The organism is Ramlibacter sp. (assembly GCF_035627355.1).
In the GTDB taxonomy this organism is placed as follows: domain Bacteria; phylum Pseudomonadota; class Gammaproteobacteria; order Burkholderiales; family Burkholderiaceae_C; genus Ramlibacter.
This window is the reverse complement of sequence record NZ_DASPLW010000015.1, coordinates 1-57,671: the sequence shown is the minus strand read 5'-3', so window position 1 is coordinate 57,671 and position 57,671 is coordinate 1. Positions and strand designations below refer to the sequence as shown.

General features: G+C 70.1%; 44 protein-coding genes (1 of these 44 running past the window's edge). 8 read left to right on the top strand and 36 right to left on the bottom strand.

Translation table 11 applies throughout. The features are described from left to right. From VEC03_RS05605 to VEC03_RS05580, 6 genes are all read right to left on the bottom strand, one after another. On the bottom strand, positions 1-2,256 hold the 5' portion of the coding sequence (locus VEC03_RS05605) for an acetoacetate--CoA ligase (protein ID WP_324913385.1). The gene continues 912 nt to the left of window position 1, outside the view; the window shows 2,256 of its 3,168 coding nt (coding positions 1-2,256); it begins with the start codon at positions 2,254-2,256; its stop codon lies beyond the left edge, outside the window. A gap of 134 nt (positions 2,257-2,390) precedes the next feature. Further along, positions 2,391-3,185 (bottom strand): tRNA threonylcarbamoyladenosine dehydratase, encoded by a 795-nt coding sequence (locus VEC03_RS05600; protein WP_324913383.1) that lies wholly within the window; start codon positions 3,183-3,185, stop codon positions 2,391-2,393. Then, complete coding sequence (ybgF, locus tag VEC03_RS05595) at positions 3,185-4,039, bottom strand: tol-pal system protein YbgF (protein ID WP_324913381.1); 855 nt, start codon at positions 4,037-4,039, stop codon at positions 3,185-3,187. The genes VEC03_RS05600 and ybgF overlap by 1 nt, the downstream gene beginning before the upstream one ends. After that, the gene (gene pal, locus VEC03_RS05590) at positions 4,036-4,575 is read right to left on the bottom strand and encodes a peptidoglycan-associated lipoprotein Pal (RefSeq protein ID WP_324913379.1); all 540 of its coding nucleotides are present in this window, start codon (positions 4,573-4,575) and stop codon (positions 4,036-4,038) included. The genes ybgF and pal overlap by 4 nt, the downstream gene beginning before the upstream one ends. 38 nt (positions 4,576-4,613) lie before the next feature. After that, complete coding sequence (gene tolB / locus VEC03_RS05585) at positions 4,614-5,897, bottom strand: Tol-Pal system beta propeller repeat protein TolB (protein ID WP_324913377.1); 1,284 nt, start codon at positions 5,895-5,897, stop codon at positions 4,614-4,616. Continuing rightward, positions 5,887-6,711 carry a glycosyltransferase family 2 protein gene (locus VEC03_RS05580; RefSeq protein WP_324913374.1) on the bottom strand — a complete coding sequence of 275 codons (825 nt, stop codon included), beginning with the start codon at positions 6,709-6,711 and terminating at the stop codon, positions 5,887-5,889. Before VEC03_RS05580 ends, tolB begins: the two co-directional genes overlap by 11 nt. 81 nt (positions 6,712-6,792) lie before the next feature. On the opposite strand from VEC03_RS05580, the gene galE reads away from it, so the two are divergent. From galE to VEC03_RS05555, 5 genes are read left to right on the top strand one after another with little or no spacing between them, the layout of a single operon-like run. Continuing rightward, the gene (gene galE, locus VEC03_RS05575) at positions 6,793-7,794 is read left to right on the top strand and encodes a UDP-glucose 4-epimerase GalE (RefSeq protein ID WP_324913373.1); all 1,002 of its coding nucleotides are present in this window, start codon (positions 6,793-6,795) and stop codon (positions 7,792-7,794) included. Next, on the top strand, positions 7,791-9,542 hold the full coding sequence (msbA, locus tag VEC03_RS05570) for a lipid A export permease/ATP-binding protein MsbA (RefSeq protein WP_324913371.1): 1,752 nt from the start codon (positions 7,791-7,793) through the stop codon (positions 9,540-9,542). Before galE ends, msbA begins: the two co-directional genes overlap by 4 nt. Next, complete coding sequence (gene rfaQ / locus VEC03_RS05565) at positions 9,539-10,636, top strand: putative lipopolysaccharide heptosyltransferase III (RefSeq protein WP_324913369.1); 1,098 nt, start codon at positions 9,539-9,541, stop codon at positions 10,634-10,636. The genes msbA and rfaQ overlap by 4 nt, the downstream gene beginning before the upstream one ends. Next, positions 10,623-11,822, top strand: a complete 1,200-nt coding sequence (locus tag VEC03_RS05560) for a glycosyltransferase family 4 protein (protein ID WP_324913367.1) — start codon at positions 10,623-10,625, stop codon at positions 11,820-11,822. The genes rfaQ and VEC03_RS05560 overlap by 14 nt, the downstream gene beginning before the upstream one ends. Continuing rightward, positions 11,819-12,919, top strand: a complete 1,101-nt coding sequence (locus VEC03_RS05555; protein ID WP_324913365.1) for a glycosyltransferase family 4 protein — start codon at positions 11,819-11,821, stop codon at positions 12,917-12,919. The genes VEC03_RS05560 and VEC03_RS05555 overlap by 4 nt, the downstream gene beginning before the upstream one ends. Here the strand turns inward: VEC03_RS05555 and VEC03_RS05550 are convergent. From VEC03_RS05550 to VEC03_RS05505, 10 genes are read right to left on the bottom strand one after another with little or no spacing between them, the layout of a single operon-like run. Further along, entirely contained in the window at positions 12,900-14,123 is a 1,224-nt protein-coding gene (locus VEC03_RS05550) for an O-antigen ligase family protein (protein WP_324913363.1), read from the bottom strand. The genes VEC03_RS05555 and VEC03_RS05550 overlap by 20 nt on opposite strands. A gap of 43 nt (positions 14,124-14,166) precedes the next feature. Continuing rightward, on the bottom strand, positions 14,167-15,498 hold the full coding sequence (locus VEC03_RS05545) for a UDP-glucose/GDP-mannose dehydrogenase family protein (protein ID WP_324913361.1): 1,332 nt from the start codon (positions 15,496-15,498) through the stop codon (positions 14,167-14,169). Positions 15,499-15,556: 58 nt separating this feature from the next. Next, complete coding sequence (rng, locus tag VEC03_RS05540; RefSeq protein ID WP_324913359.1) at positions 15,557-17,041, bottom strand: ribonuclease G; 1,485 nt, start codon at positions 17,039-17,041, stop codon at positions 15,557-15,559. A 25-nt stretch (positions 17,042-17,066) separates the two neighbouring features. Next, positions 17,067-17,672, bottom strand: a complete 606-nt coding sequence (locus VEC03_RS05535) for a Maf family protein (RefSeq protein WP_414708461.1) — start codon at positions 17,670-17,672, stop codon at positions 17,067-17,069. After that, positions 17,665-18,132, bottom strand: a complete 468-nt coding sequence (gene rlmH, locus VEC03_RS05530) for a 23S rRNA (pseudouridine(1915)-N(3))-methyltransferase RlmH (RefSeq protein WP_324913354.1) — start codon at positions 18,130-18,132, stop codon at positions 17,665-17,667. Before rlmH ends, VEC03_RS05535 begins: the two co-directional genes overlap by 8 nt. After that, on the bottom strand, positions 18,129-18,836 hold the full coding sequence (gene rsfS, locus VEC03_RS05525) for a ribosome silencing factor (protein ID WP_324913352.1): 708 nt from the start codon (positions 18,834-18,836) through the stop codon (positions 18,129-18,131). The genes rlmH and rsfS overlap by 4 nt, the downstream gene beginning before the upstream one ends. Then, positions 18,836-19,450 carry a nicotinate-nucleotide adenylyltransferase gene (gene nadD / locus VEC03_RS05520; RefSeq protein WP_414708460.1) on the bottom strand — a complete coding sequence of 205 codons (615 nt, stop codon included), beginning with the start codon at positions 19,448-19,450 and terminating at the stop codon, positions 18,836-18,838. Before nadD ends, rsfS begins: the two co-directional genes overlap by 1 nt. Further along, a complete protein-coding gene (gene hemF, locus VEC03_RS05515; protein WP_324913349.1) occupies positions 19,441-20,352 on the bottom strand; it encodes an oxygen-dependent coproporphyrinogen oxidase in 912 nt (303 codons plus the stop codon). Before hemF ends, nadD begins: the two co-directional genes overlap by 10 nt. Further along, a complete protein-coding gene (gene purD / locus VEC03_RS05510; RefSeq protein WP_324913348.1) occupies positions 20,352-21,632 on the bottom strand; it encodes a phosphoribosylamine--glycine ligase in 1,281 nt (426 codons plus the stop codon). The genes hemF and purD overlap by 1 nt, the downstream gene beginning before the upstream one ends. Then, positions 21,629-22,360 carry a YebC/PmpR family DNA-binding transcriptional regulator gene (locus VEC03_RS05505; RefSeq protein ID WP_324913346.1) on the bottom strand — a complete coding sequence of 244 codons (732 nt, stop codon included), beginning with the start codon at positions 22,358-22,360 and terminating at the stop codon, positions 21,629-21,631. The genes purD and VEC03_RS05505 overlap by 4 nt, the downstream gene beginning before the upstream one ends. 74 nt (positions 22,361-22,434) lie before the next feature. Here VEC03_RS05505 and VEC03_RS05500 point away from each other — a divergent pair, with 74 nt between their 5' ends. Continuing rightward, a complete protein-coding gene (locus VEC03_RS05500) occupies positions 22,435-23,943 on the top strand; it encodes a helicase HerA-like domain-containing protein (RefSeq protein WP_324913344.1) in 1,509 nt (502 codons plus the stop codon). Positions 23,944-24,055: 112 nt separating this feature from the next. Here the strand turns inward: VEC03_RS05500 and tolA are convergent, their stop codons facing one another. From tolA to VEC03_RS05485, 3 genes are all read right to left on the bottom strand, one after another. Further along, positions 24,056-27,163, bottom strand: coding sequence for a cell envelope integrity protein TolA (tolA, locus tag VEC03_RS05495; protein WP_324913342.1), 3,108 nt, complete (start codon positions 27,161-27,163; stop codon positions 24,056-24,058). Positions 27,164-27,399: 236 nt separating this feature from the next. After that, a complete protein-coding gene (locus VEC03_RS05490) occupies positions 27,400-33,264 on the bottom strand; it encodes a filamentous hemagglutinin N-terminal domain-containing protein (RefSeq protein ID WP_324913340.1) in 5,865 nt (1,954 codons plus the stop codon). A gap of 55 nt (positions 33,265-33,319) precedes the next feature. Then, complete coding sequence (locus tag VEC03_RS05485) at positions 33,320-34,825, bottom strand: ShlB/FhaC/HecB family hemolysin secretion/activation protein (protein ID WP_324913338.1); 1,506 nt, start codon at positions 34,823-34,825, stop codon at positions 33,320-33,322. Between the two features lie 487 nt (positions 34,826-35,312). On the opposite strand from VEC03_RS05485, the gene VEC03_RS05480 reads away from it, so the two are divergent. After that, the gene (locus VEC03_RS05480) at positions 35,313-35,678 is read left to right on the top strand and encodes a hypothetical protein (RefSeq protein ID WP_324913336.1); all 366 of its coding nucleotides are present in this window, start codon (positions 35,313-35,315) and stop codon (positions 35,676-35,678) included. Between the two features lie 36 nt (positions 35,679-35,714). Here VEC03_RS05480 and VEC03_RS05475 read toward each other — a convergent pair whose 3' ends face one another. From VEC03_RS05475 to tssH, 17 genes are all read right to left on the bottom strand, one after another. Further along, positions 35,715-36,104 (bottom strand): DUF4280 domain-containing protein, encoded by a 390-nt coding sequence (locus VEC03_RS05475; RefSeq protein ID WP_324913334.1) that lies wholly within the window; start codon positions 36,102-36,104, stop codon positions 35,715-35,717. Positions 36,105-36,113: 9 nt separating this feature from the next. Continuing rightward, positions 36,114-36,377 (bottom strand): hypothetical protein, encoded by a 264-nt coding sequence (locus tag VEC03_RS05470; protein WP_324913332.1) that lies wholly within the window; start codon positions 36,375-36,377, stop codon positions 36,114-36,116. A 46-nt stretch (positions 36,378-36,423) separates the two neighbouring features. Next, complete coding sequence (locus VEC03_RS05465; protein WP_324913330.1) at positions 36,424-36,951, bottom strand: DUF4123 domain-containing protein; 528 nt, start codon at positions 36,949-36,951, stop codon at positions 36,424-36,426. A gap of 10 nt (positions 36,952-36,961) precedes the next feature. Continuing rightward, positions 36,962-39,004: a type VI secretion system Vgr family protein gene (locus tag VEC03_RS05460; RefSeq protein WP_324913329.1), complete on the bottom strand. Its 2,043-nt coding sequence runs from the start codon at positions 39,002-39,004 to the stop codon at positions 36,962-36,964. A 68-nt stretch (positions 39,005-39,072) separates the two neighbouring features. Next, positions 39,073-40,272, bottom strand: a complete 1,200-nt coding sequence (gene tssG, locus VEC03_RS05455; RefSeq protein ID WP_324913327.1) for a type VI secretion system baseplate subunit TssG — start codon at positions 40,270-40,272, stop codon at positions 39,073-39,075. Further along, a complete protein-coding gene (gene tssF, locus VEC03_RS05450; RefSeq protein ID WP_324913325.1) occupies positions 40,236-42,095 on the bottom strand; it encodes a type VI secretion system baseplate subunit TssF in 1,860 nt (619 codons plus the stop codon). The genes tssG and tssF overlap by 37 nt, the downstream gene beginning before the upstream one ends. 12 nt (positions 42,096-42,107) lie before the next feature. Next, positions 42,108-42,581 carry a type VI secretion system baseplate subunit TssE gene (locus VEC03_RS05445; protein ID WP_324913323.1) on the bottom strand — a complete coding sequence of 158 codons (474 nt, stop codon included), beginning with the start codon at positions 42,579-42,581 and terminating at the stop codon, positions 42,108-42,110. A 7-nt stretch (positions 42,582-42,588) separates the two neighbouring features. Next, the gene (locus tag VEC03_RS05440; protein WP_324913321.1) at positions 42,589-43,362 is read right to left on the bottom strand and encodes a type VI secretion system accessory protein TagJ; all 774 of its coding nucleotides are present in this window, start codon (positions 43,360-43,362) and stop codon (positions 42,589-42,591) included. A gap of 64 nt (positions 43,363-43,426) precedes the next feature. Then, positions 43,427-43,918 carry a type VI secretion system tube protein Hcp gene (locus VEC03_RS05435; RefSeq protein ID WP_324913319.1) on the bottom strand — a complete coding sequence of 164 codons (492 nt, stop codon included), beginning with the start codon at positions 43,916-43,918 and terminating at the stop codon, positions 43,427-43,429. A 44-nt stretch (positions 43,919-43,962) separates the two neighbouring features. Then, complete coding sequence (gene tssC / locus VEC03_RS05430; RefSeq protein WP_324913317.1) at positions 43,963-45,465, bottom strand: type VI secretion system contractile sheath large subunit; 1,503 nt, start codon at positions 45,463-45,465, stop codon at positions 43,963-43,965. A gap of 49 nt (positions 45,466-45,514) precedes the next feature. After that, positions 45,515-46,027: a type VI secretion system contractile sheath small subunit gene (gene tssB / locus VEC03_RS05425; RefSeq protein ID WP_324913315.1), complete on the bottom strand. Its 513-nt coding sequence runs from the start codon at positions 46,025-46,027 to the stop codon at positions 45,515-45,517. 17 nt (positions 46,028-46,044) lie between these two features. After that, positions 46,045-47,223, bottom strand: coding sequence for an ImpA family type VI secretion system protein (locus VEC03_RS05420; protein WP_324913313.1), 1,179 nt, complete (start codon positions 47,221-47,223; stop codon positions 46,045-46,047). 97 nt (positions 47,224-47,320) lie between these two features. Further along, positions 47,321-48,070 carry a type VI secretion system-associated protein TagF gene (tagF, locus tag VEC03_RS05415; RefSeq protein ID WP_324913311.1) on the bottom strand — a complete coding sequence of 250 codons (750 nt, stop codon included), beginning with the start codon at positions 48,068-48,070 and terminating at the stop codon, positions 47,321-47,323. 15 nt (positions 48,071-48,085) lie between these two features. After that, positions 48,086-51,637, bottom strand: coding sequence for a type VI secretion system membrane subunit TssM (tssM, locus tag VEC03_RS05410; protein ID WP_324913309.1), 3,552 nt, complete (start codon positions 51,635-51,637; stop codon positions 48,086-48,088). 14 nt (positions 51,638-51,651) lie between these two features. Further along, a complete protein-coding gene (gene tssL / locus VEC03_RS05405) occupies positions 51,652-52,923 on the bottom strand; it encodes a type VI secretion system protein TssL, long form (RefSeq protein WP_324913307.1) in 1,272 nt (423 codons plus the stop codon). A gap of 25 nt (positions 52,924-52,948) precedes the next feature. Further along, positions 52,949-54,277 (bottom strand): type VI secretion system baseplate subunit TssK, encoded by a 1,329-nt coding sequence (tssK, locus tag VEC03_RS05400; RefSeq protein WP_324913303.1) that lies wholly within the window; start codon positions 54,275-54,277, stop codon positions 52,949-52,951. 28 nt (positions 54,278-54,305) lie between these two features. Further along, positions 54,306-56,933 carry a type VI secretion system ATPase TssH gene (tssH, locus tag VEC03_RS05395; RefSeq protein ID WP_324913301.1) on the bottom strand — a complete coding sequence of 876 codons (2,628 nt, stop codon included), beginning with the start codon at positions 56,931-56,933 and terminating at the stop codon, positions 54,306-54,308. A gap of 163 nt (positions 56,934-57,096) precedes the next feature. Here tssH and VEC03_RS05390 point away from each other — a divergent pair. Continuing rightward, positions 57,097-57,671: FHA domain-containing protein (locus tag VEC03_RS05390; RefSeq protein ID WP_324913299.1), on the top strand; the 575-nt coding region annotated here is incomplete at its 3' end.

The window sequence follows — 57,671 nt, the reverse complement described above, 5'->3', positions numbered from 1 at the left end:
GGCCAGCGCGTCGATGGTCGGTGCCCGCAGGAGGGTCGACAGCGGCAGGTCGCGCCCGGTCAGCGCCTTCACCTGCGCCATCAGCCGCGCGGCCAGCAGCGAATTGCCGCCCAGTTCGAAGAAATTCGCATCGGGCGCGATCGAAGCGATGCCGAACAGCCGCGCCCAGATCGCCTGCAACTGGCTCGCCAGGCCCGGCCGCTGGTCCCCGGGCGCCGATGCGGCCGCCGCCTGCAGCACCGGGTGGCGTCGGATCGATTCCAGGCACTCAGGGTTGCGCAAGGCGCCGGCGTTGGTGCAGGGCTGGCCGTCGAGTGCCTGGCGCGCGGCCGCTGCCGACAGCTTGCCGTTGGCGGTAGCCGGCAGCGCGGGCACGTCCAGCAGCAGGTCGGGCACGTGGGCCGTGGACAGGCGCGCGGCGACCTCGCGTCGCAGGGTGGCCGCCAGCGCGGCGTCCAGCAAGCAGCCCTCCGCCAGCACCAGCAGCGCCACCACCTGCGCTTCGCCGGCGCCGGCATGCCGCTCCACCACCATGGCTTCGCGCACGCCGGGCAGGCCCATGAGCACGCGCTCGATCTCGCCCGGGGCGAACTTGATGCCGCGCACGTTCAGCACGCCGTCGCAGCGCCCGTGCAGGCGTACGCCGCCGCCCGGCCCGAACGAGACCAGGTCGCCGTGGCTCCAGACACCGGGGGCCTGCTCGAAGTACGCGCGATGGAAGGCCGTGCCGTCCGGATCGCCCCAGAACGCGAGCGGCCGCGAGGGGAACGGATTGGCGCACACCAGCTGGCCCAGGCCCGGCTGCGCGCCGGCGGTTCCGTCGGGGCGCACCTGCACGTCCAGTCCCAGGCTGGCGCACTGGGCCTCGCCGGCCCACACCGGCAGGTTCGGGTGACCCAGCACGAAGCAGCCGAGGATGTCGGTGCCGCCCGAGATCGATTGCAGCGGGAGGTCCTTCACCGCGCGCGCCACCCACTCGAACTGGCGGTCGTGCAGCACCGAGCCGGTGGACAGGATGCCGCGCAGCGCTCGCAGGTCGAACTGCCGGCCCGGCTCGAGGCCGGCCTCCTCGCACATGCGCAGGTAGGGCGGGCTGGTGCCGAACACCGTCACGCGCTCCTGCGCCACCAGCCGCCAGAGGGTGTCGACGGCGGCGATGGGGCCGTCGTAGCACACGACCTCGACGCCCGACGCGAGCGCCGAGAGCTGCCAGTTCCACATCATCCAGTTGCAGCTGGTGTGGAAGTACAGGCGGTCGCCGGGCCGCAGGTCGCAGTGCAGGCGGTGTTCCTTCAGGTGCTCGAGCAGGCTGCCGCCGGCGCCGTGCACGATGCACTTGGGGCGGCCCGTCGTGCCCGAGGAGAACATGATGAACAGCGGGTGGTTGAAGCCGAAGGCCGGCCAGTCGTAGGGCTGCGCCGGTGCGCCGTCCCGTAGCTCGCGCAGCGGAACGACCGCCGCCGCAACCACCTGTCCCAGCATGTCGCCGTCCAGCGGCACCACCGTCGTGACCGACGGCAGGCCGGCGCAGACCGCGGTGGCCTTCTGCGCCAGCGGCAGTCCCGTGTCCCAGGGCCGCGCCGCGACGTGGGTGAACAGCAGGCGCGGCTCGATCGGCCCGAAGCGCTCCAGGATGGCCTCCGCGCCGATGTCGGGTGAGGCCGTGGACAGCGTTGCGCCCACGGCGGCCGTGGCGAGCGCAACCAGGACCGCGAGGTCGTCGTTGCGCAGCAAGGCCGCGACGCGGTCGCCAGGTCCTACGCCCAACGCGCGCAGCGACTGCGCCAGCCCGCCCACCGCCTCGCGCAGCTCGCCGCGCGTCCAGCGCCGGCGGCGTCCGTCCGCCCGGCACGCCGTCAAGGCCGGCGCATCAGCGCCCGCCACCTCCAGGTTCAGCAGGCTGTCAGAGTAGTTGAGGGTCAGCGCGGGAAAGAACTGCGCGTCTTCGCACGACTCGCCGATGCGCACCGGATCGAGCGACCCTCGGAAGCCGGCTCCGGGCCCACACCACTGGGCGAAGAAGCGCCAGAACGCGCGCGAGTGCTGCACGCAGTACGACTGCAGCTGCGCCCAGTCGCGCAGATCGGCACCGGTGTGCGCCGCGAAGGCCCGCATGAAGGCGGTCATCTGCGAGGCCCCGACCACCTCGCCGGGCGGCGTGTGGACCGGACCGTCCGTGATCGCGGACGCGAGGGCCGCTGTTTCCCTGGTCTCGAGGACCGACCTCCCGCCTTGCGGGGTCACACCTTGGTTCATGCGCGATGTCCTGCTCTTCTCGCACGTCATGCCACGAACCAATTGTTCGCCGGCGACATCCGGGGGACTGTCGGCGCAGAGCCATCGTCATGGCCCGAAAGAGCCATGCCCGTGGCACGCGGGTATCGAAGGGGTCAGGTCGGCGCGGATGCGCTGCGGCGGCTGGCGATGCGATCCAGCACCCAGCCCGCCGCGCACTGGCCGAAGGTGGCCGTGACCGCCACCACCGAACCGTAGCCATGGCAGTTGAGCGACCCATCGCCGGCGATGTCGCAGGACGGATCGGGCGGTGCCACGGCCTCGCGGCTGAATACGCAGGGGATGCCGATGCGCTTGCCCTCGCGGGGCGCGCCGTGGAACTTGCGCAACCGATAGCGCAGTTGCGCGAGCAGGGGGTCGTGCGTGGCCTGCGACAGGTCGTCGATGTCCACCTTGTGCGCCAGCCGCTTGCCGCCGGCGGCGCCGCAACTCACGAAGGGCGTGCGGGTCTTCAGTGCCCAGGTGGCGAGCGCCACCTTGGCCTTGACCTCGTCGCAGGCGTCGACCAGCGCATCCACCGCACGCGGAAGCAGGCCGGGCCAGTTGCCCGGTTCGGCAAAGTCCTCGACGCAGTGCACCGTGCAGCCGGGATGGATCTGCGCGATGCGGTCGCGCATGGCCAGCACCTTGGCCTGCCCTATCGTGCCGTCCAGCGCGTGGACCTGGCGGTTGATGTTGGATTCGGCGACGTGGTCGAGGTCGACCAGCACCAGCGAGCCGATGCCGCTGCGGGCTAGCGCTTCGGCGGCCCAGGAGCCCACGCCGCCGATGCCGACCACGGCGACGCAGGCCGTGCGCAGGGCCGCGGCGCCCTGCACGCCATAGAGGCGCTCCAGCCCCGAGAACCGGCGGTCGAGGTCGGCCGTCCCGGGGTCGAGCGCGTGCTGCATCAGCGCAGGCGGGCGAGCCGCTCGCGCGCGGCCACCGCCGCCTCCGATTGCGGATAGGCCTTGACCAGGTCGTCCAGCGTGCGGCGCGCCCCGGCGTTGTCCTTCAGCTCGATCTGGCAGTTCGCGATCGACAGCACCGCTTCCGGCGCACGCGCATGGTCGGGGGCCTGCTGGAGCAGGGCCCGGAAGTTGCCCAGCGCGCCGCGGTAGTCGCGGTTGGCGTACTGCGCATTGCCCAGCCAGAACAGCGCCGAGGGACGGTAGTTGCTCTGCGGATAGCGCTTGATGAACTCGGCGAAGGCGGCCTGCGCTGCGGGAAAGTCGGAGCGGCGGAAGATCGCCAGCGCCGCGTCGAAGTCGCGCTGCTCGTTCGGGTCGGCCATGAACTCGCGGCCATCGACGTTGACCTTGGCGGGCTCGATGCGGCGCAGCCTCTCCTCGACGGCGGCGACCACGTCCTTCTGGCCCCGCTGCGTCTCGGCGAGGTCGCGGGTGAGCTGCTCGTCCTGGCCGCGCAGCCGCGCCACCTCGCCCTTGAGCGCATCAATCTGGCTTTGCAGGTCGAGCAGGCTGCGGCGCAGCTGCGCGTTCTCCTCGGTGGCACGCTGCAGGTCCTGGGCCTGGCGCTCGCTGGCCACGCGTTGTGCATCGAAGCGCTGGCGCAGCTCGAGGATGGCGCGGCGCGCCTCGTCGTCCTCGAACAGCGCGGCGTGGCCGGCCAGCGGCGCCAGCAGCGCGCCGGCAGCCAGCACCCAGGCGAAGAGTCGGGCGGCAGGGGACGCGGGGCGCGCGAGCGCCGCCCCTTGCGCGTTGGTGGAGGCCTGCGCGCGCAGGAACGACAGGGTGCGGCTCATCGGTATGCGATCTCGACGCGCCGGTTCTGCGACCAGGCGGATTCATCGCTGCCCGGGACCGCCGGCTTTTCCTTGCCGAAGCTCACCGCTTCCATCTGGTTGTCGGCGACGCCCAGCAGCCCCAGGGCCCGCTTGACCGCCTCGGCCCGCCGCTGGCCGAGGGCGAGGTTGTATTCGCGGCCGCCGCGCTCGTCGGTGTGGCCCTCCAGCGCGACGCGGCGCTGCGGGTTGGCGCGCAGGAAACGGGCATGCGCCTCGATCATCGGCTGCGCGTCGGCCTTGATGGCGTAGCTGTCGTAGTCGAAGTAGATGATCCGCTTCACGTTGGCCGGGCCGGCCTTGTTGGCAGCGGCCAGGTCGGCATCGACCGGAGCGACCTGGCTCTGCGTGGCGGGGCCGGTGCTGCCGCCGGTCCCCGGCGGGGCGACCACGGCGGGCTGGCGGTCTTCCACCGGCACGTCGTTGAGCTTGACACCGGAGCTGCAGCCGGCGATCAGGGCCGACAGCAGCAGGCCCAGGAAGATGCGGGGAGTCATCGAGAAAACCTCCATTCGAAGTTGTTCGGGGTATTCGTTCAGCGCTGGAAGGGGCCCCAGTCGGGCTCGCGGATGTCGCCGCCCTGTCCAGCCAGCCGGGCCTTGATCTTGCCATCCAGCGTGGTGGTCATGAGGGCTTCGCGGCCATTCTGGCGCGTGGCGTAGACGATGAGCCGCCCGTTGGGAGCGAAGCTGGGACTCTCGTCGGCCGCGGTGTCGGTGATCGGCACGCCCGCGCCCGAGGGCAGTTCCATCGCGTGCAGCTTGAACTGGCCCTGCACGCGGGAGATGTAGGCGAGCCAGCGGCCGTCGGGACTGATGGTCGGGGAAATGTTGTAACTGCCGGTAAAGGTGACCCGTTCGGGCGAGCCGCCCGTCACCGGCATCCGGTAGACCTGCGGCGAGCCGCCGCGGTCGCTGACGAAATAGATGCTGCGGCCGTCGGGCGAATAGATCGGCTCGGTGTCGATGCCGGGCGACTGCGTCAGGCGGCGCGGTTCGCCGCCGTTGGCGTCGATGGTGTACAGCTGCGAGCCGCCTTCGCGGCTGAGGGTGACGGCCAGCGTGCGGCCGTCGGGCGCCCAGGCCGGCGCGCTGTTGGACCCGCGGAAATTGGCCAGCAGCCGGCGCCGCCCGCTGGCGACCTCGTGCACGTAGACCACCGGCTTGCGCGACTCGAAGGACACATAGGCCAGCTGCGCGCCGTTGGCCGACCAGGCGGGCGAGATGATCGGCTCCGGGCTGGACAGCGCCGACTGCGCGTTCTCGCCGTCGGCATCGGCCACCCACAGGTTGTAGCGCGAGCTGCCCTTGGTGACGTAGGCGATGCGGGTGGAGAAGATGCCGCGCTCGCCGGTGAGCTTTTCGTAGATGAAGTCCGCGATGCGGTGCGCCGCCAGCCGCAGGTCGCCCTGGGTAACGGCGTAGCTCTGCCCGCCCAGGTCCTGGCCGCGCACCACGTCCCACAGCCGGAAGCGCACGTCCCAGCGGCCGTCCGCCAGCCGCGAGACGCTGCCGGCCACCAGCGAGTCGGCGCCGGCCTGGCGCCAGGGCGTGACATCGGGGCGGCTGGTCTCGTCCAGCACCAGGTTGGCCGGCGGCTCGATGCCGCGGAACTGCCCGCTGCGCTCCAGGTCGGCGCGGATGATGGCCGAGATCTTCTCGGGGCTGGCGGCCTCGCCCCGGAACGGGACGATGGCAAAGGGCAATTGCGTCAGGCCCACCCCCGTCACTTCGACCCGGAACTGCGCCCAGGATGGCAGGGCGGCGGTGGCGCCGAGCGCAGCCACCAGTTGCCGGCGGCGCCAACTGTCACGAACCATCTTCCACTCTCCTTGTGTTTGTCGTGGAACCCATGAGGTTCGGGCGTTGCGCGGGAGTTCCCTGCCCGATCCCCTTTTGCAGGAGCCACAGCTTCAGGTAACGGTAATAGGTGCCCTCGGCATTGGACACCGCGAGTGCGAAACCGAGCCGGCCGTCCAGGAAGCCGCGCCGCACCACGTACGTCCGCAGGAAGGTCCACAGCGCATGGCCCAGCGCCTTGCCCAGCGAGCCCTTCACGCCCCGCGCGTGCAGCGCCAGCGCGCCCGCGCTGGAGTAGCGGTCCATCTTGTCGAGCACCGATTCGAGGGTCGGCATGCTCTCGTGCAGCAGGTCGCCTTCGAGCCGGCCCACCGGGCCTTCGATCACCACCCGCTCGTGCACCAGGTCGTCGGAAAAGCGCGCGCGGCCGCGGCGGAACAGGCGCACCACCCGGTCGGGGTACCAGCCGGAGTGGTTCATGTACTGGCCGCAATAGCTCGAGTGGCGCCCGATGCTGTAGGCGTCGTGCCGGCCGTCCTGCATGGCAGCGAGGATGGACCGCTGCAGTGTCGGCGTGACCTCCTCGTCGGCGTCCAGCGACAGCACCCAGTCGCCGGTGGCCATGTCCAGGGCCCGGTTCTTCTGCGGACCGAAGCCGGGCCAGTCCTGCGCCACGGCCACGCGCGCTCCCAGCCCGCGTGCCATTTCCACCGTGCCGTCGGTGCTGCCCGAATCGACCACGACGAGCTCATCCGCGAAGCGGGCCGAGCGCAGGCAACGCCCGATGTTGCCGGCTTCATTGCGGGTGATGACGATGACGGAGAGGGACGGCATTGCGCGAGGGCGCGAAGGAGGCGGCCGGGCCAGGGGCCACGGGCATAATCGCCGGCTGGTTTCCAATCGATTATTGCACCCATGGACACACTCCCGACCGTGGTGGTGGTCGGCGGCGCCGGCTACATCGGGTCGCACATGGTCCGCATGCTGGCCGACGAGGGCTGGCGCCCGGTCGTCGTCGACAACCTCGCCACCGGCCATGCCGATGCCGTCGGCGGTGCCGAGCTGCGCGTGGGTGACCTGGGCGACCGCGACTTCATGGCCGCCGTGCTGCGCGATGCGCAGCCGCGCTGCGTGATGCACTTCGCCGCCTCCAGCCTGGTCGGCGAGTCGATGCAGGCCCCCGGCAAGTACTGGCGCAACAACCTGGTGCAGACGCTGGAGCTGCTGGACACCATGCTCGCGCACGGCGTGCGGCAGTTCATCTTTTCCTCCACCGCCGCCGTGTACGGCAACCCGGTGGAAGTGCCCATCCCCGAGCAGCACCCCACCAACCCGATCAACCCGTACGGGCACAGCAAGCTGGCGGTGGAGCATGCCCTGCAGGACTACGGCCAGGCGCACGGCCTGCGCTCGATCTCGCTGCGCTACTTCAACGCGGCCGGCGCGCACCCGGACGGCACGCTGGGCGAGCGCCACGACCCCGAGACGCACCTGATCCCGCTGGTGCTGCAGGTGGCCTCCGGCCGCCGCCCGTTCATCTCGCGCTTCGGTTCCGCCCATGCGACGCCCGATGGCTCCTGCCTGCGCGACTACATCCACGTGCAGGACCTGTGCGCGGCCCACCTGCTGGCCTTGCGCCGGCTGGAGGCGGGTGCGGATTCCACCATCTACAACCTGGGCAACGGCCGCGGCCACTCCGTCAACGAAGTGATAGCGGCGGCTCGCCGCGTCACCGGCCACGCGATCCCGGTACGCGACGACCCGCCGCGCGCGGGCGACCCGCCGGCGCTGGTCGCCGACGCGGCACGGGCGCGGGCGGAGCTGGGCTGGGCGCCGCAGTACGAGGACCTCGAGACCATCATCGCGCATGCCTGGCGGTGGGAGCAGCAGCTCCAGTCGCCGGGCCGCCCCTCGTGACGCCCCGCGTCGACCTGGTTCCGGTCCGCTGGCTGCTGCCCTACTTCCGCGGCTCGCGGAAGTTCTGGATCGTCGCCGCGGTGGCGACCCTTGTGTCGTCGGCGCTGGAGCCGCTGGTGCCGGCCCTGCTCAAACCGCTGCTGGACGAGGGCTTCACCGGCGGCGGCTTCTCGCTCTGGCTGGTGCCCGCCGCGCTGCTGCTGCTGTTCGCGGTGCGCGGCATCGCCGGCTTCCTGGCCGACCTGGCGCTGGCCCGCATCACGCAAGACGGGCTGGTCCGGCTGCGCGAGGCCATGTTCGCCCGCCTGCTGGACGCCCGGCTGGGGCTGTTCTCGCGCGAGAACGCCACCTCGCTGTCCAACACCGTGGTGTTCGAGGTCCAGAACGGCACCCAACTGCTGGTCAACTCGGTGATCGCGCTGCTCAAGGACACGCTGGCCCTGCTGGCGTTGATGGGCTACCTGCTGTACCTGAACTGGCAGCTCACGCTGGTGGTGCTGGCGGTGGTGCCCGCCGTGGGCTGGATCGTGCGCACCCTCTCGCGGCGCCTGTACCGCATCGCGCGCAGTGCGCAAACCGCCGTGAACGACCTGGCCTACGTGGTGGAGGAGAACGTGCTGGCCGCCCGCGTCGTGCGGCTGCACGGCGCCCAGGCCTCGCAGGCCGGCCGCTTCGAGCGGCTCAGCATGGCCCTGCGGCGGCTGGCGCTCAAGTCGGCGGCCGCGTCGGCGGCCATCACGCCCATGACCCACATGCTGGCGGCGGCGGCGCTGTCCGTGGTCATCTGCATGGCCCTCTGGCAGAGCCGCGAGGGCATCACGGTCGGCACCTTCGCCTCCTTCATCACGGCCATGCTGATGCTGATCGCGCCGATCAAGCGGCTGTCCGAGGCCGCCAGCCCGATCTCGCGCGGCCTGGCGGCGGTACAGCGGGCCGTGGACCTGGTGGAGAAGGCGCCGGCCGAGAGCGGGGGCAGCCACGCCCCGGGGAGAGCACAGGGCCGCATCAACCTGCGCGGCGTGACGGTGCGCTACCGCGACGACGCGCCGCCCGCGCTGGACCACGTGTCGCTGGACATCGCGCCTGGGCAGAGCGTCGCGCTGGTGGGGCCCTCGGGTTCCGGCAAGACCACGCTGGCCAACCTGCTGCCGCGCTTCGTCACGCCGACCGAGGGCGAAGTCCTGCTGGACGGGGTCGATGTCGCGCAGTGGCGGCTGGATGCGCTGCGCGCCCAGTTCGCGCTGGTCAGCCAGGACGTGGTGATGTTCAACGACACCCTGGCCGCCAACATCGCGCTGGAGAGCCCGCCCGACGCCGCGCGGCTGGAGCGCTGCATAGACGCGGCCAACCTGCGCAGCCTGGTGGAATCGCTGCCGCAGGGGCTGGACACCGTCACCGGCCACAACGCGACCGAGTTGTCCGGCGGCCAGCGCCAGCGCCTGGCCATCGCCCGCGCGCTGTACAAGGACGCCCCCATCCTGATCCTGGACGAGGCGACCTCGGCGCTGGACGCCGCCTCCGAGCGGCTGGTGCAGGAAGCGCTGCAGCGGCTGATGGCCGGTCGCACCACGCTGGTCATCGCGCACCGGCTGTCCACCATCGAGCACGCCGACCGGGTGGTGGTGCTGGACCAGGGGCGGCCGGTGGAGAGCGGCACGCACGCCGAACTGCTCGCGCTGGGCGGCCTGTACGCGCGCCTGCACGCCAGCCACGGCGGGGCGGACGGCGCGGAGGAGACGGCCCCGTGAGGCCGGCCGACGCCATCGACCCGGCCGCGCTCCGGCGTGCGCTGGTGATCAAGCTGCGCCACCACGGCGACGTGCTGCTGGCCAGCCCGGTGCTGCAGGCGCTGAAGACCGCGGCGCCGGCCGCCGAGGTCGACGCCCTCGTCTATGGGGACACCGCACCCATGCTGCGCGGCCATCCGGCGCTGGCCGAACTGCACCCGCTGCCGCGTGGCGGGCGGCACGCATCGCCGCTGGCCCACCTGCGCGCCGAGTGGCGGCTGCTGGCGGCCTTGCGCGCGCGGCGCTACGACCTGGTCGTGCACCTGACCGACCATCCGCGCGGCGCCTGGCTGGCCCGCCTGCTGCGTCCGCGCTGGTCGGTGGGCTTCGAGCGCGACGGCGCGCCACGCTGGTGGCGGGGGTCCTTCACCCACCTGGCGCGGCAGCCGCGCGGCACGCCGCGGCACACGGTGGAGCGGCACCTCGACCTGCTGCGCCGCGTCGGCATCCACCCGACGGCCGCCGACAAGAAGCCGACCCTGTTCACGGCTGCCGCGACGCACGCCAGCGCCGACGACAAGCTGCGCCGGGCCGGCTGGCAGGGCCAGCCCTACGCGGTGCTGCACCCCGGCTCGCGCTGGCTGTTCAAGGCCTGGACGGCCCAGGGCAATGCCGCGGTGGCGGACCACCTGGCCGCGCGCGGGCTGGCGGTGGTGCTGACCGCCGCGCCGGATCCGGCCGAGACCGCCCTGCTCGACGCCATGCGCGCCCACACCGGCATCGACTGCATCGACCTGCGCGGCCAGCTGACGCTGGAGGAGCTGGGCGCGGTGATCCGGCAGGCCCGGTTCTTCTTCGGCGTCGATTCGGTGCCCATGCACATCGCGGCCGCCGTGGACACGCCCGGCGTGGCGCTGTTCGGCCCCAGCTGCGACATCGAGTGGCGGCCCTGGAGCGAGCGCGTGCTGCCCCTGGCGTCGCTGGACTTTCCCTGCCGCCCCTGCCGCATCGACGGCTGCGGCGGCAGCAAGCGATCCGATTGCCTCACCACCCTGCCCCTGGCGCGCGTGCTGGCGGCGGTCGACCAGGTGCTGGAGCGCCATGGCCGGCCCTGAGATCGCCGGACGCCCCGCCCGCATCGCCATCGTGCGCGGCGCCTGGAACGCGGCCGGCGGGGCCGAACGTTTCGTCCAGCGCATCGCCGGTGCGCTCGCGGCGCGCGGGATCGAGGTGACGCTGATCGCGCGCCGCTGGGCGGGCCAGTCCGAGGCCGGGCTGCCGCCGGCCACCCGGCTGATCGAAACCGGCCTGGGGCATCACTTCGGCCGTGTCGGCCGCGACGCCGCCTTCGCCCGCGAGGTGCTGCGGGTGGTCGCGCAGGAACGGTTCGACCTGGTGCAGTCGCACGAACGCATCCCGGGGCTGGCGATCTACCGGGCCGGCGACGGCGTGCACCGCGAATGGCTGGCGCAGCGCCGCCGCAAGCACGGCGGCTTGCGGCAGGCGCTGGGCGACCGCTTCTTCGGCGGCCATGCGGTTGTGCTGCGGACCGAGCAGGCGATGTACCGGCACCCGGACCTGCGCTGCGTGATCTGCAACTCGGAGATGGTCCGCAACGAGATCGTGCGCCACTACGGCGTGGACCCGCGGCAGTTGGCGGTCATCCGCAACGGCGTCGACCTGCAGCGCTTCCGCCCGCCGTCGCCGGCGGAGCGCGAGCAGGCCCGCACCGCGCTGGGCTGGCCACAAGGGCAGCCGGTGCTGCTGTTCGTCGGCTCGGGGTTCGACCGCAAGGGCGTGGACGTCGCCCTGCAGGCCTTCGCCGCGGCCGGGCTGGGTCGCAGCGCCCTGTTCGCGGTCGTCGGCCGCGACCGGCACCAGCCCCGCTACGAGCGGCTGGCCCAACGCCTGGGCATCGCCCCCGCGGTGCAGTTCCATGGGCCGCAGCCGGACGTGCTGCGCTGGTACCACGGCGCCGACGCCCTGGTGCTGCCCACGCTGTACGACCCGCAATCCAATGCCGTGCTCGAGGCGATGGCCTGCGGCCTGCCGGTGGTCACCAGCACCGGCTGTGGCGCCGCCGAGGTGCTGCCGCCGGATGCCGGCGCAGTGGTGGACGCGCTGGACACGGCTGCGCTCGCCGCGGCCCTGCAGCAGGTGCTGGCCGATCCTGCGCAGGCCCGGGCCATGGGCCAGCGCGCCCGGCAAGCCATCGAACCCTACGGCCTGTCCCGCATGACCGACGACTACCTCGCGCTCTACAACCGGCTGCTCGCCGCCCCGCACGAGCCCGCCGCATGAAGATCCTGCACACCGAAGCGTCCGCCGGCTGGGGCGGCCAGGAACTGCGCATCCTGGCCGAGATGCAGGGCTTGCGCGAACGCGGCCATGTGCTCGAACTGGCGGCCCCCGCCTCGGCGCGCATCCATCGCGAGGCGGCCGAGCTCGGCTTTCGAGTGCACGACGTGCCGATCGGCCGCAAGGCGGTGCGCGGCATCGCCGCCATGCGGGCGCTGCTCGCGCGGGAAGGCTACGACCTGGTCAACACCCACAGTTCCACCGACACCTGGCTCACCGCGCTGGCGAACAGGTTGCTGCGCCGGCCGCCGCCGCTGGTGCGCACGCGCCACATCTCGGCGCCGGTGTCGCGCAACCGCGCCACGCGCTGGCTGTATGACCGGGCCTGCACGGCCATCGTCACCACCGGCGAGACGCTGCGCCGGGAACTGATCGAGGCCAACGGCTTCACGCACGTACCGATCCGATCGGTGCCCACGGGGATCGATCCGGCCCGGTTCCAGCCGGGCGATCCGGTCCGCGCGCGGGCCGAGCTGGGCCTGCCCGCCCGGACCACCGTGGGCATCCTGGCCACGCTGCGCAGCTGGAAGGGGCATCGCTTCCTGGTCGAAGCGATCGGCCTGTTGCGCGGCCGCGGGCTGGACCTGCAATTGCTCGTGGTGGGCGACGGGCCGCAGCGCGAGGCGCTGGAAGCCCAGGTGGCCGCAGCCGGCCTCGGCGACGTGGTCCGCTTCATCGGCCACGATCCGCGCCCGGAGCGCTGGCTGCGCGCCCTGGACCTGTTCGTCCTCCCGTCCTATGCCAACGAGGGCGTGCCGCAGGCGCTGATGCAGGCCATGATGAGCGGCCTGCCCTGCATCACGACGGACGTGGGCGCCATCGGCGAAATCGCGAAGCCGGGATCGACGGCCGTGCTCGTGCCCACCCAGGACAGCGCGGCGCTGGCGGATGCGATCGAGCGGCTGCTGGCGGACCCGGAGCAGCGGCGCCGGTTGGGCGCCAGCGCCCGCGAGTTCGCCCTCGCCCGTTGCACGCGAGCGGCGATGTGCGACGCCATGGAAGAAGTGTTCGCGGACGCGATCAGGCGCCGGGGCGCCTGAGGCCGGCGCCCGGCGGAGCCTGCGCCAGCCAAAGGGCCAGCAGCAGCAGAGCCAGCGAGCCGTGCTCCACCCGCAAGGTGGTGTTGAACAGGCCGCCGACGGCCGTCACCGCGAACGCGGCCGCACTGGCCATCCACATCGGCGAGCGCAGGGCCTCTCGGCTCCGTCGCACGAGTTCCCACAGCCAGGCCCCGAGCAGCGTGGCCAGGGCCAGCACGCCGACGATGCCGCGCTCGACCAGCGTGGAGACGTAAAGGCTGTGGGCGTGGGGGGCCGTGAAATAGCGGTCCATGTCGCACGGCTCCGAGCGCTGCAAGCGCCATTTGCACACCTGCTCCGGGTCGATGCGCTGGAACGCCTCGGGACCCCAGCCGAACCAGGGCTTCTCCTGCCACGCGTCGAAGGCCAGTTGCCAGTGCTGCACGCGGCGGTCCACGCTCTCGGAGTTGGTCCACGCGCTCGGCTGCAGCTTGCTGCCGGACAACTTGGGCGCGACCACGCCGATGGTCACCACCAGTGCGGCACCCATGGCCAGCGACAGCGCACTCGCGATCGCCAGCCGCCTCGCCTGGCTGGCGCCGGCCTCGATGCCGACGGCCAGCAAGGCGCCGCCCACGAACACCCCATAGGCCAGGATCGCCGCGCGGCTGCCGGTGATGAACAGGGCGATGCCGAAGCCCAGGGCCGCGACGAGCGCCGCGCGCCGCCGCCACGGCGACGCCGCGCGCTGCATGGACCAGCCGAGCGCCGCCGAAGCCAGGACGGCGATGTACAGGGCGGACTGGTTGACGTGGCCCACGGAGGGCAGTTCGAGGTAAGTCGCCCGTCCGGTAAAGAAAGGCACCGCACCGGCCACGATGGCCACTGCCAGCCCGGCACAGGCTGCCAGCAGCAGCCCGTGCTGGACGGGCTCGGTCCAGCGGCACCGCTTGGCCACCCAGGCCACGGCCAGCACGCGGAACGCGCCGGAGAGGTCGCCGGCATAGCCGCCGATGAAGGCCGACAGCACGGCAGAGGCCGTCACCGCGGCGAAGGCCGTATCGAAGCGGTCCCAGGCACCGCCCGCGTCCCGCCGGAGCACGGCTTGCGTGGCCCAGATGGCGATGAATGCGGCCGCCAGCAGGTTCTTGGGGAATTCCTCCAGCGGAAGCACGAACAGGAACAGGCCCGGCAGGATCCAGGCCCACGGACCCGTGCCCGTCATCCCTGGAAATGCCCTCGGCAACAGCGCACCATCCATCCGGGAATCACCCGACGCGGCCGATGCCGTGGTAGGCGAGTCCTGCCTCCCGCACGGCGGCCGGGTCGTACAGGTTGCGTCCGTCGAACAGCGCGCGGGCCTTGAGCGTGCGGGCGAGCGCAGCGAAATCGGGGCTGCGGAACTCCAGCCACTCGGTGGCCACGGCCAGCACGTCCGCCCCTTCGAGGGCTTCCGGCGCACTGCGCACGAAGGTGACGCCTTCGCGGCCCGCCAGCGCGCGCGCCGCCGTATCCAGCGCCGCCGGGTCGTAGGCGCGCACCCGCGCACCCGCCTGCAGCAGGTCGTCGACGATGGCGATGCTGGAGGCCTCGCGCACGTCGTCGGTATTGGCCTTGAACGCCAGCCCCCACAGCGCCACCGTGCGGCCCCGGGCATCGCCGCCGAAGAAGTCGATGATCTTGCGCGCCAGCACGCGGCGCTGGCGCGCGTTGACGTCCTGGGCGGCCCGCATCAGCTCGGCCGGCTCGCCGGCCTCCTGCGCGGTGTGGATCAGCGCGCGCAGGTCCTTGGGGAAGCAGGAGCCGCCGAAGCCGGCGCCGGCATAGAGGAAGTGCGGCCCGATGCGCGGGTCGGCACCGATGCCGTGGCGCACCTGCTCGATGTCCACGCCCAGCCGCTCGGCCAGGTTGGCCAGCTCGTTCATGAAGGAGATGCGCACGGCCAGCATGCAGTTGGCCGCGTACTTGGTGAACTCGGCCGAACGCACGTCCATGAACTGCAGCCGGTCCTGGTTGCGGTTGAACGGCGCGTACAGGCGGCGGAAGGCCTCCTGCGTCGCGCTGTCGCCCCGCTCCACCCCGACGATGATGCGATCGGGGCGCATGAAGTCCTCGATCGCGAAGCCTTCCTTGAGGAACTCGGGGTTGGACGCCACGGGAGCCCGCACGGTCGTGCCGCGCGCGGCGAGTTCGTCGCGCAGGACCTCGCGCACGCGGTCGTTCGTGCCTACGGGCACGGTGGACTTGACCACCACCACGGTGTCTCGGGTCATGCGCCGGCCGAGCTCGCTGGCGGCCGCCAGCACGTGGCGCAGGTCGGCCGAACCGTCCTCGTCCGAGGGCGTGCCCACGGCGATGAACACCATCTCGGCATGCTCGACCGCGTCGTCGTAGCGGGTCGAGAACTGCAGCCGTCCGGCCGCCTGGCAACGGGCCACCACGGCGTCCAGGCCGGGCTCGTGGATGGGGATCTCGCCGCGCTGCAGGCGCGCGATCTTGTTCTCGTCCACGTCGACGCACAGGACATGGTTGCCCACGTCGGCCAGGCACGCACCCGTGACGAGGCCCACGTAGCCCGAGCCGATCACCGAAATCTTCATGCTGGCAGGGTGTTGGGGAAAGGGGACGATTCTAGTGGCTGGGTCGCCACCCCTTTCGTTACATCAGCACGATGTCGTACTGCTCCTGCCCCATGCTGCTTTCGCTCTGCAGCGAGATCGGCTTGCCGATGAAGTCGGACAGGCCCGCCAGGTGCTGGCTTTCCTCGTCCAGGAACAGCTCCACCACCTTGGGCGAGGCGACGATGCGGTACTCGCGCGGGTTGAACTGGCGCGCCTCGCGCAGGATCTCGCGCAGGATGTCGTAGGCCACGGTGCGCGGGGTGCGCACCTGCCCTGCCCCGCGGCAGCACGGGCAGGGCTCGCACAGCATGTGGGCCAGCGACTCCCGGGTGCGCTTGCGCGTCATCTCCACCAGCCCCAGCTGCGAGAAGCCACCGGCCATGGTCTTGACCCGGTCGCGCGCGAGCTGCTTGCGGAACTCGGCCAGCACCGCCTCGCGGTGGTCCTCGCGCTGCATGTCGATGAAGTCGACGATGATGATGCCGCCCAGGTTGCGCAACCGAAGTTGCCGCGCGATCGCGTGTGCGGCCTCGAGGTTTGTCTTGAAGATGGTGTCGTCGAAGTTGCGCGCGCCGACGAAGCCGCCGGTGTTGACGTCCACCGTGGTCAGCGCCTCGGTCTGGTCCACGATCAGGTAGCCGCCCGATTTCAGGTCCACCCGGCGGCCCAGCGCGCGCGTGACTTCCTCGTCGATGTTGAACAGGTCGAAGATCGGCCGCTCGCCCTTGTACAGCGCCAGCCGCTCGGCGGCCTGCGGCATGAACTCGCGCCCGAAGGCCTGCAGCAGCGCGAACTGCTCGCGCGAATCGATGCGGATGGTCTGCGTCTCCTCGGTCACCAGGTCGCGCAGCACCCGCTGCAGCAGGCTCAGGTCCTGGTGCAGCAGCGAGCCCGCGGGCTGGCGCGTGGCGGCCTCGCGGATGCGCGACCAGGTCTTGCGCAGGTAGGCGATGTCGTCGGCCAGTTCGGCGTCGCTGGCGTCCTCGCCGTTGGTGCGCAGGATGAAGCCGCCGCCCCCACCGGTGGCCGGCGTGCCCACCAGCGCCTGCAGCCGGCTCCGCAGGGCATCGCGCTGCTCGTGCGGGATCTTCTGCGACACACCCACGTGGTCGTCCTGCGGCAGGAACACCAGCAGCCGGCCGGCGATGCTGATCTGGGTAGACAGGCGCGCCCCCTTGGTGCCGATCGGGTCCTTGATCACCTGCACCATCAGCGGCTGGCCCTCGAAGACGCGCTTCTCGATCGGGACCGGGGGCTGGCCCGGACGGCCGTTGCCGTGCTCCTCGTGCGGGCGCGAGCCGTGCAGGTCGGCCACGTGCAGGAAGGCCGCCCGCTCCAGGCCGATGTCCACGAAGGCCGACTGCATGCCGGGCAACACCCGCGCGACCTTGCCCAAGTAGACGTTGCCGACCAGCCCGCGCTCGAGCGTGCGCTCGACGTGCAACTCCTGCACGGCGCCGCTCTCCACGATAGCGACGCGGGTCTCCTGCGGGGACCAGTTGATCAGGATGTCCTGCTGCATGGGGCGGGGGCTGGGTTTGCTGGGGCTAGACCTCGAATCCGAAGGACTGCAGCAGAAGCGCAGTTTCGTGCATCGGCAAACCCATGATGCCCGAGTAGCTGCCGCTGATGCGGGAAATATACGCGGAGGCCCGGCCCTGGATCGCGTACGCGCCGGCCTTGCCCAGGGGCTCGCCGGTGGCCACGTAGCGGCGGATCTGCGACGGCGTCAGGCGCGTGATGCTCACGTGCGAGTCGCTGAGCGCCTCTCGGCGCGTGCGGCCCCGCTGGATGGCCACCGCCGTCAGCACCCGGTGGCTGCGGCCCGACAGCTCGCGGAGCATGGCGGCCGCCTCGGCCTCGTCGGCGGGCTTGCCGAAGAGGACGCGGCCCAGCGACACCGTGGTGTCCGAGCACAGGACCGGCGCCGGCGGCAGGCCCCGGCGCTGCAGGCGCTCCATCGCCGCATCGAGCTTGAGCCCGGTGACGCGGCGCACGTAGTGGGCCGGTGCCTCGCCGGGCAACGCCGCCTCCAGCGCTTCGGTGTCCTCGTCCGGGTCCGGCAGCAACAGTTCGTGGTGCACGCCCAGCTGCTCCAGCAACTGGCGGCGGCGGGGACTCTGGGAAGCGAGGTAGATGAAGGGGCTATTCACGGTGGTAGGGGTGCCCGGCATTGATGGACCAGGCGCGATACAACTGCTCGACCAGCAGCACCCGCACCATCGCGTGCGGCAAGGTCAGGTCCGACAGGCGGATGCGCTCGTGGGCGGCGGTGCGGAAAGCGGGGGCCAGGCCATCGGGGCCGCCGATGGCCAGCACCACGTCGGCGGCCTCGAGTTGCCAGTCCTTCAGCCGTGCAGCCAGCGCCGCGGTGGTGAGCGCGGTGCCGCGCTCGTCCAGCGCCACCACGCGCGCGCCGCGCGGGATCGCCGCTTCGATGCGCGCACGCTCGGCGGCCTGCAGCTGTTCCACGGTGCGCGAGCCACGCGGCTCGGTCTTGACCGCCTTCAGCTCGACGCGCAGCTCGGGCGGAAAGCGCTTGGCGTAGTCGTCCCAGGCCGTGGCCGCCCAGTCGGGCACGCGCTGGCCCACGGCGACCACCAGCAGCCTCATGCCTTGCGGGCAGGCGACCGAGGAGCGGACTTGCGAGCGGGGGTCTTGGCGGCCGCGGTGCGCGCGGAGCCGGTGGACTTGGCGGGTGCCTTGGCCGGCGCTGAACGAGTGGCCGTCTTCTTCGCGGCAGCGGGCCTAGTGCCAGCGGTGGTCTTGCGGACCACGGCCGGCTTGCCGTTCGCCGACTTCGCCGTGGCCTTCTTCGCGGGCGCCGCCTTCCCATCGAGCTTGTCGGCCTGCGCCGCGGCCGCCTTGGCGGCACTGCTGCGCTTGAGGCTGCCGGTGCCGGCCGCCTTCTTCGCCGCGGGCGCTGGAGTCGCGGCCTGCGGCTTGGTGGCGCCGAACTTCATGCGCACCGGCTTCTCGCCCCAGATCTCCTCGAGGTGGTAGTAGTTGCGGATGGCCGGCTGCATGATGTGGGCGACGGCCGGGCCGCAGTCCACGATGATCCACTCGCCGTTCTCCTCGCCCTCGACCCGCGGCTTGGGAAAGCCGGCATCGCGCACCGCATCGCGCACGCTGGCGGCCAGCGCCTTGGTCTGCCGGTTGGAGGTGCCCGAGGCCACGATCACCCGCTCGAACAGGGGCGAGAGGTGCTCGGTGTCGAAAACCTGGATGTCCTGCGCCTTCACGTCCTCCAGGCCATCGACGATGGCTCGCTGGAGTCGCTGGGTGTCCTTCTTTGCGCTGCTGGCTTGGGTCATCAGGTCCTGGAATAGAGGTGGTGCCGGGCAATATAACGTGCGACGCCGGCCGGAACCAGCTCGGCGATGTCCTGCCCCGCCTGCACCCGCGACCGGATCTGGGTGGCGCTGACCGGCATGGTGGGCAGCTCGACGGCCACGTAGCGCCCCCCGGGCAGCGTCGAGGCGTCGAAGGGCGGCGCGTCGGGATCGGGCCGCGCGCGGGCGGCCACGGCCAGCGTGGCCAGCTGCATGATCGCTTCGCTCTCGCGCCAGCCGTGCAGCGCCTCGGCCTGGTCGGCGCCGATCACCAGGAGCAGCTCGGCGTCCGGCCGCTCGGCGCGCAGCTGCCGCAGCGTATCGATGGTGTAGGTCGGGCCTTCACGGCGCAGCTCGCGATCGTCCACGACGGCCTTCGGCAGCCCGGCGAAGGCTTCGCGCGCCATGGCCAGCCGGTGCTCGCCGGGGCTCAGCGCCCGCGCCTTGTGCCAGGCTTGCCCGGTCGGGAACACACGCAGCTCGTCCAGCCGCAGTTGATCGATGGCCGCTCGGGCCAGCGCAACGTGCGCGAGGTGCGGCGGGTCGAAGGCGCCGCCGAAGACGCCCAGGCGGTACGCTGCGGTGGTCAAACCCACTCCCGCGGCGGCAGGAACCGGGTGTAGAGCTCGGCCTCGGGGCTGCCGGGCTCGGGCTCCTGGCGGTAGGCCCAGCTGCACTGCGGCGGCATGGACAGCAGGATGGATTCGGTGCGCCCGCCCGACTGCAGCCCGAAGTGCGTGCCGCGGTCCCACACCAGGTTGAACTCCACGTAGCGGCCCCGGCGGTACAGCTGGAAGGCGCGCTGGCGGTCGCCGTACGGCATGTCCTTGCGCCGCTCCAGGATAGGCAGGTAGGCGGCGAGGAAGGCGTCGCCGACCGAGCGGATCAGCGCGAAACCGCCGTCGAAGCCGAGGTCGGACACGTCGTCGAAGAAGATGCCGCCGATGCCGCGCGCCTCGTTGCGGTGCTTCAGGAAGAAGTACTCGTCGCACCACTTCTTGTAGCGGGGGTAGCGGTCGAGGCCGAACGGCTCCAGCGACTGCTGGCAGACCCAGTGGAAATGCTGCGCATCCTCCTCGAAGCCGTAGCACGGCGTGAGGTCCATGCCGCCGCCGAACCAGAAGGCCGGCTGGCCGCCTGCGGGCGCCGCCGAGATCATGCGCACGTTCATGTGCACCGTCGGCGCGTACGGATTGCGGGGGTGGAACACCAGCGAGACGCCGAGTGCCTCGAACGGCGCGCCGGCCAGTTCCGGTCGGTGCTGGGTGGCCGAAGGCGGCAGCCGCGGGCCGCGCACGTGCGAGAAGCCGCAGCCGGCGCGCTCCAGCACCGGGCCCTGCTCCAGGATCTTCGTCAGGCCGTTGCCCTGCAGCGGCTCGCCCGGCGCCTTCTCCCACGCGTCGGCCAGGAAGGGCGTGCCGTCGATGGCCGTGCAGGCCGAGGTGATGCGCTCCTGCAGGCCCAGCAGCCAGGCGCGGACGTCGTCGACGGCCTGCATCACGCGTGGGCGGCGCGGTGGCCGATGTCGCGGCGGTACTGCGCGCCGTCGAAGTGGATGGCCTGCACCGCCTGGTAGGCTCGCTGCTGCGCCGACTTGACGCTGTCGGCCAGGGCGGTGACGCACAGCACACGGCCGCCGCTGGTGACCAGTTGCCCGTCCTTCATCGCCGTCCCGGCGTGGAACACCAGGGTGTCGGCGCTTTCCTTCGGAATGCCGCCGATCGCATCGCCCTTGCGCGGGTCGAGCGGATAGCCGGCCGCCGCCATCACCACGCCCAGCGCGGTGCGGCGATCCCAGTCCAGCTCGACACGGTCGAGCGTGCCGGCGGTCGCCGCTATCAGCACGTCGTACAGGTCGGACTTCAGGCGCATCAGGATCGGCTGCGTTTCAGGATCGCCCATGCGGCAGTTGAATTCCAGCGTCTTGACGTGGCCCTCGCGGTCCACCATGAGGCCCGCATACAGGAAGCCGGTGTAAGGCAGGCCGTCGGCGGCCATGCCGCGCACCGTAGGCAGGATGATCTCGCGCATCGCCCGCGCATGCACGGCCGGCGTGACCACCGGCGCCGGCGAGTAGGCACCCATGCCGCCGGTGTTGGGGCCGGCGTCGCCGTCGAGCAGGCGCTTGTGGTCCTGGCTGCTGGCCAGCGGCACCACGTTGCGGCCGTCGCACAGCACGATGAAGCTGGCTTCCTCGCCCTGCAGGAACTCCTCGATCACCACCCGCGCGCCGCCGGCGTTGTGGGCGACGCCCAGCCGGTTGTCCAGCAGCATGAAGTCGATGGCCTCGTGCGCCTCGGCAGCGGTCATCGCCACCACCACACCCTTGCCGGCCGCCAGCCCGTCGGCCTTGACCACGATGGGCGCGCCCTTGCGGTCCACGTACGCGTGGGCCTCGCCCGCATCGGTGAAGGCCTGGTACTCCGCGGTGGGAATGCCGTGGCGCTGCATGAAGGCCTTGGAGAAGGCCTTGGAGCTTTCCAGCTGGGCGGCCGCCTTGGTGGGCCCGAACACCCGCAGCCCGTGGGCGCGGAAGTCGTCGACCACGCCGGCCGCCAGTGGCGCCTCCGGCCCCACCACGGTCAGCGCGATCTTCTGCGCCAGCGCCCAGTCCCGCAGCGCAGCCAGGTCGGTGATCGGCACGTTCTCCAAACGCGGGTCGAGCGCAGTGCCGCCGTTGCCGGGCGCCACGTAGACCGTCTGCAGCTTGGGCGACTGCACCAGCTTCCAGGCCAGCGCGTGCTCGCGGCCGCCGCCGCCGATGACGAGGACCTTCATGCTTCGGAGGGCAGCGAGGCGTTGTGGAAGACGTCCTGCACGTCGTCCAGGTCTTCCAGCATGTCCAGCAGCTTCTGCATGCGGACGGCATCCTCGCCGGCGAGCTCGATGGTGTTCTCGGGCCGCATGGTGACCTCGGCCACCTCGGGCTTGAGGCCGGCGGCCTCCAGCGCGTTGCGGACCGCCTCGAAATCGCCCGGTGCCGTGAGCACCTCGATCGCGCCGTCCTCATCGGTGATCACGTCCTCGGCGCCCGCCTCCAGCGCGACCTCCATGACCTTGTCCTCGCTGGTGCCGGGCGCCAGGATGATCTGGCCCACGTTGCGGAACTGGAAGGCCACCGAACCCTCCGAGCCGAGGTTGCCGCCGAACTTGCTGAACGCGTGGCGCACCTCGGCCACGGTGCGGACCTTGTTGTCGGTCATGGTGTCGACGATCACCGCGGCGCCGCCGATGCCGTAGCCCTCGTAGCGGATCTCCTCGTAGCTCACGCCCTCGAGGTTGCCGGTGGCCTTGTCGATGTTGCGCTTGATGGTGTCGGCCGGCATGTTGGCCGCCTTGGCCTTGTCCACCGCCAGCCGCAGCCGTGGATTGGTGTTGAGGTCACCTCCGCCCTGCCGGGCCGCCACCATGATCTCGCGGATCACCCGCGTCCAGATCCGGCCGCGCTTTTCATCCTGCCGGCCCTTGCGGTGCTGGATGTTTGCCCATTTGCTGTGTCCGGCCACTTCGCTCTTCCTTTCGCCCCTGAAATGCGCTGTGCATTGCTATATTGCTGCGGTCCCCATTCTACTTTTCACCTATGGCCGAACCCTTGACGATCGCCAGGCACGGCGGCATCGAATGCGTGCTGCTGCCGGGCCTGGCCAACCGCCACGGCCTGATCACCGGCGCCACCGGCACGGGCAAGACGGTGACGCTGCAGACCTTGGCCGAGAACTTCTCGCGCATCGGCGTGCCGGTGTTCATGGCCGACGTGAAGGGCGACCTCACAGGCATCAGCCAGGCCGGCCAGATGCCGGAGAAGATGGCCAAGGTGGTGCAGGAGCGCGGCCTGCCCCTGCCGGAGCCCGCCGCCTGCCCGGTCACGCTCTGGGACGTGTTCGGCGAGCAGGGCCACCCGGTGCGCGCCACCGTGTCGGACATGGGCCCCCTGCTGCTGTCGCGCATGCTGGACCTCAACGACACCCAGGCCGGCGTGCTCAACATCGTGTTCAGGATCGCCGATGACAACGGGCTGCTGCTGCTGGACCTGAAGGACCTGCGCGCGATGCTGCAGCACGTGGGCGACAACGCGGCGCAGTTCCGCACCGAGTACGGCAACATCAGCGCCGCCAGCGTGGGCGCCATCCAGCGCGGGCTGCTGCAGATCGAGTCGCAGGGCGGCGACCGCTTCTTCGGCGAGCCGATGCTGGACATCGGCGACTTCATGCAGGCCGTCGACGGCCAGGGCGTGGTCAACATCCTGGCGGCCGACAAGCTGCTGAGCTCGCCCCGGCTGTACGCCACCTTCCTGCTGTGGATGCTGTCCGAGCTGTTCGAGCAGCTGCCCGAGATCGGCGACCCCGACAAGCCCAAGCTGGTGTTCTTCTTCGACGAGGCCCACCTGCTGTTCAAGGACGCGCCGGCGGTGCTGGTCGAACGCATCGAGCTGGTGGTGCGGCTGGTGCGCTCCAAGGGCGTGGGCGTGTATTTCGTGACCCAGAACCCGCTGGACATCCCCGACTCGGTGCTGGCGCAGCTGGGCAACCGCGTGCAGCACGCCCTGCGCGCCTACACGCCGCGCGACCAGAAGGCGGTGAAGGCGACCGCGCAGACCATGCGCCAGAAGCCCGGCCTGGACATCGAGACGGCGATCACGGAGCTGGCGGTTGGCGAGGCGCTGGTCAGCCTGCTGGACGCCAAGGGCCGCCCCAGCGTCACCGAGCGGGTCTACGTGCTGCCGCCCGGCAGCCAGATCGGCCCGATCACCCCGCAGCAGCGGCAATCGCTGATCGCGGGTTCGCTGGTGGCGGGGACCTACGACAAGGTGCAGGACCGCGAGTCGGCCTACGAGAAGCTCAAGCAGCGCGCCGAGCAGGCGCCCTCCCCAGGGTCCTCGGGCGGCGGTGGCGCGACGGACAAGGCCGCCGGCAGCTCGATGGGCGGCCTGGGCGACATCCTGTTCGGCTCCACCGGCCCGCGCGGCGGCAAGCGCGAGGGCATGGTCGAAGCCATGGCCAAGTCGGCCGTGCGCACCATGGGCAGCACGGTGGGCCGGGAGATCATCCGCGGGGTGCTGGGGAGCCTGCTGGGCGGCCGGAAGCGCTGATCGGACCGCGGCGCTGGTCGCACAGAACATTCGTCTCCGACGGAAGCGCGAATCCGGGGTTCCGGCGCCTGCCCCGCCCCGTTCACGCGGCGGGGGGCTGACCCGCCGAGACTTACTTGCAGTCGTTGGCCGTGGCGCCGGCCTTGAGCGCCACCGGCCCGCTGATGCACTCGCCCAGCTTGACGGCCGTGTTGTTCCACTTGTTGGCTTCGACCTGGTCGCGGCCGACGCCGAGCTGGCCCTTGCCGTAGATCTCGCCCAGCCGCTTGGCGGCCGCCCCGCTGCCGGCGGCCGCCGCCTTCTTGTAGGCACCGACGGCTTCGCTGCCGCGGCCGGCCTGCTCGGCCTGCTGGGCCTGGGCCAGCAGCTGGGCCGGGTTGGCACTCGCCTTGGCCTTGGCTTCGGCTTCTGCCTTCGCCTTGGCTTCCGCTTCCGCCTTGGCCTTGGCTTCCGCATCGGCCTTCGCCTTGGCTTCGGCCTGCCGCTTCGCCTCCGCATCCGCCCGGGCCTTGGCTTCGGCGTCGGCCCTGGCCTTTGCTTCCGCGTCCGCCCTGGCCTTGGCTTCGGCATCCGCCTTGGCCTTGGCTTCGGCCTGGCGCCTGGCCTCCTCGGCCTTGCGCGCTTCTTCCTGCTTCTTCGCCTCGTCCTGCTTCTTCGCGTCCTGCAGCTTGCGCGCTTCCTCTTCCTTCTTCCGGGCTTCCTCGGCCTTCTTCCGGGCCTCTTCTTCCTTCTTGCGCGCCTCTTCTTCCTTCCTGCGGGCCTCCTCGGCCTTCTTCGGATCTTCCTGGCGGGCCGCCGGCTCCACCGGAGGCGGCGCGATCGGCGCCGGCGCCACGACCGGCGGCGCGGGCCTGGCCGGTTCGTCCATCCGGGGCACCTCCGGCGGCTTCACCGTCGCCTTCGCAACCGTCTCGTCCTTCGGCTTGTCGCCGCCGGACATCATCATCACGCCACCGCCGATCAGGCCCAGGACGACCACGCCGGCGATCGCCATGGGCACGGCCTTGGACTTGGGCTGGGGCGCCGGCGAAGCCGCGGCTGGCGCGGGTGAACGGGCCGCCGCTGCCGCAGGCGCAAGCTCCTGGGCCCGGTCCTGCTCGGCCGCCTTGCGAGCGGCCTGCTCGGCGGCCTGTCGCGCCGATTCCGCCGCCTTCGCTTCCGCTGCCTTGCGGCGCGCTTCTTCATCCGCCTTGGCGCGGGCTTCGGCCTCCGCCTTGCGGCGGGCTTGCTCCCGGGCCTTCGCCTCCGCGTCGGCCTTCGCCTTGGCCTCCGCCTCCGCCTGTCGCCTGGCTTCCTCTGCCCTCGCCTTCGATTCCGCTTCGGCCCTGGCCTTGGCTTCAGCCTCGGCCCTGGCCTTCGCTTCGGTCTCTGCCTTCGCCCTGGCTTCGGCGTCGGCCCTGGCCTTGGCCTCCGCGTCGGCTTTCGCCTTCGCCTCGGCTTCGGCCTTGCGCCGGGAGTCCTCCTCCGCCTTCCGGCGCACCTCGGCATCGGCGACGCGGCGGGCTTCTTCCTCGGCCTTGAGTCGGGCTTCCTCCTGCGCCTTCACGCGGGCCTCTTCGGCGGCCCGCGCCCTGGCTTCCTCTTCCGCCTTCCGGCGCGCCTCTTCCTGGGCCTTGCGCTGGGCTTCGGCTTCCGCCTGCCGGCGGGCCTGCTCCTCGGCTGCCGCCCGGCGGGCCTGCTCCTGCGCCTCGCGCTGCGCCTCGGCGGCCTTGCGCTCGGCTTCCAGCCGCTCGACTTCCCTGGCGGCCGCGGCTGCACGGGCTTCGGCCGCACGGGCCTCCTCGGCCGCACGTGCCTGCTGTTTCGCGCGCTCGACCGCATCGGCGGCCTGGGCGGCGCGTGCCGCGACGGCATCGGCCTGGGACGGCACCGACGCCGGAGCTTGTGTTGCGCGGGCGATGGCCTCCCGAGCCGCCGGCATGACCGTGGCGTCGTTGGGCGAGACCACCACCTGCTTGTCGGACAGCTTCAGGCTGCCCGACAGGCCGGCCGTGCCCGAGGTCCCCGAAGTTCCGGAACTGCCCGAGGTGTCCGAGACGCCGGAGGTCCGCGACAGGTGTCCCGGCAACCGGGTGGCTTCGGCGTCCTCCTCGTCCGGACCGGGTGCGGTGCGCGCCGCAGGCTCCGCCGGACCGGGCTCGTGCCCCAGCTTCTTCAGTCGGCGCTGCGCGAGGGCCGCGAACTTGCCGTTGGGGAATTGGTCGAGGAAATCGACGAAGTCGCTGGCGTCCTCGGAGTCCTTGATGTCCTTCCAGTACTCGAGCTCCAGCTCGAGGTTGATGGTGGACGGTGCAGTGCCCGCACTGGTGTCGGCGGGGCGCGCCGCCGCCGGTGCCGGCGCGGGCGTCGCGGTGGCCCCCGCCCCGCCTCCGGTGGCGCTGCCGCCGCCGCGGTGACCGGCCGACTTGAGCGCGACGGCGAACTCCCGCGCCGACGAGAAGCGCTCCTCGCGGTTCTTGGCCAGCGCCTTGGCCACCACCGCATCGAGTGCCTTGGGCAGCCGCGGGTTGTGGTAGGTCGGCGGCGGCGGAACCGTGCTGACGATCTGGTGGATGATGGCGAACGGGTTGTCACCGTCGAATGGCCGCACCCCGGTCAGCAGCTCGTACAGCACGATGCCGGTGCTGAACAGGTCGGAGCGCGAGTCCACGCGCTGGCCCTGAGCCTGCTCCGGCGACATGTAGCGCGGCGTGCCGATGCCGCCGGCACCCAGCTGGGTCTTGTTGGCGGCGTCCGGGTCCTGGATGCGGGCCACGCCGAAGTCGGTGAGCTTGACCCGCCCCTTCTCGATCAGCATGTTCGCCGGCTTGATGTCCCGGTGCACGATGTTGTTCTCGTGCGCATGGTCCAGCGCGGACAGCAGGTCCAGGATCATCGCCATCGCCGCCTGCGGGCTGTAGCGCTCGCCGCGGTCGAGGTGGTCCTTGAGGTCGTCGCCCTCGATGTACTGCATCACCAGGAAGGCGATGCCTTCGTGCCGGCCGAAGTCGAACACCGGCACGATGTTGGGGTGCAGCAGCCGCGCGGCGGCCAGGGCTTCCGTGCGGAAGCGCGACTCGTACTCCTCGGCCGCCTTGGAGTCGAGGTTCTCGACGATGATGGTCTTGATCGCCACCCGGCGCTGCAGCACCGAGTCCTTGCCCTCATAGACCAGGCCCATCGCGCCCTTCCCGAGGGTGCGAATGATGTCGTAGCGGCCGAGTTTCTTGACGACGGTCACAAAGGGCGGACGGGCGGGGTTCAGCCGAGTTTAAGCTCTGCCGTCTCCTGCGGCCAGCACGATGGAACGCCCTCCACGGAAGAAGTCACGGCTTGCGGCACGAGTGAAGCGAATGCGCATCGGATGGGTGCGCCGCCATTGCCGGATGCCCACCAGGATTGCGCCGAAGGCATTGCTCTTCCCAGGAAAAAAAGAGGGCGCCGAAGCGCCCTCTTGCGTAGCGGCTGGTCGCCGTATCAGTTGCACTGCTGCGAGTTGGCTTGCTCGCCGGCGCACTTGGGCAGTTTCACGGCCAGGTTGCTGAAGCTCAGGGGGGCGATGATGCCCTCCATGTCGATGCCGCCGAACAGGACCAGGTCCTCCACGGCGCCGATGCCGACGTTGCGCTTCAGCTCGTGCAGGAAGTCGCGCACCATCTCGGCGCGGCTGGCACCGACGCCGTCGGCCGCGTCGTTCAGGAACTTGCGGGTCACGGCATCGGAGCTGACGTTGCCGGCCAGCCAAGCCTTGAACGCGCCGTTGATGGTGACGCTCAGGTTCGGCGTACCGGCGTTGATCCACATCGGATCGGTCTCGGTGTTCACGTCGCCCTCGTCCACCTGCATCGTGATGCCGCCAGTGGCCAGGATGCCCTTCTGGCCATTGCGCTCGGTCGACGAGTTCAGGAAGCGAACGCCGCCCTCGGCCACCCTCACCGTGAGCTTCGCGAGCTGCGACAGGTTGGCCGCGTCCACGGTCAGTGCCCCGGCGGAGTTCAGCGTCACGTTGGCGCCCGAGTCGACCATCATCTGGTTGACCACGAACGGGGTCTCGGCACTGAAGTCCGTCAGGGTGACGCTGCTCGCGCTGCCGTCGACCTTCACGGATCCCTGGTAGTTGCCCGACACATCCACGGTGCCGGTGTCGGTCATCCGGAACGTGGTGCCGTCACCGATCGTCGTCGCGTCCGCGTTGGTGGACGTCAGGCTGCCCGCCGCCTCCAGCGTGGAGTTGGCGGCGGTGCTCAGCGCACCGGTGTACGACTGCGCGCCCGTGGTCGTGACGTTGCCGCCGTAGCTGGCCGTGCCGCTGCTGGTGATGCTGCCGGCGGAGATGTCGCCGGTGGCCGTCAGTGTGCCGCTGTTGGTCACGGCGCCGCCGGCCAGCGCCTGGGCCGCAGCACCGGTGTCCAGCGTGGCGCCGGCGGCGATGCCGACCGAGTTGGCGGCGGTCAGGCGGTTGGCGGTGTTGCCCAGGGTAAGCGTGCCGCCCTCGATGTTGACCGTCGATGCCGCCGAGGTGCCAGCCAGGCTGGACGCGCCGCCGACTTGCGTCAGGGTGCCCGCACCCAGGGCGCCGTTCACGGTGGCGCTCGTGAGGTTGTAGCCACCAGTGGACGTCAGCACGCCGGTGCCGTTGACCGTGCCTCCGTTGACGTTGAGCTTGCCCACCGTCTCGGCGTTCGCGCCGGTATCCAGCGTGCCGGTCACGTTGACGGTGGCGCCATCGGCGATCTGGTTGGCATTGCCCAGCTTCAGGTTGCCTTGGGCATTGACGACCGGGGTCGTCAGCGCGCCGGCGCCGGTGAGCGTCGTCGATCCCTGCGTCGTCAGGCTGGCCACCGTGGTGGCTGCGCCCAGGCTGAGGTTGCCATTGGTCTTGACCGTCAGATCCTTGTTGCCGCCGAGGCCGGCAGCCAGGATGACGTTGCTGCCGCTCTCCAGGGTGGTCGCCGCTGCCGTCTGGGTGACGGCGTCGTCGTAGGTCTGGGCACCGCTGGTCTTGATGCTGGCGGCACCGATGCTGGTGCTGCCGGCGGCATCGGTCGTCAGCGAGGCAACGTCCACGTTGCCGTTCAGCGTGGTCGTGCCGGCACTGTTGATGGTCAGCGCCTGGGCGCCTCCGACCGTGTTGCCGAAGCTCACATTGGCACCGGCCGTGGTGGTAGCCGCAGCCAGGGTGACCGCGCCCGTGTACGTCTGGTTGCCCGTGCTGTTGATCACGCCGCTGAGCGTGGTCGCCGCCCCGCCGTCGGTGATGGTGCCTGCCACGATTCCGCCCACAAGGCCGGTGATCTTGGAGGTGGCCGTGCCCTGAAGGTTGTACACGCCCTGGAAGCCTACCCCATCAGCCGAGCCGCTGTTGACACCCGTGATGTTGATGTCGCTGCCGGTCAGGGTTGTGGCTGCGTGGTCATTCGCGGAGATCAGCTCGATGTTGGTGAACGAGCCCATGCCAGTGGCCGTGCCTGCGGCGGTGTTGATCGCAAGCGGCCCGGTCTTGGCGGTCAGGTCAATCGTGTCGCCAGGCGCAGTCGTCGGGTCACCACCGTCGACGGTACCGGTGAGCGAGCCGGCGTCGGCAAAGACGAACGTGTCCTTGCCTGCCCCGCCGGTCAGGTTGGCCACGCCCGTGAAGTTGATATTGGCCACGTCTACCGCACCGACGCCGACAATGCTGAACTTGGTATCGGCATCCGAACCCACCACCGTGCCGGCCGCCGTCACGCTTTCGATACCCGAGGCGGCGATCTTGTTGGCCGTCACCGCGTTAGCGCCGTCGATCACGTAGCTGCTCGTGGCACCCGTCAGCGTATCGCCCACAGCGGCCGTCGCGTCCAGCTTGTTGACTCCGGTGAACGCGATACTGTTGGCGGTGAGCGCGTTGTCGCCATTGATCGTGTAGGTCGTGCCCGTTGCCGAACCCACCACCGTGCCGGCGTTGGTCACGTTCTCGATGCCCGTGGCAGCGATGCCATTGGCCGTCACCGCGTTGGCGCCATCGATCTGGTAGCTGGCCGCACCGGTGAACGTGTCACCCGCCGCCGCCGTCGCATCCAGCTTCGTCACGCCCGTGAACGCGATCTTGTTGGCCGACAGCTTGTTCGCACCGGCCGTCGTGTCGTACACCGTCGCCGTCGCCGAGCCCACCACCGTGCCGGCCGCCGCCACGCTGTCGATGCCGGTGAAGTCGATGTTGTTGGCCTTCACGGCGTTGTCGCCCGTGAGCACGTAGTCGGTCGTCGCGCCCGTCAGCTCGTCGGTCGCAGCCTTGGCGTCCAGGTTCGTCACCCCGCCGAACTTGATGTTGTTGGCCGTCAGCGCGTTGTCGCCGGTGATCGTGTACGTCGTGTCCGCCGCCGAGCCTTCCACCGTGCCGGCCGCAGTCACGCTGTCGATGCCGGTGAAGGCGATCTTGTTGGCCCCCACAGCGGTGTCACCGGCAATCACGTAGCTGGTCGTCGCGCCCGTCAGCTGGTCAATCGCGCCCTTCGCATCCAGGTTCGTCACTCCGCCGAATGCGATGTTGTTGGCCGTAACCGCGCTGTCGCCTGTGATCGTGTACGTCGTATCCGCCGCCGAACCCACCACCGTGCCGGCGTTGGCGACGTTCTCGATGCCCGTGGCCGCCACCGTCTTGGCCGTCACTTCCTTGTCGGTGCCCGTCAGCTCGTACGTGGTCGCCCCGCTGAGCGTGTCGCTGCCCGCACCGGCGTTCAGGTTCGTCACCCCGCTGAAGGCAATGCCTGCCGCCGTCACGTCACCGTCCGCAGCACCCAGCACGTAGCTGGTGCCCGTCGCCGAACCCGTGATCGTGCCCGTGCCGGTCACCACATCGACGCCCTTGGCCGTGATGCTGTTGGCCTGCACCTCGTTGGCAATGCCCGTCAGCGTGTACGTGGTCGCACCCTTGAGCGTGTCGACACCGCCCTTCGCATCCAGCGTGTTCACCCCCTCGAAGGTGATGGACGCCACCGTCACGGCGTTGTTAGCGCCCGTGACATACGTCGTGTCCGTGGCCGAACCCACCAGGGTGTCCGTGCCGGTCACCTTCTCGATGTTCCTGGCCTTGATGCCGTTGGCCAGCACCTCGTTGGCATTGCCCGTCAGCGTGTACGTCGTGGCGCCGCTCACCGTGTCGCTGCCGGTGCCTGCATTGATCGTTCCGATGCCGCTGAAGGAGATGCCGCCGGCGCTCACCGAATTGTCGCCACTCGTGGTGTACGTCGTGTCGCTGGACGTTCCCTGCAGCACGTTGGAGGTGCCTGTGCCCGTCACTTTCTCGATGCCGGTTGCCGAGAACAGGCTGCCGACGCCGACTTCCTTGTCCGTGCCCGTCAGCACGTAGGTGGCGCCTGCCGGCGCCTTGAGCTCGTCCACGCCCGAGCCGCCGACGATGGTGACCGTGTTGCCGGGGTCCGCACTGAAGTCGAAGATGTTGCCGGAGGTGCCGCCGGTGACGCTCACCTTGCCGCCCGCGCCGGCCATCATGACAGCCTTCGAGGTGAAAGTCCCCGCGGCGAAGTCGCCGACGCTGATGTTGACGTTCTTCCCGGCCTCGGAAGCCATCACGGTGGCGTTGATCGCGACGTCCTTGCCGCCGATATTCACGTTGCCGGTGCTGCTCACGGCGTTGTTCACGGTGACGGTGCCCGTCCAGCCGTTCGCGAAGAGATTGAGCGCACCGGTTCCGTTGGTGAAGGACGTGGTTGTGTTGACCGTGATGTTCCGGTGCGCGGAGAAGGTCAGGATGCTGCCTGTCCCGCCCGCATCGAACACGATCGCCCCGCCCGCACCGTCGAAGGTGATGTCACCGCTGCCAGCGCCGATCGGACTGGTCTGGACGACGACGTTGCTCGCTGCCAACTGGGCATTGATCGTCGCGTCGGAAATCACGGACGGACCCGGATCCGAGCTGATCACTTGGAATTCGGCCGGATTGGAGGCGTCGAAATCGATGAAGGAATCTGCGACACCGGTCGCGTCGTGGACAACCCTCAAGTCAGTCGGGTCGAGCAACAGCGTGCCCGTCTGGCCCTGCGGGGCGCGCAGGTCCGCACCGCCCTGGAAGGCGAGATGGTTCTTGCCCGAGACTTCGCTGAAACCGCCATCGCCACCGGCGGCACCGCCCCGCGCGGAAATCTGCCCCGCAAAGCGGGTGGTGTCGTCTGCCCACACGATGACGCGGCCGCCATCACCCTGGCCGGTCGCATCGGCATTGACGGTCGCACTCCGATCCACCAGGGTGACCAGGGCGTTCTGCTCGGGCCCATTCCCCTGGTAGTTCCCGCCCACCAGCACCGTCCCACCGCCGGCATCGCCGCTGGCGTCCACCTTCGCGCCGGCCATCAGCCCCACGCGATCACCCAGTACCTTCACCGTGCCGCCGGTTTCGCCGGCGTTGTCGCCCCTGGCTTCGATCGTGCCGCTCACCTTGACGATGCCGGTGGCGCCGCCGCTCAGGGTCACGACGCCGTTGTTCTCGGCCACCGAGTTGGCGCGGATCACGCCCGACTGGTTGATCACGGTCGGCAGCGTGTCCGACACCGCGCTGGCCAGCATGGCCACCTGGCCGCCTTCGGCCACGAGCGTGCCACTGTTGGAAGCGGCGGCGTCGACGGCCGCGCCATCCACGGAGAACTTCACCAGCCCGGCACCGGCCGGATCCACCGTCACGCGCGAGCCGGCCAGCAGGCCGATCGAGCCGCCCTGCGCCGCTTCGATGGTGCCGGCGTTGGCAACCTTGGCGCCCGCCAGTGCCACGTAGCCGGCGCGGATCATGCCGTTGTTGACGACGCTGGCACCGCTGTTGCCGCTGAAGGTGTACTTGCCGGCCAGGAAGTCGGCGTTGCTCAGGTTCAGCGTCGAGGCCACCAGCCCGCCGACGTTGACCTGCGCACCCGGCGCGAACAGCACGCCGTTCGGGTTGACCAGGAACACCTGGCCGTTGGCCGAGAGCGAGCCGAAGATCGAGGACACATCACCGCCCACCACCCGGTTGAGCGCCACCGAGGAGGCGCCCGGCTGCAGGAACTGCACCGACTGCCCCGACCCGATGGAGAAGCTCTGCCAGTCGATCACCGCCTTGCTGGTGCCCTGGTTCAGCACCATCGAATTGGCGTTCGGCGTGTTGATTGTGACGGCACCGGACTGCACCACGCCGCCCTGAGGCAATGCGAACACCTGCGCCGCATAGACGCCCAGCAGCGCCGCGAGCAATCGGGAGAAGAGTCGACCGCCGATGCGCACGCGGTAGGTCGCGCGCAGCTTGCGGGAGATCTGGACGATGACGGTGCGGATGCGGGAACCGCGGGTGGCCTTGGCGTGGGAACGGTTGTTCATGTGCCTTCCTTCGTACTGCTCGGGTGATTTGTTCGGATCAGGGGGTTGGCGTCGCTTACAGCCACTTCTGGAGGGAAACCCAGACGCGCGGGTTCTTGTCGGGGTCGGTGGCAGGCGAACGGTCCAGGCGCCAGGCCAGTTGCGTGGTCAGCAGCCAGTTGCCGAAGGTGCCGGCGGTCAGGCCGATGCCGGCGGACTTGAGCGTCTCCGACTCCTGCGCCGCGAACGGCGTGCCGCCCTCGTTGAAGCGCACGTAGCCCCAGTCGTAGAACACGCTGGCGCGCAGCGGGACGTCGAAGGTCCAGTCCCACTTGGGCAGCTGGTGGCTGTACTCGAGCTGCACGATGGCGCCGGTGTCGCCCACGCCCTCGCCGGTGGGATAGCCGCGCACCCCGGACGGGCCGCCCAGGCCGATCTTCTCGGCCGAGGTCAGGTTCTTGGACGCCAGCTGCCCCTGGAACGAGCCGCTCAGGCGACCCTCGGCCGACACGAACGTGGTGCGCAGGTACTCGATGTTCAGCTTGTTGAACGAGCCGGCGGTGCGCAGGCCCGCGGCACCCTGGTCGATGGCCAGCGTCGCCGGGTCGAGCTTGAGTTCGCCGACGGTCAGGTGCGCTGCGTAGCTGTTGAACGAGGCGCCCAGGGCCTCGTCCACCCAGTTGCCCAGCAGGCTGAAGCGCAGCGAATCGACCTGGCGGTCGGCCGCGCTGGGCGGCACGGTGGTGAGGTCGGTCAGTTCCTTGCGCTCGTAGGTGACCGCGCCCAGCAGGTTCTTCATCCGCGAACGGATGATGGGCTGCGTCAGCGAGATGCCGTAGATCGTCGCCTCGCCGGTGGCCCCCAGCGCCGCGAACTGCTTGCCCAGGCTGTATTCGGTCCGGGTGACGTTCAGCCCCAGCTTGGTGGCGTAGCCGTTCAGCGCGGTGCTGTAGCCGATGCGGTACAGCTCGGAGCCGGTGCGCTCGCTCACCTGCACCCGCGCGCTGAGCACGTCGCCGCGGCCCAGAGGGTTGTTCAGGTTGGCGTTGGCGAACACGCGGCTCTGGCCGGCGCTGCGCACGCCGAAGTTGTCGGCGCCGATGGAGCCGTCCATCTTCGGGCCGGCGGACTTGACCAGCACGGTGATGTCGGCCTCGCCGGTGTTGGCGCCCGGCTCCACCGATGCCGTGGCGTCGAAGCCGATCAGGTCGCGCAGCAAGAGCACCGGCTTGTCCAGCGAGGTCTCGCTGATGGGGTCGCCGGTCTTCAGGTGGTTGTGGACGATGGCGCTGGCCAGCGACTCGGAGATGCCCTGGTCCTCGACCCGGACGTTGACCTTGCCGACGCGCGCTTCGAGCACCTGGATGGTGACCGTGCCGCCCTCGGCCTGGAACTGCTGCTCAGGCAGGTAGGCCTCGGTCAGCAGGTAGCCGCGTTCACGGTAGTAGCCGCGCACCGCCTGGGCGGCCTTCAGCAGGCCTTCCATGTCGGTGGACTTGCCGACGAACGGGGCCACCAGTGGCTGCAGTTCGCTCTCGGGATACAGGGTGTTGCCCTGGATGCGGAACGCGGCCGGCGTCATGCGCACCGTCGTCGCGAACGGAGCGGCAGCGGGCGCCTGCGGGACCACTGCGGTCGGAGCGCCGCCGGGTGCCGGCAGCGCGGGCAGCTGGCTGGGCTGCTCCAAAAGAGTGCCTGCGTCCGGCCGGACCTGCTGGGCAAGGACGGGAAACGAGCAAAGCGTGGCCGCGGCGACTGCCACCCAATTCTTTTTTCTCAAAGCTGACTCCTCTGGAGAGATCTCTACTGTTCAGCCGCGGACTCTTACATCCGTTTACGTTAGTGTCAATCGCCCGTTTTGGGAATGTCGGCTGGAATAGACACGGGAGCGAAATACCCCGCCGCAACCGCCTCGACCACTCCTCATTTGGGTAATGCAACCAAGCCCGTGCGTACGCCCAGTGGCGCTGCTGCACTCACTTACACCTGTATCATCCGTGGCGTCGAAACCGGCGGCTTGCCGTCCGGTTTCGGCCTCGATTCCCGCCGGAACGAACAGGAGTCCTTCCATGAGCACTTTTGCAGTCGTTGGCCTTGCCGCCGTCCTGCTCGTCGGCACCCAGAACAACCCGCCGCCCGGTCCGGCAAGCCATGCCCGGCTGACCGCGCCGACGGTGGTGGACAGCCAGTCGGCCCAGTGGCAGCAGGCGCTGGCGCGGGCGCGCGCCGCCGAGATCGAGGGCAAGCTCGTGGAGGCCGTCCGCAGCTACCGCGAGGCGGCGGCCTCGGGCAGCGGCGGCGCCGCCAAGCGCCTGGGAGAGATCTACGCCCGCGGCGCGCCGGGCATAGACCGCGACATGGCGCAGGCCCTGCGCTGGAACCAGCAGGCCATCGAGCGGGGCGAAACGGTCGCCCAGGCGATCCGGCTGCGCTGATCGCCTGCCCTGCCCCGCCCCGCCGGGGCGCTTCGATCAGGGAATGACGTGGGTCGCCTGCCCGGGTGACACCACGCTGATCGTGCCGGCCCAGACGCAGGCCAGCTTGCACGTGTTGTCGAGCGACGGCGCGTTCGCCAGCAGCACCGTGGTGGCGCCGGGCGTCCAAGGCGCCGGGGTGTTCGGCACGCAGGGCATCGGCGTCAGCACGCCCTGCGCAGCCGAGGTGGCCGCGGCCACGGTCGGATTGGCCAGGCTGCGGCACATGCCGAACGGCAGGATGTTCACCATCGGCTTGTGGTCCATGATGTTCGCCGCGGGCTGGTTGCCCGAGAACACCCGGTTGACCGGCAGCACCACCAAGGCGCTAGGCGCCGTGCCCTGGGAGCACGCGAGTTGGGCTGTGTTGACGACCTGCAGGGGCATGGCGCGGCCTTAATCCTTCACGTCGACCATGCGTTCCGACCCGACCGCATGGGTGATGGCCAGGTCGGCAGCAACCGATTCGCGCCGGGTCAACCCGACGTAGAGCCGGGCCTTGCCGAGCCGGGCCTGTGCCAGGGCGGATGCCGGGATCAGCACCCGGTTGCCCTCGACGGTGCAACGCAGCACGACGCCCCAGCGGGACGCTCCATCGCCGCCGGTGAGTTCCACGCACAGGCGTTCGTTCGCGCCCGGCGCCGGCCCGTCGAACCGCACTTGTCGTCCTCGATGGCAATCGTCATCGTGCCTGGCTTCCGCGTCCTCACCCGGCCGTCACCAGCTTGCCGGCCTGCCGGCTGCAGGTGACCGTCCGCCCGGCCGAATCGACCAGGATCAGCTGCTCCACCGGCCCGAAGAAGGCCTCCAGCTGTCCGGCATCGAAAACCTCGAGCACATCCGGCAGCACGCGCGGGTCGTAGTAGCGGAAGAACAGGGGATTGCCCTCAGGTCCGTACACCACGTTGTGCTTGCGGAAGTGGCGGTGCAGCTCCGCAAAGGTCAGCGCCTGCATGGACAGCGCCGGCAACACCAGCATGCCCAGATGGGCGCGCAGCAGCTGGTCCGCCGTGTTCCGCACCATGTCGTCCCAGCCGGCCAGGCGCGCCAGGTAGGGGGCGACGTCCCCCAGCTCGGTGGCCAGGTCGCCGGTGAACAGGCATTCCAGTTCGGAGAAGGCCTCGCGCGGAATCCCGGCGGCGCCCTGCTCCAATCCCGCTGCATCGAGCAACATGTACGGGGCGGGGCGTTGCGCGTCGCGCCAGCTGGTCCAGAGATCCGACAGTTGTGCCATGCAGCGCCCGTCAGTCGTTGCAGATCTCGCAGAACGGCGTGGACGACGCCCGGGCCGCCTTCAGCGCCGCCGCCTTCTTCGACCACGGCTTGTCCGTCCCGCCCACCGAGTCGTGCGCCTTCTCGGTGTTCTTCGGCGCCTTGGGCGACGCCCCGCTGCCGCTGCCGGCCGAGCCGCCGGAGTTGACCATCACCATCGGTCCCTTGATGTAGACGCCACTGGCGTTGATGTCGATGAAGCTGCCGCCGACCTTGAGCGAGAGCCGGGCGCCGGCCTCCAGCACCAGCGTCGTGCCGGCTTTCATGTGGATCTCCTGGCCGGCGTCCACCGCGAACCGGGTGCCCGCCTTGCCCTGCCAGTCCTGGTCCACCTTCAGGTGGACGCCGCCGCCGACCTTGGCGATGTCGTCGCCCTTCACGTCCCGGTGGGTGTCGGCTTCCAGCTTCTCGAGCACGTCCTTCTTCACGTTCAGGTGGCTCTCGCCGCCCACGTACTCGGTGCGCTTGTCCTTGGTGTAGAGGGTGTGGTCCTTCTCGGCGTGGATGTAGACCTCTTCGCTGCCCTTCTTGTCCTCGAACCGCAGCTCGTTGAAGTTGGAGGCCCCGCCGCCCTTGCTGCTGCGCGTCTTGAAGCCCCAGCGCGTCTTCTCCTCGGGCAGCTTCCAGGGCGGCAGGTTCTCGCCGTTGTAGACGCTGCCGGTGACGATAGGCCAGTCCGGGTCGCCCTCGAGGAATTCGACCACCACCTCCTGCCCCAGGCGCGGCAGGGCCCAGGCGCCATACCCGTTGCCCGCCAGCGACTGCGACACGCGGATCCAGCAGCTGCTGTTCTGGTCGGCCTTGCCGTAGCGATCCCAGCGGAACTGGACCTTGATGCGGCCGTACTTGTCGGTGTAGATCTCCTCGCCCGAGGGACCGACCACGACGGCAGTCTGTGGGCCCTGCACCACCGGCTTGGGCGTGATGCGCGGCGGCCGGTACTGCTGCCGGGCGGGGATCGCCGTGATGCTGCTGCTGAACTCGAAGCCTTCGCTGGAGCCGCTGGTCTCGGCGTTGCCCGTGGCGGAATAGATCGCGCCCACGACCAGGTGCTTGGTGTTGTGCGCCTCGACCGGGTGGCGCGAGAGCTGGAACACGCAGCCGGGCTGGAAACCGCGGACGTTGCCCGAGCCCGAGAAGACCAGGTGCTGCGCGTGCAGTTCGTCGATGCGGATGCGCGCGTAGTGGTCGCCGTCGGCCGGGTCGTCGTACTCGGCCGGGTAGTCGAAGAACTCCAGGTCGTTGAACGGGTGGTCGCCGGACTTGTCGGCGAAGGTCAGCAGGTTGGTCCTGGGCGTCAGCGGGTTGTAGTCGTCGACCGTGTAGCGCCCCGGCTGGATCTCCTGCTGCCCGAACCAGGTGTTGAGCATCTCCGCTTGCGACCGGTCCTCCTGGTCGAACCGGATCTCCTCGAAGCCGGGGTACGGCTGGTGGCTGCTGCTGTTGTTGACGAGCGTGATGGCGTGCTTGCCGTTCTCGTGCTCGACGAACCAGTAGATGCCCTCCTGCTCCATCAGGCGGCAGACGAAGTTGAAGTCCGTTTCCCGGTACTGGCAGCAGAACTCCCATTCGGGAAAGCTGCCGGTGGTCTTGTTCCGGAAGCTGGCCAGGCCGCCGTAGGCCTTGAACACCTCCTCCACGATCTGGGGCACGGTCTTGTTCTGGAAGATCCGGCTGTTCGACTGGCGGGAGAGGAACCACAGCCACGGTTGGACCGTGGCTTCATAGACGTAGGTGCGGGTCTGCTTGACGCCGTCGATCGAGTCGCGCTGCTCGGTCACGCCGCTCCAGCGCGTGACGTAGCCGTTGAAGTAGCGCGCCTTGCCCTGGTGCAGTTCGACCCGCACGGTGACGTTCTGGCCGAGCATCTTGCGCGCCGAGATGTCGGGCTCCTTGCACTTCAGGCGCAGCGTGAACTGGCTCAGCCTGGACAGGTGCTCCTGGCCGCTGAATTCGATCAGCAGGAAGGCGCCAGGCCCCAGCGGTGTCTCGATGTCGAGGGAACGTGCTGCCATGGTTCAGCTTTCAAGTCGGGGTCGCAGTGTGCCCACCGGGGCAGCGGCCATCAAGGCGGATCGCGATCTCATGCCGGCAGCCCCTGGGGCGCGCGGGCGCTGAAATCCGGCGCCATCGGCAGGTTCAGGTCGGCGGCATCGGTGGCGTCATAGCGCACCCCTAGCCAGGACGACCACCCGAGCAGCAGCCCCTTGTTGCCCAGCCAGCTGTACGGCACCTCGCCTCGCTGCAAGATGGGCACCAGGTCCCATTCGAACTCGGGCCCGGCGTACAGCGCCACCAGGTCGCCCAGTTCGGCATAGGCGCTGCCATGCGGCAGGAAGTCGCGGTAGCGGGCCAGGTCCATCGGACCGATGCAGATGCGGAACTTGGTGGCGCAATCCCACACGCGGTCCCCTGCCACGGCGTCCTCCCCCAGCCGCGTGAACTGCACGCCCAGCCCGGTGCGCTGGCCATCCGGGATGTCCAGCCAGCGGGGCACGAACTCCTCGACCCGCACCGGCAGTTCGAAGTAGTCGCTGAGCATGGCCTCCAGGGGCTGGGGACTGCGCACGCGCCGCGACAGCACCGCCGCGAAGGCACTCTTGAAGGCGGGGTTCACGCTGTCGCGCGCATGGGTGTCCGCCAGCGCCACGCCGGCCAGGGCCCGCAAACGGTCGGACAGCGGATGCGGCTGCTGCGGGCGATCGGCGCCCACCACCGCCACGCTGTCGCTCCAGGCCCGGTACAGGAAGGCGACCTGGCGCCGCTGGATCACGTTGAGCCAGGCGACGAAGCTGCCGTCACGCTCGGCGCGGTAGGCGGAATGCGCCAGGTCGTGCGCGAACTCCGTCCAGGTGTACGGCAGCGGGCCGTTGGGGCCGGTGAGGCCCATCGCGGTCTGGGTGACCGTGGGGCGCTTGGACGTCGCTGCGCCGCGCGGCTCCTCGACCTGGGTCACCTCGGTGCGTGCGAACTCCAGCAGCAGTTGCTGGTCGATGCGGACCGCGTCCTCCTCCGCCAGGTGCGAATACCCCAGGCGCAGCTGGCCGGGCTGCGCACCCTCCAGCAGCCGGATGGCGGCGAACAGATGGATGGTGCGCTCCTGCGGGTCGAGAACCGCCAGCGCTTCCTGCAGCGTCCACGGCTGGGCACTGCCGGCCGGCGCTTGCAGGCGCTGCTCCATGGCCGCGCGCAGTGCCTGCAGCACCGCCTCGCCCGCGGGACCTTCCTGCACGGCGCGCAGCTCGTTCAGAAGGTGGGGCGGCGTCCGAATCTCGAGGGCCATCGCAAGGTCTCCGCCCGGTCGGTGAGTTCGACCTGGGTTTCGACGAAGGAGTTGATGGAAACGTGGGCGGCCAGGTGGTGCTCCAGCACCGATGCAAGCAGGAAGGGCGAGCCGCCGTCGAAGGCGCGGTCGCTCATGCCCAATCGCACCACCACCCCACGGCCGAAGGCCAACGGCCCGCCGCCCGGCACCCGGCGCGTGACCTGCTCGGCGCCGACGGAGGTCAGGCCTTCGGCCTGGCGCAGCAGGAAGTGTCCCGGCACCGTCGCATAGAGGCCCAGCACCGCCTTGAGCACTTCCGCGCCTTCCGCCTTGCCGGAGTCGAACAGCGACAGGTAGTTGGCGAACAGGTGGCTCAAGGCGATCCACGGATCGAAGCCGTCCACCGGCGACGCCAGCGGCACCGAGGGACCGGCGAGGCATTCGATCTGACGCACCGGCAGCGTGTCCAGGAAGTCGTAGCGCGCATCGGCCCGCTGCGCCTTCAGGAACAGCGGCATGTCGCGGTTGGAGCACAGCGCCCGCACCGACAGGTACTGCAGGTCGCGGCCATACGGCGCCGTGGCCGGCTCGCTGAGCGAGATGAACAGCTCGGAGCCGGCGTAGCTCACCGCCCGCCCGGCCAGCTCGGTTTGCGTGAGGCGCCGCTTCTCCCGCCGCAGCACGTAGTAGCTTTCCGAGGCCATGCGGCCGGAGGACACGGCGGCGAACACCGGCGAGAAGCGCCGCTCCCCGCCGCCCCCGCCGCCGAGCACGCCCGTCACCTGGATCACCTCGTGGTCGCGCGGACGCATCGCGTCGCCGCGCAGGTGGAATTCGGTGAGGCCGGGATTGATGTCGACCCGGTCGAGCTGGCGCTCGCGCAGGTTGATGGCGGGCACGCAGAACAGCGCCAGCGAGTTGGCCTTCACGGCGCTCTCGAGGCGGTTGAAGACGCCGGAGAAATGGAAGTGCAGGTACAGCTTGCGCGAGCGGACAGCCTTCAGCACCGGCTGAAGCCCGGTCAGTTCCACGAACCGGAACTTGTCCGGCAGCGCTGCGTACTCCTTGAGCACCCGGTAACCCGCATGGCCCCGGACCGGCACCGGCAGCATGGCCTCGTCGTCGCCGAATCCGATATGCACCAGCTGGCGGCCGGGGAGCCAGTGGGCCGACCGCGGTGACGCTTCGGCCGAGACGCCGATGGAGAGGCAGCGTCCACCCAGCAGCTCCATCAACTGGCTGCCGAACACGTCGGCGCTGGTCACGTACAGCGGAAGGCGATCCAGCGGCAGGTCGCAGAACTGCCCTTCCGCCGCCAGCTCCAGTTCCAGCCGAAGGCTGGACAGCGGGCGCTGGCCGATCGACGGCAGCGTCGCGTCTTCCGGCCGCGCCGCGATGTACTGCGCCGAGCGCAGCTCGATCGGCAGCAGCTGCAGGTCGCGCGTGGTCTGGAAGTCGCAGCGCACCTCCGAGTTGCCCGGGATGGTGCCGCGCAGGGGCGTTCCGCGCGGGATCGCCACGCCCTGCATCAGCTCGCCGCTGGCGACGTCGGGCTGCACGCGCAGCACGCAGGCCGAGGGCGTGGGATCCAGCCAGCCCGGGAACAGCACGTCCAGCAGCTGCTGGGTGAACAGCGGGTACTGCGCATTGAGCTTCAGGCGCACCCGCGCCGCCAGGTAGGCCACGCCTTCCAGCAGGCGCTCGACGTAGGGGTCCTCGACCCGCTTGTCGTCCAGCGCGAGGGCCGCCGCCCGGTCGGGGAACTCGCGCGCGAATTCCGCCGCCTCGCTGCGCAGGTGCAGCAGCTCCTCGTTGTAGAGGTCGATGATGCGCGGATCCATGGACTGCGGGGCCTAGCTGCCGACGCGCGCTTCGCCGGTGTCGGTGTCGATTTCGGCCTGCGCGATGAATTCGATCGGCATCGGGTCGGCCCGCAGCTGGCCGACCACCGTGAACCGCATCTTGTTGAAGCGCATGTGCCCGTCGCTGTCGGTGACGTGCACCTCCAGGCTGTGGCGGTGGATGCGGGGCTCGAACGCGAGGATGCGCTGGCGGATGCTCCACGCCACCTCGCTGGGCGTCAGGCTGGACTGGGCGCGGCCCGAGTACGGCTCGATGCCGAAGCACAGGGCCGAGTCCATCACCGCGTCGGGGATGTCGCGCCGGCTGCCCAGGCGCGCCGGCGCCTCCGTGTTGAGCAGCCATTCCAGGTTGCGCATCACGTCGCGCCGGACGTCCTGCCAGGTGTTGAGCGCGCCCCGTACGCCGGTGCGCGAGCCCCCGGCGCTCGACCACCGCTCCAGCAGGCAGGGCAGGAAGACGTTCATCGTGAGCTCAGGCCTGTGCCGGCTGTTGGCGCAGTGTGAGCTCGCGGATGTCGAGGTAGCCGATCGAATCGGACTCGGTCACCACGCACTTCTGGCCGTATCCGATGAACAGGTCCGGGCCGATCTCCTCCCAATCGATGCGGCGCGCGAGGGTCTCCGCGTCGTCGCGCGGACCCGGGTAGCGCACGGGAATGAAGGCCTCGATAGCCCCCTCCTCCGTCAGCTGGATCATGGCGGGCTGCCACAGGCGGTCGCGGATCTCGGTGGGCGGGCGGGTTTCCAGCTTGTGGACGCGGTCCCAGGGCACCCAGTAGTAGCGGCCCTGGACGATCAGCTCCAGGCACTGGCCCAGGCGCGCATCGCCATCCCGCACCCATTCGAACGGAGCACCGTTCACCGTTCCCGGACACGGCTCTCCGCTGTTCCAGGCTTCCTCCAGCAGCGGCAGGGCGGCGTCCTTGCGGCCTTCGCCCAGGCACTTGAGCGCGGCCACCTGCTGGGCGAACCACTCGGGCGGCGAACCGAGGCAGGCCGGCGGTTCCTCGCCGGCGAAGACCTTCTGCCGCTTCAGCTCGGCGTCGAGCAGGCCCTGGCAGGCTTGCGCCTCGATCGTCCAGGTGCCGTCCAGGGTGGGGATGATGTCGAGCTGGTGGCGCGCACGGGCGTACTCGCCGCGCGCGGCGAAGATCTGCCACAAGGCGCTGCGGGCGGCGAGGTCGTCCGGCGCGCTCTTGGCGCGCGCCTTCGCTTCCTCGAAGAACTGGTCCAAGGTCTGGGACATGGTGGGTCCGGCACGACCGGGCCCCGGGGCTCTCGCGCCGGGGCCCGGTTGCGCCGAGGTGCCGTCAGGCCGTCTTGGCGTTCTTCTGGATCGAGAAGCCGGCGATCACCGGGCCGCCCTTCTTGGCGCCCTTGTTGTCCTGCTCCTGGTACTCGATCTTGTACTCGGCGAAGGCCAGGCTCACGGTCTCCGTCGGGGTGTCGCCGTCGTTGGTGCCCGAGGGCGCCACGCCGGAGACGATGACGTCGGTCAGCGTGATCTTCAGGAAGTCCACCGAGCTCTCGCCGCCGGCCTTGCGGCAGGTCAGGATGGCTTCCTTCAGGTGGGCGCCGGTGCAGCAGGCGATCATCAGCTTGGGCGTGGCCTTGTCCACGGCGTGCACGAAGGTCATGTCGCCCATGTTCACCTTGCCCGCGCCGCCGCCGCTGGATCGGCTGAACGACGTGGTCTGCTGCATGTTCCAGGAGAAGCTCTCCAGCTGGATCTGGCCCTCGAAGCCCTTGATCTCGGAGTTGCCGGGGATCGAATCGATCTTGATGTGGATGTCGACTGCCATGTTCTCGCTCCTTGTGCTTTTTTCGGTTCAGTGGGTTGGGAAGGTCAGTTGGCGCGCTGCGAGGGCAGCTCGGACACCAGGCGCAGGGACGCGTTCAGCCCCTCGAGCTGGTAGTGCGGGCGCAGGAAGAACTGCGCGCCGTAGTAGCCGGGCTTGGACTTGTTCTCGGTGACCACGACTTCGGCGGCCGCGAGCGGGTGGGTGGCCTTGACCACTTCGCTGGAGCCTTCGGGGTCGCCGTCGACGTAGTTCAGGATCCAGTTCTGCAGGTGGCGCTGCACCGCGGTGGCGGTGTTCCAGTCGCTGCGGCCGACCTTGTCGCGCACGATGCACTTGAGGTAGTGGGCGAAGCGGCTGGTGCCGAAGATGTACGGCAGGCAGGCGCCGAGCGCGGCATTGGCGCTGGCCGCCGGGTCGTCGTACTCGGCCGGCTGGTGCACCGACTGCGCGCCGATGAAGGCGGCGAAGTCGCTGTGCTTGCGGTGCACCAGCGGCATCAGGCCGGCCTTGGCCAGCTCGCCTTCGCGGCGGTCGCTGATGGCGATCTCGGTCGGGCACTTGGTGTCGACCCCGCCGTCGTCGGTGCTGAAGGTGTGGGTCGGCAGGCCCTCGACGGCACCGCCCGACTCCACCCCGCGGATCGAGGTGCACCAGCCGTACAGCTTGAACGAGCGGCCGATGTTGGTGGCCATGGCGTAGGCGGAGTTGGCCCAGGTGTACTGGTCATGCGCGCCGCCGACCACCGTCTCCTCGTAGGCCAGGCCGTCGCAGGGGTTGGTCTTCTCGCCGTAAGGGAGGCGCGCCAGGAAGCGCGGCATCGCCAGCCCCACGTAGCGCGAGTCGTCCGACGCGCGGAAGCTGCGCCAGGCGGCGTACTCGGGCGTCTGGAAGATCTTGGTCAGGTCGCGCGGGTTGCTCAGCTCCTGCCAGGACTCCATCTGGAACAGCGAGGGCTTGGGCGAGGAGATGAAGGGCGCGTGCGCGGCCGCGGCGATCTGCGCCATGCCCTTCATGATCTCCAGGTCGGGCGGGCTGTGGTCGAACTGGTAGTCGCCCACCAGCGCGCCGAACGGCACACCGCCAAGCTGGCCGAACTCGGCCTCGTAGATCTGCTTGAACAGCGGCGACTGGTCCCAGGCGGTGCCCTTGAACTTGCTGAAGGTCTTGCCCAGGTCCTTCTTGCTGATGTTCAGCACCTTGATCTTGAGCGTCTCGTCCGTCTCGGTGTTGTTCACCAGGTAGTGCAGGCCGCGCCAGGCGCCTTCGAGCTGCTGGAAGTCCGGGTGGTGCAGGATCCGGTCGAGCTGGGCGCCGAGCTTCTTGTCGATGGCCTGGATCAGCGCCTCGATCGACTGCACGACATCGTCCTTGAGCAGCCGCGTGTCGGCCAGGGCCTGCTCGGCCAGCGTGCGCACGGCGCTCTCGACCGCCTCCTTGGCACCGTCGGTGCGCGGCTTGAATTCCTTCTTCAGCAGGCTCGCCAGGTCGCCGAGTTCCTCGACCTGGACCTGCGCCAATGCGCTCTGCTCGTTCTGCGTGGTCGCCATGTGATACCCCGATTCTTCGAATGCTGGTGTTGGGTGTGGAAGGTGGTGATCAACCGGCTGCCGCGTCGCCCTTGGGCAGCTCGGAGATGCTCTTGAGCAGGGCCGGGTCCTGCAGCACCTTGGCCAGCAGTTCCTCGGCGCCGGACTTGCCGTCCATGTAGGTGAGCAGCGAGGCGAGCTGGTTGCGCGCCTCCATCATCTTCTTGAGCGAGTCCACCTTGGCCGCGACCTTCGCGGGCGAGAAGTCCTCCATGCTCTCGAACTCGATCTCGACGGGCATCTTGCCTTCGCCGGTCAGCGCGTTGTCGACCTGGAACGACAGCTTGGGCTTGATGGCAGCCATGCGGCTGTCGAAGTTGTCGACGTCGATCTCGAGGAACTTGCGATCGCCGACCGCCTTCTTCGCCTCCTCCGACTCGCTCTTGCCGGCCAGGTCGGCCATCACGCCCATGACGAAGGGCAGGTTCACCTTCTTCTGGGCGCCGAAGGTCTCGACGTCGTACTCGATCTGGACACGGGGGGCCCGGTTGCGGGCGATGAACTTCTGGCTGCTCGTGCTCATGGAGGCTCCTTGGGAATTCAGAAGGTTTCGGAGGCGCTGTCGCGGTGGCCCGTGATGCGCTCCAGCTCGGAAATGGAATCGGGCGCCATGTCGCGCAGGATCTCGAAGAAGTCGCGCGCGCCCAGCAGCCGCTCGGCCCGCTTCAGGAAGAAGGGCGCGGGGTGGCTGGGCTCGGTCGCCTCGATGAAGCGCGAGACCTCCAGGATCAGGCGGCGGGCATCCTCGCGGCTGCGCAGTCCGTTGACCGACAGCGCCGTGCCCGCGCTCGCACCCATCGGGCCGGCGGCCGGGGCATCGGCCGCCGCGAAGCCGTCCGCGTCCGGCTGCAGGGCCGCGGACAGCTGCGAGCGGATGCGCTCCAGCAGCTGGAACACGCGGTCGCCCAGGATGGCGCCGGCGTCGAACCGGCCCATCACGCTGCGGGCGGCGTCCAGGCATTCGTCGACGACGGCAATGCGGTCGCGCAGCAGGTCGTCGCCGCTGTCGAACGAGAGGGTCGGGGCCTGGGCCTGCGCGATGGCGGCGATCTGCTGCGGCGAACGCGGGCCGCCCGCCTGGTCGTCCTCCAGGCGCCCGTCGATCACCTCGGCGTCGCGGCCGGTGTAGCGGCCCACGGCAGGCGACTCCAGCACGACGCATTCGCGCATCGCCTGCAGGAAGGCTTCGCCGTTGAGCATCTCGGTGACCACCATCTCGCGCGCCGAGACGTCGGTGGGATCGTCCTCGTCGGGGCGCGGATGGAGCGCGTCGCCGAAACGCAGCATCAGTTCCTCGGCCAGCCGGAAGGCATCGGAATAGCCGGCCAGGCCGTTCTGGCCGGTCCAGGCCAGTGCCAGGTGCTGGACGATGCGCAGGTCCTTGCTGGAGTCCTCCAGCATCTTGCGCGCGCGCGTGGCCATGTCGTTGCGCGCGCCTTCGGGCGATGGGCTGCGGCCGGTCAGCTCCTTGACGCTGGCCTCGGCGCGCTCGAGGGTGCGGCGTGCATCCTCGGCATTGGCTTCGGCAGTGCGGCGGTCCGATTCGGCGTTCTCGCCGACGTAGTCGATCTTCGCCAGCCGATCCAGTTCGGATTGCTGCAGCCGCGCGCCGATGTACTCGGCCAGCGCGACCAGTTCCTGGAAGGCGGTGGTGTAGACGCCCTCGACTCCGGTCGGCTCCTCGTCGGATACGGGCAGAAGGAGTTGCTCGGGAATCATTCGCGTCGCGTGCTTTCGCTTTGGAAGGCGGCGCCGCGGAAGGGAACTGCGGCAGTTGTTAGAACGTGTTTCACTATGAAATGAGCTGCAAGAATTGTCAAGAGGATTGACCGCCGGCAACCGGCTCGGCGGCTTCGTAGCCGTCCCACTGCCACTGCGTCCAGCGGCCGTCGAACAGCGCCGCGTAGTGCTGGGCCGGTTCCACGCCACGGCTGGCGAAGTAGCACTCGGCCGATCCGTCCGGCGCCACCCGCGTCCCCAGCAGCTGCACGATCCAGGGCAGGCGGCTGCACAGCGCCCGGTTGCCCAGGGGCATGCCCGCCTCCGGCCCGGCGAGCGCGAACAGGCGGCTCTCGCTGGAGACGGCCGGCACTGTCTCGTCCCCCATGTCGCTGAACGGAATGCGCTCCACCGCGGCCGCGTCCCACTCGGCGGCCGGCGGCAGGGCGGCGACCACTTCATCGGGCCCGGCCTGCGCCTGCAGCGCCTTGACCACGGACGTGCACAGCAGGCGCGTGAGCGCCGGCGAGGGCCACAGCAGCGGCACCTGGGACTGGTCCGGCGCGGTCTCGCGCCCCACGCACAGCGGGAACACGCGACCGACCCGGTCGCGCGAAGGAATCCACACCCCCGTGAACCCGGTGCCACAGAGGGCACCCGGACGGATGGACACCATGAGCGGCGCGGCCTGCTCCATCACCTGGCGCGCATCCGCGCCGTCGCGGGTGGCCGCCACCAGGGCGCCCTGGAGCAGCTGGTCGAGGCGCTCGCAGAGCGCCGGCGACAGGCCGCGGCTGACGAAATCCCCGACGGTCGGCAGCTTGCCGAACAGCCCGACGTTGGCCATGTTCTCGTGTTTCCCTTATTCGCGCGGGCAGCTGAAGGCCTCGAGCTCCCGCAGCCGGAATGGATTGAAGGCGGCGCTGCCGGTGCGCAATTCCAGCAGCGCGCGCGAGGCGCCGGCGGCGTAGGACACGCGCAGCCGGTCGCCGGTGCTGGCGGGGTCGACCGTGCCTTTGTCGACCAGGCGGAACAGCGCCCACGCGCCCTCGGCCGCCGCGGCCTGCTGGCCGTTCACGGTCAGTCGCGCGCCCGGCTTGGCGGGCCACGCCAGCCGGGCACTGCCCGACCCGACCCGCAGCTTCTGCACGGCGCCGTCGTACTCGATCGCCACTTCGCCGTCGCCCGACAGCAGGCTGACGTCGACCGTGACGGCCGGCGCCGCACCGCCGTTCAGGAAGGCGGTACGGATGGCGTCCGCGTTCTGGAACTGCCGCAGCGTGGCGGCGGACACGGGCGGTGCGCCCTCCCCCGAGCCCTTCAGGCGCCAGACGCCGCCCGACTTGTCGACGTAGCTGGCCAGGTTGGCATTGAAGAAGGCGTCGAGGTCGCCACCCGCCTTGAAGACGTTGACGAAGTCCTGCACGCCGGTGTCCTGGGTGGACGCGCGCACGAACGGATAGCGGCCGGGAATGGCACGCTGGCACATCGCCGACGCGCCGCCGACGCCGGCCTTGACCTCGCGCCGCACGCCCCCGGACGCCTCCTGCCCCGCATAGTCGACCAGCGACTTGATGGCGCCGGCCACCGGCACGCCGAAGCGGTCGGCCTGGGCCTTGGCCTTGCCGAGCGCCGGCGGCATCTCCTTGAGGCCCTGGCCGGAGCCCAGCCGCTGCTGCAGCGCCACCAGCTCGTTGAAGATGTCGTTGATCAGGGCGATGGCGGCGTCGATCTCGGCCGGCCCCTTGCCGTCGCCGGCCAGCCGCCGCACAGAGGCGAACTGCTCCTCCAAAGCCAGTTCCTGCGCGCGGATCGGGTCCTGCTGGGCGCCGGGGATGGCAGCGGCGAACACGGCCGCGGAGCCGCTGCCGAAGATGCCGCTGGTCTCGCGCGCGGCGGTGTCGCGGATGCGGGCCTTGGCCGCTTCGGTCGCCGCCGAGGCGGTGGCGGTGGCCGCGTCCTGGCTGGTGAGCCGCGTCTGCTCGGCCACCAGGGCCACCAGCCGCTTGAGCGGCGAATCGCTCTGGCCCAGGACCTGGGACACCGACATGGCGGTGCGGATGCCGTCGATGCGGCGCACCTGCACGTCGCGCAGCACGCCCTCCCAGGTCGCCCGGTAGTCGGCCAGGAACCGTTGCAGCACGGCGCTTTCCAGCTCCGACGAACTGGCGCGCCCCAGGCCCGAAGCGCGCGGTCCCATGACCCACGCCTCCTCCGCCGACAGCTGGGCGACCAGGTCCTTGATGCGCGGCCGCACCGCCTTGAGGTAGCCCTCGCGGGTGAAGATGTAGTCGATCGGCTCGGCCAGCGAGACACCGGAAGCGCGCTGCAGCACGCCGACGCCGGCCGGGCCTACCACTTCGCTCAGCCGGATGCCGGGCCCGCCGCCGCCGGACAGCCGCATCAGGCTGTAGGCGCGGTCGATCATCGAACCGGCGGCGACGCGGTCGCGGGCGGCGGCCACCACCGCCTCATCGAGCGGGTGGAAGCGCGCCACCTGCAGGTCGCGCGAGCGCACCAGTTCCTCCAGGTGCTCGCGCGCGACGGCCACCATCTCGCGGTCGATGCCCGCCGCGTGCCACAGTTCGACGATGGTGGCGACGAAGAAGGGCTGATGCAGCCGCTTCATGTCGTACATCATCAGGTAGGCCTTGAGCGCCGCGTACACCGCTTCCGGCTTGACGCGCGGCGACCCCATGATGGTTTCGAGCTGCAGCGCGATGCGGGGCAGCAGCCCCTGCTGCAGCGCATGGCGGTAGCGCTCGTCGACCTGCTCCTTGACCGAGTCGCCCTGGTACAGGCCCCACTCCATGCGCAGCGGCGGATCCTCCACCGGATCGTGCACGGCGAGTGGCACCGCCTTCACGGTGCCGAGCGCAGAAACGAGCACCGGCAGGTCGGACGGCGACGGCGGGCCGACCTGGTCGAGCGCGGCCTTGGCCTTGCGGGCTGCGCCGGCGGCATCGGCCAGTGCGGCCTTGTTGCCGAAGTAGCTGACGGTCCACGCGGCCACCAGCCCGGTGGCCAGCAGCGCCGTGCCCACCACCATGGCCCAGTTCAGGCGCCGCAGCCGTGTCTCGCGCTGCTCGCTGTGGCCGGCCAGTCCCGCCTCGGGGAAGATCACCTCGGACATCAGCCGGGTCAGGAAGAAGCTCTTGGCCGCGCCTCCCAGCACGCCCGCGCCGCCCGCGCGGCTGGCCGAGGCCGACGAAGCGGAGAAATTCAGGCTGCTGGCCAGCGAGCCGAGCAGGCGGTCGATCGGCGCGCCCTGCTGCGTGCCGCTGGTGAAATAGACGCCGCGCACCATCGCGCGGTCGGTGAACGTCGAGTCGCCGAAGGCGGCGGAGAGGAACTCCGACACCAGCGGCCCGATGGCGGCGAACTGCTGCGGGAACGGGTACAGCGCGATGCGGCGCTCCGGATCGCGCTCGTCCTGCAGGCGGGCCAGCAGCAGGTCGTTCAGCCGGGCCAGCAGCGCCGGGAATTCGCGATCGAAGCCCTCGCGGGCGTTCTCGGCCAGCCGGGCCTTGATGTCCAGGTCGAAGGTGATCCCCCAGACCTGGGCGCGCTGCTCGGCGTCGAAGGTGGAGAAGAACTCGCTGAAGCCGGCCACCAGGTCGCACTTGGTGACGAGCACGTAGACCGGGAATTGCAGGCCCAGTTCGCGCTGCAGTTCGTCCACCCGCGCGCGCACCACCTGGGCATAGCGTTGCCGCTCCTGCGGCGAGAAGCCGAGCAGGTCGCTCACGCTGAGGGTGACCATGATCCCGCTGATCGGCTGGCGCGGCCGGTGCCGCTTCAGCAACTGCAGGAAGGTGGTCCAGGCCGAGCGGTCGACCTTCTCGTTGCTGTCGTGGGTGGTGTAGCGGCCGGCGGTGTCAATCAGCACCGCGCGGTCGGTGAACCACCAATCGCAGTTGCGTGTGCCGCCGATGCCGCCCACCGCGCTGCCCGCGCTGCCCGGCGCGGCCAGCGGGAAACGCAGCCCGCAGTTGACCAGCGCCGTCGTCTTGCCGGAACCGGGGGCGCCGATGAACATGTACCAGGGCAGCTGGTACAGCATCCGGCTGCCCGAGCCGCCGCCCAGCTTGGCCGACTTGAGCACCTCCAGCGCCTCGGCGAAGCGCTTGCCCAGCACCTGGGCCTCCTCGCGCGAGATCGACTCGTCCTCGCCGGGCTTGGCCAGGTCCTCGATCAACTTCTTGTTGCGCCGCCGCTCGAGCAGCACGCGGCCGGCCTCGATCAGCAGCCAGGCCAGCACGACCAGCCCGATGAGGATCCAGCGGCTGGCGGAGGTCTCGGCGATGCGCGTCTGGCCGATCGCGACCAGCGGCCCGGCGAACCAGACCAGCAGCGCCAGCACCAGGACGATGACGGCGCCGATCAGCCAGCGCTTCCAGGGCAATGCACTCACGAACCGGTTCCTCTCTACTGCAGGGTGTTCGGCACGCGCAGCGTGACTTCCACGCGGCGGTTCTGCGCCCGCCCTTCGGCGGTGTCGTTGCCGGCCACGGGTTCGGCCTCGCCCCGCCCCTCGGCGGTGATGCGCCCGGCATCCTTCAGCCGCGCGGCGATCAGCCGCATGACGTTGGCGGCGCGGTCCTTGGACAGCGCAAAGTTTGAGGCGTAGCGCAGCGTGCGCGGCGGCACGTTGTCGGTGTGGCCGGTGACGACGATCTGGCCCTCGACCTGGTCGAGCGCCGCCGCCACCTTCTCCAGCAGCTGCGCGGACTTGGCGGTGGGGACCGCGCTGCCCGACTCGAACATGCCCTCGCCCAGCAGGGTGACGGTGGATTCGAGCTGCAGGTCCCTGACCGAGACCTGGCGCGCCTCGATCTCCGGTGCCAGCAGCTGCGCCAGCCGCGGCTTGGCCGCCGGCGCCACCGCGGCCTTGACCAGCGGGGTCTTCTTCAGCGCGAGCTGGCCGATGCCCAGTTCCTCGACCTGGGCCGCGAGCGCGAAGCTGTACCAGGCATAGAAGCCCAGGCCGAGGAGCGCGCACAGTGCGGCCACGATGCCGAAGATGGCGAAGCCACGGAAGCGACGCGGCTCGATGTCCACGCCTTTCCAGTGGCCCGAGAGGGTGCGGTCGCCTTCGGCCTGGCTGCGGCGGATCAGCACGTAGAGGCGCTCGCGCAGGTCGGCCACTGCCTGCCGCCCGCTGGCGCCCTGCAGGTGGAAGCGGCCCATGAAACCCAGCGCCAGGCAGACGTAGAACAGCTCCAGCAGGGCCCGGAAGCGCTCCGGCGTCTCGGACATGCGGTCCAGGATCTGGAAGAACTTCTCGCCGCCCCAGTTCTCCTTGAAGAAATGGATCAGCAGGCTGTGCTGCGCCCAGTTGGCCGCAGTGCCCCACGGCGTCATCTGGATCGCCTCGTCGATCAGCGTGCACAGCGCGTAGCGGGCGATGTTGCGCTGGTCGTCGGCCACGCCCTGCTTGAGGGCGGCGGCGTCGAAGTCGCGCAGCATCTCGACCAGCCTGGCCCGGGTGGCCGCCACGTCCGCCGGCGGATGCGGCAGCCGCAGGGTGGGCACCATCATCAGCAGCGGGTTGGCGGCGGCGATGACCGGGTTGATCGCGGCCAGCTGGGCGATCTGGCGCGTGTCGACGGGAGCCGCCTGCGGCTGCGGCGCGGCCGCGAAGGACATGGCAGCGGCGGGGCGGAACAGGAGGGTGGCGTCGTCGTTGGATGACTGCATGGCGGGCTGGCGGAGGTGACGGCGCTCAGGTACGGATGGCCCAGCACTGCAGCTCGAGGCCGGGCAGCTCGCCGGCCACGTACAGGGCCAGCTTGCGGCTGGTCTTGACCGAGGCCCAGAACTCGCTTTGCAGGTCGAGCTGGAAGTAGCAGAAGTTGGCGTGGAACGGGATCTGCCGCGGGGCGTCGATCGGCTCGATGCGGATGCCCGGCACGTTGGTCATGACCAGGTCGCGGATCTTGTCGGGCGGGCCGATCTTGACCTGCGTCGGCAGCGTGGCGCGCAGGGTCTCGCGCGGCACCTGCGCCGCCGCCGACAGCACGAAGTAGGCCGAACCGATCAGGCGCGGGTCGGCGATGTCGGCGCCATAGAGGCCGCGCGCCACCAGCGTCAGCGGGATCTGGACCACGTTGGAGTCCATCACCGATGCCATCGTCCTGCGGATCTCCTCGACCACCGGCACGAAGCTGTCGGCCAGCGCATCGTGGTCGTAGCGGTCGAACTGCGGCGGCCGGCGCGTGGCCTGCACGAAGGTGGCGCACTCGCCGGCCAGCTTGACCAGCTCGTTGTAGGCCTGCAGCGGGTGCAGCGGCGTGGTGTGCCGCATCTGGTCCAGCAGCGGCTGGCTGCGGTTGCATGCCAGCAGCAGGATGAAGTCGGCGAACTCCGCCACGCCCTTGGTGCCGGGGGCGCCGATGCGGCCCGCGAGCGCATCGCCGCGCTGCTTGACCAGGCCGTACAGCTCCTCGATCCAGCCCCGCGCTCGCGGGTGGGCCATCAGGTCCAGCAGCGGCGGCACGTAGTCCTCGTCGAGCTCGATCACCTGCCCCTTGCGCTCACGGATGCGGGCCACCGGCATGGCGGCCAGTTCGCCGTCGAGCGTGCTGGCGAGGTTGAGCGACAGGCTCAGGACGCCGACCTTGACTTCGGCCTCCGAGTCGAACCCCAGCACCGTGTCGGACACCACCGTGTCGCGGCCGATGAAGCGGGTTCGGCGCTTGCCGTCTTCCAGCGCCGCGGTCTTCTGGCCGGGACGGCGCAGCACCCCGCACAGGTAGACCAGCTCGTCGCGCACGGTCTCGGGCACGTCCAGCGGCGCCAGCTGCGTGGCGTCCGACGGCAGGCTGAAGGCGGTGCCGTCGGGCAGCAGCCCCTCGGCCTTGGCGAGGTTGAACTTGCCTTGCAGCAGCAGGGCGTTGTCGACGGTGAGCTGGCGGAAGCCGTAGGCGAATCCGGTCAGCGCCTGCAGGCGGGCGTCGATCAGCGCTTCGAGGAAGCGCTCCTGCTGCTGGAAATGGTGGGGACGGAGGAACAGGCCTTCCGACCAGATCACCCGGGCGTTGCTGATCGACATGGATGTGGGGGGAGTGCCGTGGGGCGGGTCAGCCGACCTGGTAGCTGAAATCCTTGTCGACCACGTCCACCGCGATGCTGCGCACCGGCTGCTGGTCGATCAGGCGGCCCAGCACGATCTCCGACAGGCGCGGCAGGATGGTGTTGGTCAGGATCGCGTCGATCATGCGGCCGCCGCTCTCCACCTCGGTGCAGCGCGAGGCCACCAGTTCCACCACCGCCGGCGTGTACGACAGCTGCGCGTCATGGTTCTCGCCGAAGCGCTTGACGATGCGATCGAGCTGCAGGCGGATGATCTTGGCCAGCATGTCGTCGGACAGCGGGTAGTACGGGATGGTGACGATGCGCCCCAGCAGGGCCGGCGGGAACACCTTGAGCAGCGGCGCGCGCAGCGCCTTGGCGACCTCCTCCGGCTCCGGCGCCAGCTCGGGATCGGCGCACAGCTGCATGACGGTGTCGGTGCCCGCGTTGGAGGTCAGCAGGATCAGCGTGTTCTTGAAGTCGATGTAGCGGCCCTCGCCGTCTTCCATCCAGCCCTTGTCGAACACCTGGAAGAAGATCTCGTGCACGTCGGGGTGGGCCTTCTCCACCTCGTCGAGCAGCACCACGCTGTAAGGCTTGCGGCGCACCGCCTCGGTCAGCACGCCGCCTTCGCCGTAGCCCACGTAGCCGGGGGGCGCACCCTTGAGCGAGGAGACGGTGTGCGCCTCCTGGTACTCGCTCATGTTGATGGTGATGACGTTCTGCTCGCCGCCGTACAGCGCGTCGGCCAGGGCCAGCGCGGTCTCGGTCTTGCCGACGCCGGAGGGGCCGCACAGCATGAACACGCCGATCGGCTTGTTCGGGTTGTCCAGCTTCGCGCGCGAGGTCTGGATGCGCTTGGCGATCATCTCCAGCCCGTGGCGCTGGCCGATGACGCGCTTGTCCAGCGTATCGGCGAGCTTGAGGATGTTCTGGATCTCGTCGCCGACCATCTTGCCCACGGGGATGCCGGTCCAGTCCTGCACCACCGAGGCCACCACCATGTCGTCCACGGTGGGGATCACCAGCTGGTCGTCCTTCTGCAGCTTGCGCAGTTCGTCCTGGGCGGCGGCGAGCTCGCCCTTGCGGCCGTCGGCCTGGTCCGGCTGCTCGCGCATGGCGCGGCGGATGTCGAGGATCTTGTGCGTGAGGTCCTTCTCGGCGTCCCAGCGCATCTGCAGGTTGCCCAGCTCGTCCGACAGGCGCGCGATGTCGGCCTGGATCTCGGCCAGCCGCTTGCCGTGGTCGGTGCCGAACTGCGTCTCGCGCTGCAGGATCTCCTGCTCGGTCTGCAGCACCTCCAGCTGGCGGTTGCGCTCCTCGATCGGCGCCGGCGTCGCGTACTGGCTGACCGCCACGCGGGCGCAGGCGGTGTCCAGCAGACTGACGGCCTTGTCCGGCAGCTGGCGCGCCGGGATGTAGCGGTGCGACAGCTTGACGGCCGACTCGACGGCGCTGGCGAGGATCTCGACCTTGTGGTGGCTCTCCAGCACCGGCACCACGCCGCGCAGCATCTGGATGCCCTTGTCCTCGTCGGGCTCGCCGACCTGCACCACCTGGAAGCGGCGGGTCAGCGCCGGATCCTTCTCGAAGTACTTCTTGTACTCGGCCCAGGTAGTAGCCGCCACGGTGCGCAGCTTGCCTCGCGCCAGCGCCGGCTTGAGCAGGTTGGCGGCATCGCCAGTGCCGGCGGCGCCGCCCGCGCCGATCAGCGTATGGGCCTCGTCGATGAACAGGATGATGGGGGTGGCCGAGGACTGCACCTCGTCGATGACCTGGCGCAGGCGGTTCTCGAACTCGCCCTTCATGCTGGCGCCGGCCTGCAGCATGCCGAGGTCCAGCGAGCAGATGCGCACGCCGCGCAGCGCCGGCGGCACGTCGCCCTTGACCACCCGCAGTGCGAAGCCTTCGACCACCGAGGTCTTGCCCACGCCCGCCTCGCCGGTGAGGATGGGGTTGTTCTGCCGTCGCCGCATCAATATGTCGACGATCTGCCGGATCTCGTGGTCGCGGCCCAGCACGGGATCGATCTCGCCGGCGGCGGCCTTGGCGGTGAGGTCCTGCGAATACTTGGCCAGCGCACTGTCCTTGGCGCCGCCGGCCGCCATCGAGCCGGACGAGGCACCCAGGTCCTCGCCCGTGGCCTCGGCACCGGCGGACTCGACGCTGCCGCCGAAGATGGCGTCGAACTCGTCGACCAGCCGGTCGACCTTGACCTTCTCGAATTCGCGCGAGATGGCGAACAGGGCGTTGCGCAGCGTGCCGGTCTTGAGCGCGCCGATCAGCAGGTGCGCCGTGCGCACCCGCGGCGAGCCGAACATGACCGACGCATAGGTCCAGGCGCGCTCGACCGCTTCGTCGATGTGCGAGGACAGGTCGGAGATGGAACTGGCGCCGCGCGGCAGCTTGTCAAGGGCGGACGTGAAGTCCGCCGTCAGCCGGCCCGCGTCGAGCCCGAACTGCTTGACCACCTGCTCCAGGTCGCCGTTCTCGACCTGCTTGAGCTGGAACAGCCAGTGGACGAATTCGACGTACGGATTGCCCCTGAGCTTGCAGAAGACAGTGGCCGATTCGAGAGCTTTGAAGGTGCTGGCGTCGAGCTTTTGGAATAGCTTCGACCGGCTGATATCGCTCATGTCTTCCCCGAGGCTGTTGTTACAACTTCGCCCTTTCGAGGAGCGCGTTTCCCTCTGGAAACGGCACTTCGCAGGCTTTACATCTTGATAATATCTGACTCACAATCTTACGTAAACACCTCTTCCTTGCCACACCGGCAAGGAGACCTCCAGGGCGTAACACGTGTCCCTTCTCGTGCATTTCTCCGGACCGTCGTTCAGCCAAACCGCGGTTCTTCATCCAGGCGCGCCGGCCATCGTGGTCGGCCGTGATCCCAACGCGGGCGTCTACCTGCCGGACACCGAGCGCCTGATCTCGCGGCAGCACCTGTCCATCCAGTGGAGCGAAGGCGGTGCCCGCGTCGAGGTGCTGTCCCGCGTCAACTCGCTGATGACCGGGCGCGGCGAGATCAGCTCCGGGCAGCACGTGGTGCTGGCTGCCGGCGAAATCGCGCAGCTCGGGCATTTCTCGTTCACGGTGGCCCAGGGCGCTCCCACCGCTGCGGCGGCGCCGGCGGCCGCGCTGCCGGCGGACGATCCGTTCGCCGTCTTCGCGTCAGGCAGTTCACAGCCGAGTGGTTTCCCGACCACGGGCTTCGACGATCCGTTCTTCCAGCCGGCGCCGGCATCGTCGGCGGCGCTGATGGACACCCCGGCTGCCCTGGCAGCCATGAGCAGCGGGTCGCAGCCAGGCACCTTCAGCGGCGGTTCGTCCGGCACCAGCGGCAGCGCCTCCGGCATCAGCGATCCGCTCGCCGC

Excerpts from the sequence above, each read along its gene's own strand:
- VEC03_RS05600 (WP_324913383.1), bottom strand. The coding sequence starts at position 3,185 with ATGCAGCACGCGCTCGACCCCGGGACGGCCGACCTCGACCGCCGGTTC.
- ybgF (WP_324913381.1), bottom strand. The coding sequence starts at position 4,039 with ATGAGCCGCACCCTGTCGTTCCTGCGCGCGCAGGCCTCCACCAACGCG.
- pal (WP_324913379.1), bottom strand. The coding sequence starts at position 4,575 with ATGACTCCCCGCATCTTCCTGGGCCTGCTGCTGTCGGCCCTGATCGCC.
- tolB (WP_324913377.1), bottom strand. The coding sequence starts at position 5,897 with ATGGTTCGTGACAGTTGGCGCCGCCGGCAACTGGTGGCTGCGCTCGGC.
- VEC03_RS05580 (WP_324913374.1), bottom strand. The coding sequence starts at position 6,711 with ATGCCGTCCCTCTCCGTCATCGTCATCACCCGCAATGAAGCCGGCAAC.
- galE (WP_324913373.1), top strand. The coding sequence starts at position 6,793 with ATGGACACACTCCCGACCGTGGTGGTGGTCGGCGGCGCCGGCTACATC.
- VEC03_RS05560 (WP_324913367.1), top strand. The coding sequence starts at position 10,623 with ATGGCCGGCCCTGAGATCGCCGGACGCCCCGCCCGCATCGCCATCGTG.
- VEC03_RS05555 (WP_324913365.1), top strand. The coding sequence starts at position 11,819 with ATGAAGATCCTGCACACCGAAGCGTCCGCCGGCTGGGGCGGCCAGGAA.
- VEC03_RS05550 (WP_324913363.1), bottom strand. The coding sequence starts at position 14,123 with ATGACGGGCACGGGTCCGTGGGCCTGGATCCTGCCGGGCCTGTTCCTG.
- VEC03_RS05545 (WP_324913361.1), bottom strand. The coding sequence starts at position 15,498 with ATGAAGATTTCGGTGATCGGCTCGGGCTACGTGGGCCTCGTCACGGGT.
- rng (WP_324913359.1), bottom strand. The coding sequence starts at position 17,041 with ATGCAGCAGGACATCCTGATCAACTGGTCCCCGCAGGAGACCCGCGTC.
- rlmH (WP_324913354.1), bottom strand. The coding sequence starts at position 18,132 with ATGAGGCTGCTGGTGGTCGCCGTGGGCCAGCGCGTGCCCGACTGGGCG.
- rsfS (WP_324913352.1), bottom strand. The coding sequence starts at position 18,836 with ATGACCCAAGCCAGCAGCGCAAAGAAGGACACCCAGCGACTCCAGCGA.
- hemF (WP_324913349.1), bottom strand. The coding sequence starts at position 20,352 with ATGCAGGCCGTCGACGACGTCCGCGCCTGGCTGCTGGGCCTGCAGGAG.
- purD (WP_324913348.1), bottom strand. The coding sequence starts at position 21,632 with ATGAAGGTCCTCGTCATCGGCGGCGGCGGCCGCGAGCACGCGCTGGCC.
- VEC03_RS05500 (WP_324913344.1), top strand. The coding sequence starts at position 22,435 with ATGGCCGAACCCTTGACGATCGCCAGGCACGGCGGCATCGAATGCGTG.
- VEC03_RS05490 (WP_324913340.1), bottom strand. The coding sequence starts at position 33,264 with ATGAACAACCGTTCCCACGCCAAGGCCACCCGCGGTTCCCGCATCCGC.
- VEC03_RS05485 (WP_324913338.1), bottom strand. The coding sequence starts at position 34,825 with ATGACGCCGGCCGCGTTCCGCATCCAGGGCAACACCCTGTATCCCGAG.
- VEC03_RS05480 (WP_324913336.1), top strand. The coding sequence starts at position 35,313 with ATGAGCACTTTTGCAGTCGTTGGCCTTGCCGCCGTCCTGCTCGTCGGC.
- VEC03_RS05475 (WP_324913334.1), bottom strand. The coding sequence starts at position 36,104 with ATGCCCCTGCAGGTCGTCAACACAGCCCAACTCGCGTGCTCCCAGGGC.
- VEC03_RS05465 (WP_324913330.1), bottom strand. The coding sequence starts at position 36,951 with ATGGCACAACTGTCGGATCTCTGGACCAGCTGGCGCGACGCGCAACGC.
- VEC03_RS05460 (WP_324913329.1), bottom strand. The coding sequence starts at position 39,004 with ATGGCAGCACGTTCCCTCGACATCGAGACACCGCTGGGGCCTGGCGCC.
- tssG (WP_324913327.1), bottom strand. The coding sequence starts at position 40,272 with ATGGCCCTCGAGATTCGGACGCCGCCCCACCTTCTGAACGAGCTGCGC.
- tssF (WP_324913325.1), bottom strand. The coding sequence starts at position 42,095 with ATGGATCCGCGCATCATCGACCTCTACAACGAGGAGCTGCTGCACCTG.
- VEC03_RS05445 (WP_324913323.1), bottom strand. The coding sequence starts at position 42,581 with ATGAACGTCTTCCTGCCCTGCCTGCTGGAGCGGTGGTCGAGCGCCGGG.
- VEC03_RS05440 (WP_324913321.1), bottom strand. The coding sequence starts at position 43,362 with ATGTCCCAGACCTTGGACCAGTTCTTCGAGGAAGCGAAGGCGCGCGCC.
- VEC03_RS05435 (WP_324913319.1), bottom strand. The coding sequence starts at position 43,918 with ATGGCAGTCGACATCCACATCAAGATCGATTCGATCCCCGGCAACTCC.
- tssC (WP_324913317.1), bottom strand. The coding sequence starts at position 45,465 with ATGGCGACCACGCAGAACGAGCAGAGCGCATTGGCGCAGGTCCAGGTC.
- tssB (WP_324913315.1), bottom strand. The coding sequence starts at position 46,027 with ATGAGCACGAGCAGCCAGAAGTTCATCGCCCGCAACCGGGCCCCCCGT.
- VEC03_RS05420 (WP_324913313.1), bottom strand. The coding sequence starts at position 47,223 with ATGATTCCCGAGCAACTCCTTCTGCCCGTATCCGACGAGGAGCCGACC.
- tagF (WP_324913311.1), bottom strand. The coding sequence starts at position 48,070 with ATGGCCAACGTCGGGCTGTTCGGCAAGCTGCCGACCGTCGGGGATTTC.
- tssL (WP_324913307.1), bottom strand. The coding sequence starts at position 52,923 with ATGCAGTCATCCAACGACGACGCCACCCTCCTGTTCCGCCCCGCCGCT.
- tssK (WP_324913303.1), bottom strand. The coding sequence starts at position 54,277 with ATGTCGATCAGCAACGCCCGGGTGATCTGGTCGGAAGGCCTGTTCCTC.
- tssH (WP_324913301.1), bottom strand. The coding sequence starts at position 56,933 with ATGAGCGATATCAGCCGGTCGAAGCTATTCCAAAAGCTCGACGCCAGC.